This window comes from Euryhalocaulis caribicus (genome assembly GCF_000412185.1).
GTDB classification, from domain to species: Bacteria; Pseudomonadota; Alphaproteobacteria; order Caulobacterales; family Maricaulaceae; genus Euryhalocaulis; species Euryhalocaulis caribicus.
Genome location: NZ_ASJA01000016.1, coordinates 1 through 57,671 on the forward strand (window position 1 = coordinate 1; position 57,671 = coordinate 57,671).

49 protein-coding genes (1 of these 49 running past the window's edge) are annotated in these 57,671 nt (G+C 63.9%); 31 read left to right on the forward strand and 18 right to left on the reverse strand.

What is annotated here, in order from left to right:
• Nucleotides 1-189: LysR family transcriptional regulator (locus L338_RS12655; RefSeq protein WP_033311360.1), on the reverse strand; the 189-nt coding region annotated here is incomplete at its 3' end.
• Nucleotides 190-289: 100 nt separating this feature from the next.
• On the opposite strand from L338_RS12655, the gene cysG reads away from it, so the two are divergent.
• The 10 genes from cysG to L338_RS12705 all read left to right on the forward strand — a co-directional run bounded on the left by cysG (nucleotide 290) and on the right by L338_RS12705 (nucleotide 12,978).
• Complete coding sequence (gene cysG / locus L338_RS12660) at nucleotides 290-1,711, forward strand: siroheme synthase CysG (RefSeq protein WP_022698762.1); 1,422 nt, start codon at nucleotides 290-292, stop codon at nucleotides 1,709-1,711.
• Entirely contained in the window at nucleotides 1,708-2,004 is a 297-nt protein-coding gene (locus L338_RS12665) for a DUF2849 domain-containing protein (RefSeq protein WP_022698763.1), read from the forward strand. Before cysG ends, L338_RS12665 begins: the two co-directional genes overlap by 4 nt.
• Nucleotides 1,991-3,622 (forward strand): nitrite/sulfite reductase, encoded by a 1,632-nt coding sequence (locus L338_RS12670; RefSeq protein WP_022698764.1) that lies wholly within the window; start codon nucleotides 1,991-1,993, stop codon nucleotides 3,620-3,622. The genes L338_RS12665 and L338_RS12670 overlap by 14 nt, the downstream gene beginning before the upstream one ends.
• Nucleotides 3,623-3,662: 40 nt before the next feature.
• Nucleotides 3,663-4,709 (forward strand): phosphoadenylyl-sulfate reductase, encoded by a 1,047-nt coding sequence (locus L338_RS17120; protein WP_022698765.1) that lies wholly within the window; start codon nucleotides 3,663-3,665, stop codon nucleotides 4,707-4,709.
• Nucleotides 4,706-5,746 (forward strand): cysteine synthase A, encoded by a 1,041-nt coding sequence (locus tag L338_RS12680; RefSeq protein WP_022698766.1) that lies wholly within the window; start codon nucleotides 4,706-4,708, stop codon nucleotides 5,744-5,746. The genes L338_RS17120 and L338_RS12680 overlap by 4 nt, the downstream gene beginning before the upstream one ends.
• A gap of 17 nt (nucleotides 5,747-5,763) precedes the next feature.
• Entirely contained in the window at nucleotides 5,764-6,591 is an 828-nt protein-coding gene (locus tag L338_RS12685; protein WP_022698767.1) for a ferredoxin--NADP reductase, read from the forward strand.
• A gap of 273 nt (nucleotides 6,592-6,864) precedes the next feature.
• Nucleotides 6,865-7,641: a TorF family putative porin gene (locus L338_RS16690; RefSeq protein WP_081639622.1), complete on the forward strand. Its 777-nt coding sequence runs from the start codon at nucleotides 6,865-6,867 to the stop codon at nucleotides 7,639-7,641.
• 44 nt (nucleotides 7,642-7,685) lie between these two features.
• The gene (betT, locus tag L338_RS12695) at nucleotides 7,686-9,779 is read left to right on the forward strand and encodes a choline BCCT transporter BetT (RefSeq protein ID WP_022698769.1); all 2,094 of its coding nucleotides are present in this window, start codon (nucleotides 7,686-7,688) and stop codon (nucleotides 9,777-9,779) included.
• Entirely contained in the window at nucleotides 9,776-11,467 is a 1,692-nt protein-coding gene (gene betA / locus L338_RS12700) for a choline dehydrogenase (protein ID WP_022698770.1), read from the forward strand. Before betT ends, betA begins: the two co-directional genes overlap by 4 nt.
• A gap of 77 nt (nucleotides 11,468-11,544) precedes the next feature.
• Entirely contained in the window at nucleotides 11,545-12,978 is a 1,434-nt protein-coding gene (locus L338_RS12705; RefSeq protein WP_022698771.1) for a sodium/proline symporter, read from the forward strand.
• Nucleotides 12,979-13,193: 215 nt separating this feature from the next.
• Here the strand turns inward: L338_RS12705 and L338_RS12710 are convergent, their stop codons facing one another.
• Entirely contained in the window at nucleotides 13,194-14,015 is an 822-nt protein-coding gene (locus tag L338_RS12710) for a LytR/AlgR family response regulator transcription factor (protein WP_022698772.1), read from the reverse strand.
• Nucleotides 14,005-15,111, reverse strand: a complete 1,107-nt coding sequence (locus L338_RS16695) for a sensor histidine kinase (protein ID WP_022698773.1) — start codon at nucleotides 15,109-15,111, stop codon at nucleotides 14,005-14,007. The genes L338_RS12710 and L338_RS16695 overlap by 11 nt, the downstream gene beginning before the upstream one ends.
• Before the next feature lie 217 nt (nucleotides 15,112-15,328).
• Between L338_RS16695 and L338_RS12720 the strand changes: the two genes are divergently transcribed.
• Nucleotides 15,329-18,379, forward strand: coding sequence for a TonB-dependent receptor domain-containing protein (locus tag L338_RS12720; protein ID WP_027068525.1), 3,051 nt, complete (start codon nucleotides 15,329-15,331; stop codon nucleotides 18,377-18,379).
• Between the two features lie 69 nt (nucleotides 18,380-18,448).
• Here the strand turns inward: L338_RS12720 and L338_RS12725 are convergent, their stop codons facing one another.
• From L338_RS12725 to L338_RS12765, 9 genes are all read right to left on the reverse strand, one after another.
• Nucleotides 18,449-19,570 (reverse strand): DegT/DnrJ/EryC1/StrS family aminotransferase, encoded by a 1,122-nt coding sequence (locus L338_RS12725; RefSeq protein WP_022698775.1) that lies wholly within the window; start codon nucleotides 19,568-19,570, stop codon nucleotides 18,449-18,451.
• Nucleotides 19,567-20,220, reverse strand: coding sequence for an acetyltransferase (locus L338_RS12730; RefSeq protein ID WP_022698776.1), 654 nt, complete (start codon nucleotides 20,218-20,220; stop codon nucleotides 19,567-19,569). Before L338_RS12730 ends, L338_RS12725 begins: the two co-directional genes overlap by 4 nt.
• Entirely contained in the window at nucleotides 20,220-20,900 is a 681-nt protein-coding gene (locus L338_RS12735; protein WP_022698777.1) for a WbqC family protein, read from the reverse strand. Before L338_RS12735 ends, L338_RS12730 begins: the two co-directional genes overlap by 1 nt.
• Nucleotides 20,900-21,928 (reverse strand): sulfotransferase, encoded by a 1,029-nt coding sequence (locus tag L338_RS12740; RefSeq protein ID WP_022698778.1) that lies wholly within the window; start codon nucleotides 21,926-21,928, stop codon nucleotides 20,900-20,902. Before L338_RS12740 ends, L338_RS12735 begins: the two co-directional genes overlap by 1 nt.
• On the reverse strand, nucleotides 21,925-23,382 hold the full coding sequence (locus L338_RS12745; protein ID WP_022698779.1) for a glycosyltransferase family protein: 1,458 nt from the start codon (nucleotides 23,380-23,382) through the stop codon (nucleotides 21,925-21,927). Before L338_RS12745 ends, L338_RS12740 begins: the two co-directional genes overlap by 4 nt.
• Nucleotides 23,379-24,998: a class I adenylate-forming enzyme family protein gene (locus L338_RS12750; RefSeq protein WP_022698780.1), complete on the reverse strand. Its 1,620-nt coding sequence runs from the start codon at nucleotides 24,996-24,998 to the stop codon at nucleotides 23,379-23,381. The genes L338_RS12745 and L338_RS12750 overlap by 4 nt, the downstream gene beginning before the upstream one ends.
• A 27-nt stretch (nucleotides 24,999-25,025) precedes the next feature.
• Nucleotides 25,026-25,721 carry a cupin domain-containing protein gene (locus tag L338_RS12755; protein WP_033311375.1) on the reverse strand — a complete coding sequence of 232 codons (696 nt, stop codon included), beginning with the start codon at nucleotides 25,719-25,721 and terminating at the stop codon, nucleotides 25,026-25,028.
• Between the two features lie 84 nt (nucleotides 25,722-25,805).
• Nucleotides 25,806-26,051: an acyl carrier protein gene (locus L338_RS12760; RefSeq protein ID WP_022698782.1), complete on the reverse strand. Its 246-nt coding sequence runs from the start codon at nucleotides 26,049-26,051 to the stop codon at nucleotides 25,806-25,808.
• Between the two features lie 44 nt (nucleotides 26,052-26,095).
• Nucleotides 26,096-27,445: a formimidoylglutamate deiminase gene (locus L338_RS12765; protein WP_027068528.1), complete on the reverse strand. Its 1,350-nt coding sequence runs from the start codon at nucleotides 27,443-27,445 to the stop codon at nucleotides 26,096-26,098.
• A 60-nt stretch (nucleotides 27,446-27,505) separates the two neighbouring features.
• On the opposite strand from L338_RS12765, the gene hutI reads away from it, so the two are divergent.
• The 7 genes from hutI (at nucleotide 27,506) to L338_RS12800 (ending at nucleotide 39,427) form a co-directional block, all read left to right on the forward strand.
• Complete coding sequence (hutI, locus tag L338_RS12770) at nucleotides 27,506-28,723, forward strand: imidazolonepropionase (RefSeq protein ID WP_027068529.1); 1,218 nt, start codon at nucleotides 27,506-27,508, stop codon at nucleotides 28,721-28,723.
• Nucleotides 28,720-30,243, forward strand: coding sequence for a histidine ammonia-lyase (gene hutH, locus L338_RS12775; protein WP_022698785.1), 1,524 nt, complete (start codon nucleotides 28,720-28,722; stop codon nucleotides 30,241-30,243). Before hutI ends, hutH begins: the two co-directional genes overlap by 4 nt.
• On the forward strand, nucleotides 30,240-31,046 hold the full coding sequence (gene hutG, locus L338_RS12780; RefSeq protein ID WP_022698786.1) for an N-formylglutamate deformylase: 807 nt from the start codon (nucleotides 30,240-30,242) through the stop codon (nucleotides 31,044-31,046). The genes hutH and hutG overlap by 4 nt, the downstream gene beginning before the upstream one ends.
• Before the next feature lie 24 nt (nucleotides 31,047-31,070).
• Nucleotides 31,071-31,328, forward strand: a complete 258-nt coding sequence (locus tag L338_RS12785; RefSeq protein WP_022698787.1) for a hypothetical protein — start codon at nucleotides 31,071-31,073, stop codon at nucleotides 31,326-31,328.
• A complete protein-coding gene (gene hutU, locus L338_RS12790) occupies nucleotides 31,325-32,995 on the forward strand; it encodes a urocanate hydratase (protein WP_022698788.1) in 1,671 nt (556 codons plus the stop codon). The genes L338_RS12785 and hutU overlap by 4 nt, the downstream gene beginning before the upstream one ends.
• Nucleotides 32,996-33,418: 423 nt before the next feature.
• Nucleotides 33,419-36,688, forward strand: a complete 3,270-nt coding sequence (locus L338_RS12795) for a S8 family serine peptidase (RefSeq protein WP_022698789.1) — start codon at nucleotides 33,419-33,421, stop codon at nucleotides 36,686-36,688.
• Between the two features lie 204 nt (nucleotides 36,689-36,892).
• Nucleotides 36,893-39,427, forward strand: a complete 2,535-nt coding sequence (locus L338_RS12800) for a tetratricopeptide repeat-containing hybrid sensor histidine kinase/response regulator (RefSeq protein ID WP_022698790.1) — start codon at nucleotides 36,893-36,895, stop codon at nucleotides 39,425-39,427.
• Here the strand turns inward: L338_RS12800 and L338_RS12805 are convergent.
• The gene (locus L338_RS12805) at nucleotides 39,424-40,359 is read right to left on the reverse strand and encodes an alpha/beta hydrolase (protein WP_022698791.1); all 936 of its coding nucleotides are present in this window, start codon (nucleotides 40,357-40,359) and stop codon (nucleotides 39,424-39,426) included. The genes L338_RS12800 and L338_RS12805 overlap by 4 nt on opposite strands.
• Nucleotides 40,360-40,476: 117 nt before the next feature.
• On the opposite strand from L338_RS12805, the gene glpK reads away from it, so the two are divergent.
• Both glpK and L338_RS12815 read left to right on the forward strand, forming a co-directional pair.
• On the forward strand, nucleotides 40,477-41,973 hold the full coding sequence (gene glpK, locus L338_RS12810) for a glycerol kinase GlpK (RefSeq protein ID WP_022698792.1): 1,497 nt from the start codon (nucleotides 40,477-40,479) through the stop codon (nucleotides 41,971-41,973).
• A gap of 344 nt (nucleotides 41,974-42,317) precedes the next feature.
• Entirely contained in the window at nucleotides 42,318-43,235 is a 918-nt protein-coding gene (locus L338_RS12815; protein WP_022698793.1) for a fatty acid desaturase, read from the forward strand.
• Here L338_RS12815 and L338_RS12820 read toward each other — a convergent pair.
• Nucleotides 43,232-43,663: an HIT family protein gene (locus L338_RS12820; RefSeq protein ID WP_027068532.1), complete on the reverse strand. Its 432-nt coding sequence runs from the start codon at nucleotides 43,661-43,663 to the stop codon at nucleotides 43,232-43,234. The two genes, L338_RS12815 and L338_RS12820, sit on opposite strands and share 4 nt — an antisense overlap.
• 56 nt (nucleotides 43,664-43,719) lie before the next feature.
• Between L338_RS12820 and L338_RS12825 the strand changes: the two genes are divergently transcribed.
• The 7 genes from L338_RS12825 (at nucleotide 43,720) to spt (ending at nucleotide 50,789) form a co-directional block, all read left to right on the forward strand.
• Nucleotides 43,720-44,871, forward strand: coding sequence for a CDP-alcohol phosphatidyltransferase family protein (locus tag L338_RS12825; RefSeq protein ID WP_081639630.1), 1,152 nt, complete (start codon nucleotides 43,720-43,722; stop codon nucleotides 44,869-44,871).
• Nucleotides 44,868-45,572: an HAD family hydrolase gene (locus L338_RS12830; RefSeq protein ID WP_022698796.1), complete on the forward strand. Its 705-nt coding sequence runs from the start codon at nucleotides 44,868-44,870 to the stop codon at nucleotides 45,570-45,572. The genes L338_RS12825 and L338_RS12830 overlap by 4 nt, the downstream gene beginning before the upstream one ends.
• Entirely contained in the window at nucleotides 45,569-46,297 is a 729-nt protein-coding gene (locus L338_RS12835; protein ID WP_022698797.1) for a phosphocholine cytidylyltransferase family protein, read from the forward strand. The genes L338_RS12830 and L338_RS12835 overlap by 4 nt, the downstream gene beginning before the upstream one ends.
• A gap of 310 nt (nucleotides 46,298-46,607) precedes the next feature.
• On the forward strand, nucleotides 46,608-48,353 hold the full coding sequence (locus L338_RS12840) for a fatty acyl-AMP ligase (protein WP_051122785.1): 1,746 nt from the start codon (nucleotides 46,608-46,610) through the stop codon (nucleotides 48,351-48,353).
• The gene (locus L338_RS12845) at nucleotides 48,350-49,285 is read left to right on the forward strand and encodes an NAD-dependent epimerase/dehydratase family protein (protein WP_022698799.1); all 936 of its coding nucleotides are present in this window, start codon (nucleotides 48,350-48,352) and stop codon (nucleotides 49,283-49,285) included. The genes L338_RS12840 and L338_RS12845 overlap by 4 nt, the downstream gene beginning before the upstream one ends.
• Nucleotides 49,286-49,287: 2 nt before the next feature.
• On the forward strand, nucleotides 49,288-49,575 hold the full coding sequence (locus L338_RS12850) for an acyl carrier protein (protein ID WP_022698800.1): 288 nt from the start codon (nucleotides 49,288-49,290) through the stop codon (nucleotides 49,573-49,575).
• Nucleotides 49,572-50,789, forward strand: a complete 1,218-nt coding sequence (gene spt / locus L338_RS12855; protein ID WP_022698801.1) for a serine palmitoyltransferase — start codon at nucleotides 49,572-49,574, stop codon at nucleotides 50,787-50,789. Before L338_RS12850 ends, spt begins: the two co-directional genes overlap by 4 nt.
• Here spt and L338_RS12860 read toward each other — a convergent pair.
• The 4 genes from L338_RS12860 to L338_RS12875 are packed head-to-tail and all read right to left on the reverse strand — an operon-like array spanning nucleotide 50,786 to nucleotide 54,790.
• A complete protein-coding gene (locus L338_RS12860) occupies nucleotides 50,786-51,673 on the reverse strand; it encodes a hypothetical protein (protein WP_022698802.1) in 888 nt (295 codons plus the stop codon). The genes spt and L338_RS12860 overlap by 4 nt on opposite strands.
• Entirely contained in the window at nucleotides 51,670-52,581 is a 912-nt protein-coding gene (locus L338_RS12865) for a diacylglycerol/lipid kinase family protein (protein ID WP_022698803.1), read from the reverse strand. Before L338_RS12865 ends, L338_RS12860 begins: the two co-directional genes overlap by 4 nt.
• A gap of 2 nt (nucleotides 52,582-52,583) precedes the next feature.
• Nucleotides 52,584-53,630: an LptF/LptG family permease gene (locus L338_RS12870; RefSeq protein ID WP_022698804.1), complete on the reverse strand. Its 1,047-nt coding sequence runs from the start codon at nucleotides 53,628-53,630 to the stop codon at nucleotides 52,584-52,586.
• The gene (locus L338_RS12875; protein ID WP_022698805.1) at nucleotides 53,627-54,790 is read right to left on the reverse strand and encodes an LptF/LptG family permease; all 1,164 of its coding nucleotides are present in this window, start codon (nucleotides 54,788-54,790) and stop codon (nucleotides 53,627-53,629) included. The genes L338_RS12870 and L338_RS12875 overlap by 4 nt, the downstream gene beginning before the upstream one ends.
• Nucleotides 54,791-54,900: 110 nt before the next feature.
• Between L338_RS12875 and L338_RS12880 the strand changes: the two genes are divergently transcribed.
• From L338_RS12880 to L338_RS12895, 4 genes are all read left to right on the forward strand, one after another.
• Nucleotides 54,901-55,413, forward strand: coding sequence for a DUF2141 domain-containing protein (locus L338_RS12880; protein ID WP_152485901.1), 513 nt, complete (start codon nucleotides 54,901-54,903; stop codon nucleotides 55,411-55,413).
• A gap of 73 nt (nucleotides 55,414-55,486) precedes the next feature.
• On the forward strand, nucleotides 55,487-56,239 hold the full coding sequence (locus L338_RS12885; protein WP_022698807.1) for a sterol desaturase family protein: 753 nt from the start codon (nucleotides 55,487-55,489) through the stop codon (nucleotides 56,237-56,239).
• A complete protein-coding gene (locus tag L338_RS12890; protein ID WP_022698808.1) occupies nucleotides 56,220-57,377 on the forward strand; it encodes a hypothetical protein in 1,158 nt (385 codons plus the stop codon). Before L338_RS12885 ends, L338_RS12890 begins: the two co-directional genes overlap by 20 nt.
• Nucleotides 57,374-57,671 carry the beginning of a GTP--adenosylcobinamide-phosphate guanylyltransferase gene (locus tag L338_RS12895; RefSeq protein ID WP_022698809.1) on the forward strand. Its footprint extends 497 nt past the window's final position, so the window shows 298 of its 795 coding nt (coding positions 1-298); it begins with the start codon at nucleotides 57,374-57,376; its stop codon lies off the right edge, out of view. The genes L338_RS12890 and L338_RS12895 overlap by 4 nt, the downstream gene beginning before the upstream one ends.

Consider the following 57,671-nt stretch of genomic DNA (forward strand, 5'->3'; position numbering starts at 1 on the left):
ATCGGTCAGGCGCAGGGACCGGCCCTCCCGCTCGAACAGGGTGACGCCAAGAATCTCCTCGAGATGACGCACCTGCTGACCGACGGCGGCGGGGGTGACGCTCAGCTCCTCGGCGGCCGCTGAAAAGCCGCCGCAGCGGGCGGCGGCCTCGAAGGCGCGCAAGGCATTCAGCGGGGGAAGGGCGCTCATTTCAATACAATAGAAAATCTATCATGAAACACAAGAAAACATGGTTTGAGGAAAGCAATAATTTCCTGCCACATGGCGCGGCTAATTGAGGAGGTCCGTCATGGATCAGTTCATGCCCGCCCTGCCCCTGAAGGGGGCCAAAATTGTGATCGTCGGCGGCGGTGAGGCCGCGGAGAACAAGCTGCGCCTGTTCCGCGCCGCGCCCTGCGCGGTGGCCTGGCATACGCTGGGCGGCGAGGGGCGTTTGCCAGCCGGGATGCAGACCGACGTGACGGTGAACGCCAGCCCGCGCGTGCCGCCCGCGGCATTCGATGGCGCGGCGTTGGTCTTCATTGCGGTGGAGGAAACCCGTCTCGCCGCCCGGCTGGCGCGGCGCGCCAAGCGGGCGGGGGCGCTGGTCAATGTCGTCGACCGCATCGATCTCTGCGATTTCTACACGCCTGCGGTGATCGACCGGGGCGCGGTGACGGTGGCGTTTTCCACCGGCGGCGCCGCGCCGGTCCTGGCGCGCGACCTGCGCTCCGCCGTCGAGGGCGTGGTGGCGCCGGGGGCGGGCATTCTCGCGGAAGCGGCGAATGATCTGCGCGATACCGTGAAATCGGTGATCGGGGATTTCGAGACGCGGCGTGAATTCTGGGTCAGCGCCCTGCGCGGTCCCGCCGCCATCGCCGCGGACAAGGGCGACGCGCCGGGAACGCGCCGGGTGCTTCTGCAGAGCCTGGATACGTTCCGGGGCGCCGCGCCGGAGAAAACCGGCGTGGTGCATCTGGTCGGCGCCGGGCCGGGCGATCCGGAGCTTCTGACGGTCAAGGCCGCCCGCCTGATCCGCGACGCGGACGTTATCGTGCATGACCGGCTGGTCAGCCCGGAGGTCATCGACCGCGCGCGGCGGGATGCGCACCGCATCGATGTCGGCAAGTCGCGGGGAACCCACCCCGTGCCGCAGGAACGGATCAATGAAATCCTGATCGAACAGGCCCGGCAGGGGCGCAATGTCGTCCGGCTGAAGGGCGGCGACGCCTTCATTTTCGGGCGCGGCGGCGAGGAGCTGGAAGCCCTTCGCGAGGCGGGTATCGAGGCGCATGTGACGCCCGGAATTTCCGCCGCGCTGGCCTGCGCCGCCTCCGCGCAGACGCCGCTGACGCACCGGGATTCGGCGCAGGCGGTGAGCTTCGTCACCGGCCAGCCGAAAAAAGGCGGGCAGACCGTGGATTACACGGCGCTGAGCGCCGCCAACCATACGGTGGTCGTCTATATGGGCGTCGGCACGGCGGCGGAGACCGCGGCGGCGATGATCGAGGCGGGCCGCGATCCGGCGACCCCGGTCGCCCTGATCGAGAATGGAACGCGCGCCGATGAGCGCATCCTGACCGGAACGCTCTCCCGGCTGGGCGAGCTGGTGACGCGGGAAGCCGTGAAAGGTCCGGCCGTCATCATTGTCGGCGAGGTGGCGCGCCATGCCCGCACGTCGTCCGGCGAGGTTCGGGCGCTGGCCGCGCAAGCTGAGCGGAGCGCGGCATGAAGGCGATCACGGCAAACCGTCTGGAGGATGGCCGCGTCGTCTATCGGAAGGCGGAAGGCGGCTGGACCCAGCATTTCGAGGACGCCGCGCGCTATAGCGACGACGCTCTGGACAGCGCACTCGAAGCCGCGCTGGCGGAAGAAGGCGTGGTGGTCGGCCCCTACGCCATCGATGTCGAGGGCGCGGCGCTGAGCGGCGCAAAACTGCGGCGGGAATCCATCCGTCTGTTCGGGCCCACGGCCGGCTCGACGCGCGAAGCGGCGAAACAGGGAGCCGATCATGTACAGATATGACGAGATCGACGACACGCTGGTCCGCGAGCGGGTGGAGGAGTTTCGCGGTCAGGTGGCGGCGCGCATCAAGGGCGATCTGACCGAAGATCAGTTCAAGCCGCTGCGCCTGATGAACGGGGTCTATCTGCAACTGCACGCCTATATGCTACGCGTGGCGATCCCCTATGGGGTCCTGAGCTCGGACCAGTTGCGGATGCTGGCGCATGTCGCGCGCACCTATGACCGGGGCTACGGCCATTTCACGACGCGCCAGAACATCCAGTATAACTGGCCGCGCCTGGTCGATATTCCGGAAATTCTGGACCAGTTGGCGAGCGTTGAGATGCACGCCATCCAGACGTCCGGAAACTGCATCCGCAACACCACGACGGACCCGTTCGCCGGGGCGGCCGCTGACGAGGTTTCAGACCCGCGCCCGTGGTGCGAGTTGATCCGGCAATGGTCGACGCTGCACCCGGAATTCACTTACCTGCCGCGCAAATTCAAGATCGCGGTGACCGGCGCGAAAGCGGACCGCGCCGCCATTGGCGTGCATGATATCGGTCTGCGTCTGGTCGCGGGCGAGAACGGGGATATCGGTTTCGAGGTCCACGCCGGGGGCGGCCAAGGCCGCACGCCGCGCGTGGCGGTGAAGCTGCGAGACTTCGTCGGACAGCGGGACCTGCTGGCCTATCTGACGGCGATCCTGCGCGTCTATAATCTCGCCGGCCGGCGGGACAATATGTACAAGGCGCGGATCAAGATCCTGGTCGAGTCGATGGGCGCGGACGCGTTCACCGAGGCGGTCGAGGACGAGTTCGCCCGGCTGAAAAACGGCCCGCTGACCATCCCGGTCGAGGAGATTGAGCGCGTGGCGGCGCACTTCCTGCCGCCCGCCGCCGATCCGCGCCCTGTCGCCAAGTCCGCCGACCCGGCCTTCCTGCGCTGGAAGGCGCATAACGTGAAGCCGCACAAGGTGGACGGGCTGCGCAGCGTGGTCGTCTCCCTGAAGCCCACCGGCAAGACGCCGGGCGACGCCAGCGCCGGCCAGATGGATGCGCTGGCCGACCTGGCGGATCGCTATGGCTTAAGCGAAATCCGCGTGACCAAGGAGCAGAATCTGGTCCTGCCGCACGTCGCCGCCGCCGATCTGGCGGACCTCCACGCGGTGCTGGCGGGGCTGGAGCTGGCGACGCCGAACGCCGGGCTGGCCAGCGATATCGTCTCCTGCCCGGGGCTGGATTATTGCAACCTTGCCAATGCGCGCTCCATCCCGCTGGCGCAGGCCATATCGAAACGGCTGGCGGAGACCGGGCTGGACGAGCCGGCGGGCGAGCTGACCATCAAGATATCAGGCTGCATCAATGCCTGCGGCCATCACCATGTCGCAAATATCGGCCTGCTTGGCGTCGATAAGAAGGGCGAGGAAGTCTACCAGTTGACGGTTGGCGGCGTCGCGGACGGCCAGTCGGCCGTGGGCAAGATCCTCGGCCCCGGATTCACGGCCGACAGCGCGGTGGAAGCGGTTCTGACCGTGGTCCGCGTATTCACCGAACGCCGCACCGGGGCAGAAACTTTCATCGAAACGCTCGGGCGCATCGGCGCGGACCCGTTCAAGGAGGCGGTCTATGCAGATTGAAGCCACATGTGAAACCGCTCGAAGCGCAGAGGCACCGCAAGTGCTGGCGCTTCCCCCGGACGCGATACTGGAAGACATCGCCAATGAAATTGCGGGCGTGGAGCGGATCGATATCCATTTCCCCAGCTTCAAGGACGGGCGCGGATTCTCGCTGGCCGCGCGCCTGCGCGAGCGCGGGTTCGAGGGCGAGTTGCGGGCCGTGGGCAATCTGATCCCCGATCAGGCGCGTCTGCTCAAGCGCGCCGGCTTCGACCGGGTCGCGCCGGATCAGTCCGGGCAGGCCGAACGCTGGAATGCTGCGCTGACAGCGTTCAGCGGCGATTACCAGCCGGCCGAGGACAAGACCGAGCCGGCCTTTGCCCGCCGCGCCCGCAAGACCCGCGCGGCCTTGGCCGATGCGTTGAATGCGGATTACGCCGACCGACCGGCGCGGGAAGTGCTGGCCGCCGCGCTGGACCGCTTCAAGGGCCGGATCGCGGTGCTGTCTTCCTTTGGCGCGGAATCGGCGGCCGGGCTGGCGATGATCGCGGAGATCGCGCCGGACACGCCGGTCTTCTTCCTGGATACGGAGCGCCATTTCGCCCAGACGCTGGATTACCGCGACGCGCTGGTAAAACGGCTGGGCCTGACCAATGTGAAAATCCTGCGCGCCGACCGGGATGAAGCGGCGGCGGAGGACGCGGACGGCCAGCTCTGGCGGCGCGACTCCGACGCCTGCTGCGCGCTCCGCAAGGTGCGGCCTCTCGCGCGGGCGCTGGCCGGCTATGATGCGCTGATCACCGGGCGCAAACGCTATCACGGCGGAGTCCGGGAGACGCTGGAGCCGTTCGAGTTCGATGGCGTGCGGATCAAGGTCAATCCGCTGGCCGGGTGGAGCCGGGAAGACGTGCAGGCGGTGTTTGAAAAACTCGATCTTCCGGCGCATCCGATGGTCGAACAGGGATATGTCTCGATCGGCTGCTGGCCTTGCACGGCCCCGGCCTCGCCCGCCAATGTACGCGATGGCCGCTGGCGGGGACAGGACAAGACCGAATGCGGCATACATCAGCCATTGGCCGCGGGCGGACAGGGAGGCCCCTTGCTGTGAGTGAAAGACAACCCGCCGTTATCGGCCTGATCGGGTCGACCCCGCTATTGAAGCTGGAAGGCCCTTCGCGCCGGACCGGGTGTGAAATCTATGGCAAGGCGGAATTTCTCAATCCCGGCGGGTCCGTGAAGGACCGCACGGCGCTGGGCATTATCCGCGAAGCCGAACGCTCCGGCGCATTGAAGCCGGGCGGGGTGATCGTGGAAGGCACCGCTGGAAATACCGGGATCGGACTGGCGACCGTTGGCGCGGCGCTGGGCTACAAAGTCGTGGTTGTGATGCCGCGCACCCAGAGCCCGGAGAAGAAACAGGCTTTGTGGGCGTTGGGCTGCCGCGTGATCGAGGTCGATCCCGCTCCGTTCTCCAGCGAGCATCACTTCGTCCATGTCTCGCGCCGTCTGGCTGAACGTCTGGCGGACATGCCGGGCGGGGCCTTCTGGGCCAACCAGTTCGACAACCCGGCCAATCGCGCCTTTCACGAAGCGACGACCGGCCCGGAAATCTGGGACCAGACCGGGGGCAAGGTGGACGGATTTGTCTGTGCGGCGGGGACGGGCGGCACGCTGTCCGGCGTGGCGGCGTCGCTGCGTGCGAAAAATCCCGATATCGCCATCGGCCTCGCCGACCCGGCGGGCGGGGCGCTCTACAGCTATTTCACGTCCGGTGAGCTGAAATCCGAAGGCTCCTCCATCACCGAAGGCATCGGCGTTGGCCGCATCACCGGCCAGCTTCAAGGGCTGCAGGTCGATCACGCTTTCCGGATCGAGGATGCGGATTTCCTGCCCATTCTGTTCGCCCTCGTTGAGGAGGAAGGTTTGTCGCTGGGCGGTTCTTCCGGGGTGAATGTCGCCGGGGCGATCCGGCTGGCCGAGGCGCTGGGGCCGGGACATACGGTCGTGACCCTGTTATGCGATGCAGGCGCCCGATACGCTGGACGTTTGTATAATCCTGAATATCTAGCAGCGCGTAATTTGCTCTGTCCGCCCTGGGACGCCGATCATGTTCCCGAGGCCGACAATCTGGCCGCCCAGAGCTGAAAGACGAGACGACCTAGATGAGTGAAGCAGCCGCCGAAGCGGCGCGCGCAGAGCGCCCCGCCAAGTCCAGCGCGTTCCATGAACTGGAAGTTCATTCGGTGAAACATTACACCGATACGCTCTTCTCGTTCCGCGTCTCCCGTCCGGAGACATTCCGCTTCCGCGCGGGCGAATTCGTGATGATCGGACTGGAAGGCGAGAAAAAGCCCATCCTGCGCGCCTATTCCGTCGCCAGCCCGACCTGGGACGAGGAGCTGGAATTCTATTCCATCAAGGTGCCGGGCGGCGCGCTGACCTCCCGCCTCAAGAATATCCAGCCGGGCGACAGGGTGCTGATGGGCAAGAAGCCGACCGGCACGCTGGTCACTGACGCCCTGCGCCCCGGGCGGCGGCTCTACCTGCTCTCCACCGGCACGGGCGTGGCGCCCTTCGCCAGCCTGATCCGGGAGCCGGACGTCTATGAGTATTACGATGAGGTCGTGCTGACCCATACCTGCCGCACCCACGCGGAGCTGGCCTATAGCGAAGAGCTGGTCGAGCGCACGAAAAACGACCCGCTGGTCGGCGAGGAAGCCGCAAAGCAACTGGTCTATTTCAACTCCGTCACGCGGGAAGAGGGCGCACGGACAGGGCGCGTCACGGATCTGATCCGCAGCGGCGCGCTGTTCGAGGAGATCGGCGGCAAGCCGCTGGACCCCGAACATGACCGCGTCATGATCTGCGGCTCCGAAGCCATGCTCAAAGAGCTGAAAGAGATGTGCCTGGAGCGCGATTTCATCGAAGGCTCCAACGCCAAGCCCGGCGACATGGTCATCGAAAAGGCGTTTGTCGGCGAAGGCGTTTAAGTCCCTGTCAGGTCAACCGCTTTTCTGAAAACCGCGCAGTCAGAACGTTGCCCGGGACGCCGTCGGGAGGTACCCGCGCGGCTTGATCTATGACTTGAAACACCTGTTGTTTGAAGGCTTGGGCCCGCTTGCGAAGGCGGGCGGCGGCGCCGGAACGATTGCGGCTTAAATGTGTTCAGGAACATGAACAGCCGCCAGTTCTCGAGCCACATCAGTCCGTCTTGAGGCGCAGCGCGCACGACCGCCAGGCCCCGCCATTCAGGTGGCGCGCCGGTGTACAAGCCCGGAGCCGCCAAGTTGAAAAAATATCTCGCCGTTAGCGCTTTACTCGCCTTTTCTACGGCCCTTTCTGCTCCCGCCTTGGCACAGGAAGAAGGGTCTGAAGAAGGCGGGTTCGGGTCCTTGAGCGGCAAGCTCAAACTGGCGAGCAATTACATGTATCGCGGCCTTTCGGTCAGCGATGACGGCCCCCAGCTACAAGGCAGTTTCACATGGGCTCACGATTCCGGTTTCTATGCCGGCGTGTGGGCGTCCAACACCTCCGCAGGCGGCGAGGGCAATTCCGTGGAAATTGACCCGTTTGTCGGGTTTGCAGGCACAGTGGGCGATAGCGGCGTCGGTTACGATATCGGTTTCTGGTATTATTCCTTCCCTGGTTCGGTCGCCGATCTCGACTATTGGGAAATCTACGGCATCCTCAGCTATACGCTGGGCGAGGCCGATCTCGGCGCCAGCGTCTGGTACGCCAAGAATTATTTCGGCGACGACTTCTTCCCCGATACGCCGTCCTATGCGCTGCAGACGACGGCATCTTATCCTCTGCCCATTGGCGAAGGCGTTTCGGTTTCGGGAAAGCTGGGCCGGCAGATTTTCGATGAAAGCGCCGCGCTGACCGCGCAGGACTACACCTATTACGATATTGGCGTCTCGAAAGCCTGGGAAGCCGTTACGCTCGACCTTCGCTGGCATGACGCCGATGGCGTGAAGCCGGACCTCGCCGCCCCGGAAAATGTCGGTTCGCTGGTTGCCAGTATCGTCTTTTCATTCTGACGCCTCGGCGCGGATCCTGCTCACCTGAAAAACAAGGATATGCGATGAACGATTCAGCCACCGACAGCGTGGAGCAGGAGCCCGCAAAGGACCGGATCAATCCGGTTGTTTTCTACGCCTCCGCCATCGGAATTGCGGTGTTCGCCCTTTGGGCGATGGCGTTCTCCGATCAGGCGGGCAGCGTGATCAACACCGCGCTAGCCTGGATTTCCAACACGTTTGGCTGGTTCTATTTCCTCGCCGTCCTTGTCTATCTGGGTTTTGTCATCTTCATCGGATTTTCCAGATACGGAAAAATCCGGCTCGGTCCCGATCACTCGAAACCGGAATTCGGGTTGCTGACATGGGCGGCGATGCTGTTTTCGGCGGGCATCGGGATCGACCTTCTGTTCTTTTGCGTATCGGAACCGGTCACCCAGTTCCTGGCCGCGCCTGACGTCCAGGGCGAGGGCGTGGCGGATGCGCGCCGGGCCATGCAGTATACGTTCCTGCATTGGGGCATTTCGGGCTGGGGCGTCTATACGCTGGTCGGAATGGCGCTGGCGTTCTTTTCCTATCGCCATGGCCTGCCCCTGACGATCCGCTCCGCCCTGTTCCCGATTTTCGGAAAGCGGATCTACGGCCCGATTGGCCATACAGTCGATATTGCGGCGGTGCTAGGCACGGTCTTCGGCATTGCGACGAGCCTTGGCATCGGCATCATCCAGCTGAATTACGGCCTGAACTACATGTTCGGCATCCCCGACAGCGTGATCACGCAGGCAGGACTGGCGGTGATCATCGTGGTGTTCGCCGCTATTTCTGCGGCAACCGGCGTTGAGCGCGGCATCCGGAGGCTGTCCGAATTCAACATGCTTCTGGCGCTGGGCGTTGTTCTGTTCGTGTTGTTCGCCGGCGACACGGTGTTCCTGTTGAACGCTTTTGTGCTGAATGTCGGCGACTACCTGTCGGAATTCATCGGGTTGTCCTTCAACACATTTGCCTTCGACCAGCCGACAGAATGGCTGAACGGCTGGACCCTGTTTTTCTGGGCGTGGTGGATCGCCTGGGGGCCGTTCGTAGGGCTGTTCCTGGCCCGGATTTCCCGCGGGCGGACAATCGGCGAATTTGTCGCTGGCACGCTGATCCTGCCGATGGTTTTCATGATGATCTGGATGTCGATCATGGGGAACAGCGCCATCGAGATGGTGATGGGGGGCGCAAGCGCTTTCGGGCAAGAGGCGATGAACAATCCCGGTTCGTCCATCTATCTGTTCCTGCAGAATCTGCCCCTGTCCGGAATCACGACCGTTGCAGTCACCATTCTGGCAATCGTCTTCTTCGTGACGTCGGGCGATTCCGGTTCTCTGGTGCTGTCGAACTTCACTTCCATCCTGAAGGACGCCAATTCCGACGCGCCGGTCTGGATGCGTGTGCTGTGGGCGGCGATCATCGGCGGCCTGACACTGGCCCTGTTGCTGGCGGGCGGACTGTCCGCTCTGCAAAGCGCGGTGGTGGTGATGGGCTTGCCCTTCTCCATCGTGCTTTTCCTGATGATGGCGGGGCTGTTCAAGGCGCTGCGCGTGGAGGCGATGAAGGAGGAGGCTCACCGCAAGTCGCTGCCGGGTTATCTCTCCGGCCGCATCCGCGAAGACAAGCCAACACACGAAAGCTGGCGACACCGTATTGCCCGCGCGACCAGCTTCCCCACGCACAAACAGGCGGTGCGTTTTCTGGAAGAAACGGCGCGTCCGGCCATGGAGGAAATCGCGGGCGTGCTGGGCGAGCGGCAATTGCCCGCCGATATTGAAAGCGGCGGCGGGGACGACCCGTGGCTCAGGCTGAATGTCCGCATCGAGGCGCAGCAGGATTTCACCTACGAAATCAAGCCGGAGCCCTATGCCATTCCGGCCTTCGTTCGCCGGCCGCAATCTAAGGATTCGCGCTACTATCGTCTGGAGGCGCACCTGTTCGAAGGCAGCCAGGGCTATGACCTGGTGGGCTACACGCGGGCGCAGGTTGTCGAGGACATTCTCGACCATTTCGAGCGGCACATGCACTTCCTGCATACCCAGCGCGCAGCCATGGGCGGACGCACGCCGATGCCGGACGAAAACACTCAGGACCAATCGCAACACGATCAGGAGGGCGAGACGTGAGCCACGCTTACGACCAGGAAGCCGACTACGTCATCATCGGGGCCGGGTCTGCTGGCGGTGTGCTGGCTGATCGCCTGAGCGCTGACGGTCAGAACAAGGTTCTGGTGATCGAGTATGGCGGCAAGGACAACTCGATCTTCATCCGCATGCCCGCGGCTTTTTCCATCCCCATGGGCAAGGAAAAGTTCGACTGGGGCATGTATTCGGAGCCGGAGCCGGGCCTGGGCGGCCGCGCGATACACCACGCGCGAGGCAAGGTCATGGGCGGATCGTCGTCGATCAACGGCATGGTCTATGTACGCGGTTGCGCCGGCGATTTCGAAGAATGGGCGGATCTGGGCGCGAAGGGCTGGGGCTATGCCGACGTCCAGCCTTATTTCAAACGCGCCGAGGATTGCGTCTATGGAGAGGACGCCTATCGCGGCGCCGGCGGGCCGCAGGGCGTGTCGAATGGACGCGGCATGAAGAACCCGCTCTATCGCGCCTTTATCAAAGCCGGCGCGCAGGCGGGGTATGGCGAGACCGAAGATTATAACGGCTACAGGCAGGAAGGTTTTGGCCGCATGGACATGACCGTGCGCGAGGGCATTCGCTGCTCCACCGCGGTCGCTTATCTGAAACCGGCGCTTGAGCGGGACAATCTGGATATAGAGCTGCACGCGCTGACCACGCGCATCCTGTTTAAGGGCAAGCGGGCGGTAGGGGTGGAGTTCCGGCAGGCCGGGGAGACGCGGCGGGTCAAGGCGCGCCGCGAAGTCATCCTTTCGGCCAGCGCCTTCAACTCTCCAAAATTGTTGATGCTTTCAGGCGTTGGCCCCGCGGCTCACCTGAAAGAGCATGGCATTGAGGTCGTGCACGACCTGCCGGGCGTTGGCCAGAATCTTCAGGATCATCTGGAAGTGTGGGTGCAGCATCGCTGCAAGAAGGACATCACCCTGAATGGCTGGCTGAACCCGATCGGCCAAGCGCTGATCGGCGCCCGTTGGATGCTGTTCAAGGACTGGCTGGGTTCGACCAATCACTTTGAATCGAACGGCTATATCCGTTCTCGCGCGGGGCTCAAATGGCCCGATATCCAGTATCACTTCCTCGCTGGCGCGATCGCCTATGACGGTTCCAGCGCCGTCGACGGGCACGGTTTCCAGGCTCATGTCGGTCACAACAAGCCCAAGAGCCGCGGCGAAGTCACGCTGAAATCCGCGCAGCCCGAGGACCACCCGCGCCTAGTCTTCAATTATCTGTCGGAGGAAGAGGACAAACAGGCCTATCGCGACGCCGTGCTCCTGACCCGTGAGATATTCTCCCAGCCCGCCTTTGACGAATACCGGGGCGAAGAAGTTCAACCGGGCAAGGATGTCCAGTCCGACGACGAGATAGATGCGTGGGTGGCGGAGAAATCGGCCACCGCCTATCACCCGGCTGGAACCTGCCGCATGGGCGAAGACGACATGGCCGTGGTGGATTCCGAGTGCCGGGTGCATGGCATGGAAGGGCTGCGCGTGATCGATTCATCCATCATGCCGACCGTGACAAACGGCAATCTGAACGGCCCCACAATCATGATCGGGGAGAAGGGCGCAGATCATGTGCTGGGCAAGGGGATGCTCCCGCCGTCCACGCTGGACGCCTATCACGCGCCGGATTGGGAAACCCGCCAGCGCGCCGAACCGTCGGCCGCGAACGACTGATCCGGTTTTCCGGACTCCCGTTGCAGCCGCGCGTGGGTTAGCGTCCCGCGCCGGTTTGCGGCCTGACGGGGGAGCTCATGGATTCGACAATCGTTCTGCTGACGCTGATTGCCTATAAGGCGCTGCTGATCGGCATCGGGATCTGGGCGAGCCGGCGAAACAAGAGCGAATCCGATTATTTCCTGGGCGGCCGCGCGCTCGGGCCGTGGGTCGCGGGACTGTCCTATGCGGCCTCCACCTCTTCCGCCTGGGTGCTGCTTGGGTTTTCCGGATTTGTCTATGTGTTCGGCGTCTCGGCATTATGGATGCTGCCGGGGACATGGCTGGGCTATGTGCTGGTCTGGCTGTGGTTCGGGCCGCGGCTGCGGGCCGAAACCGTGGAGGAAAACCACGTTACGCTGACGGACTTCCTGGCCGCGCGCAGCGGGGGAAGCTGGCGGCGCGCCATTGTGTGGACGGCCAGCGCGCTGATCGTCTTCTGCTTTATTTTCTACATCGCCGCGCAGTTCCAGGCCGCCGGCGCGGCGTTCGCCGCGGCATTCGACATGCGCGTGGCGGAAAGCGTGATGATCGGGGCGGCGATCATCCTGATCTATGTCTTCCTTGGCGGGTTCTGGGCGGCCTCGGTGACGGACACGGTTCAGGCGGCCATCATGTGGCTGATCGCGATTTTCCTGCCTGTTGTAGCGGTGATCGCGGCCGGCGGCCCCGCCGGGATCATCCAGACGCTTCAGGCCACCGCGCCGGAGGGCTATCTGGCGTGGGACGGGGGGCAGCCCTTCTTCCTGTTCGCCGGGTTTGCGCTGGGGATTTTCAGCGTGGGGCTCGGCACCTACGGCCAGCCGCAGCTTCTCAATCGCCTGATGGCGGTCAAGGACGAAAAAAGCCGGATTCGCGGGTTCATCATTGCCATTAGCTGGGGCGTAATCGTGTTCCTGGGCATGGCGGCGCTGGCGCTGGCGGGCCGCGCTCTCGTCGCCGATCTCGGCAATGCGGAAAACATTTTCTACCGCATGACGGCGGATCTGCTGCCCGCCGCGCTGGCTGGCGTAGTGGTCGCCGCGGTGCTGTCGGCGGTCATGTCGACCGTGGATTCCATCCTGCTGGCCGCCGCGGGGGCGGTGGCGCATGATCTGGGCGTTACGAAACGCTGGCCGCAGCGGGAATTGCTGGTTTCCCGGCTGGTCATGAGCGCGATCTGCGTGCTGGCCGTCATTATCACGCTGAGTGTTCCAGCGACCATATTCGGGCGAGTGCTGTTTGCGTGGTCGGCGCTGGGCGCGGCGTTCGGGCCGATCGTGGCGGCGCGCGTGGCGGGCGTTGAACCGCGGGCCTGGGCGGTCTGGCTGTCCATGACGGTGGGTTTCACCCTGACGGTCCTGTTCAGCCAGGTCTTCGATTCCGGTCCCGGGCAGGTGGGCGAGCGCCTGCTGCCGTGGCTGCCGGCCCTGGCGATCGTCTTCCTGTTCCGGCAGCCCAGGGGCGAGCCTGCGGCGCGTCCTTCGGGCTGAACCCGCGCCGTTGGTCGCGTCATTTCGGCCATTTGCCGCAATGCGCCGCCGCTTGCCGCGTGAAGATCAGGTGTCATCGATTTGAACCTGACGGCGGCGCCACACGTTTTATCGTGACACATGAGAGGCGCGCAGCCTGGGACGGCGCACTTCTCCCTCCACGATAGTCCCCAAATTCAAGAGGCGCCTGATTTCCCCAGGCGCCTCTTACCTTTTCAGGACTCGGAATCTTCTGCGCCGCCGATGTGAAAATCGGTCAGTTTTTCGTAGATTTCAGTCGCCTGACGGCGTCCGACCGGCACTTTCGCGCCGCTCATCATGCGCAGCATCATGGCTCCGGACGGCTTCCGCACGACCTCGCGCACATGATCCATATTCACGATGGCCGAGCGGTGGGTGCGGATGAAAGGACCCCGGCCCAGCCTTTCCTCCATGCCCGTCATGGTCTCGCGCATGATATGGTTCCGCTCGCCGGTGTGCAGCACCACGTAGTCGCGCGCCGCTTCCACCCATTCGACCGTATCGGCGTTCACGCGATAAGCGCGCGTGCGGTCCTTGATCCATATCTCGCGCTCCCAGCGCGGGGCGCTGTGGCTGCGCGCGGCCGCGCGGCGCAGCTTGGCGACTAGAAGCTCCATTTCTTCCAGCCGGTCTGCGGCGCTGGCGGCTTCTTTCCGCGCCCTGGCGCGGCCGATCGCCAGTTCCAGCCGGCTGATTTCCACGGGTTTGAGGAGGTAATCGACAGCGGATTCCTCGAACGCCCGGGGGCCGTAATGGTCGTAAGCGGTAACGAAAATGATCTGTGGCGGGCTGTTTTCGGGCAATTTGCGGAGCAATCCGAACCCGTCCAGCACCGGCATATGGACATCCAGCAGGACAATATCGGGCTTCAACTCCGCGATCAGGCTGATGGCCGACTGGCCGTTGTCCGCGGTTCCGACAACCTCGCAAGCGGAAATCTGGCGGCAGATAATCTCCAGCCGCCGCAAGGCCAGCGGCTCGTCATCGACGAGCAGGATGCGGGCGTCAGGCGGCATCGGTCTCAAACGGCATTTCCAGCGTAACGCGCGCCCCGCCGCCGGGATTATCCGCCATGTGGAGCCGCGCCTGTCCGGGATAATGGAGATTGAGACGCTCGGCCGTGTTCTTCAGCCCGACATGGGTGGCGTGAATATCCTCCAGCGCGCGGCCGAAACCGGGGCCGTCATCCTCTATCGTAACGATCAGGCGGTCTTCGCTCCGCCGCGCCCCGATATTGATCTGCGCGCCGTCCTGCCGCGGCGCGACGGCGTATTTGATCGCGTTCTCCACGATGGGCTGGATGATCAGGCTGGGCACGCGGGCCTTCAACGCCTCGTCTTCGATCCGGAAAACAGTTTTCAGCTTTGACCCAAAGCGCGCTTTCTCGATTTCCAGATAGAGTTTCTGGGTCTCGATTTCCGTTTCCAGCGTGACGGTGCGCTCCAGCGTTCCGGCCAGCGTATAGCGCAGAAACCCGGAAAGCCGGCCGACCATGGTTTCCGCCGCGTCGTTGCGATTGTCCAGGATCAGCGAGGAAATCGCGTTCAGCGTGTTGAACAGGAAGTGCGGGTTCAACTGATAGCGCAGCATGGTCAGTTGCGCTTCGTTCGCCATGGCCTCCAGACGGTGGCGCCGGTTCTCCTCGAACCGCAGATCGGCGTTGGTCAGGAAGGCCAGATAAGCGCCCAGCCAGCCCGCGAACAGCGCCAGGTTGAAGAAGTAATAGCGTGAAAGCGCGGCGCGGGACGGCGTGTTCATGGTTTCCCCGGCCATCCACATGAAGACGAATTCCATCAGGATGTCGCCGGCCATCAGGATGATGGGCATGAAAAGAAGGGCCGGAAGCGCGGCGACGGAGCGCGCGGCGAGGCCTTTGGGATTCAGATACCGGAAGACCACGTGGATCGCGCACGTGACCACGAAAAGGAAGCCGAACGAAATGATGCGGTAGATCAGGCTTTGCGGAAAATGCAGGTCGCCGCCGATCAGGGCGATGGCGTTGCTGATTATGAAAATCCCGCCAATGACGATCGCCTGAAACACCATGAATTCGCGAAGCGTAATGGCTTCGGCGCGCTGGGGTTCGGAGGTCTCTGGAAACGTGGCTGTCATGATCGAGGTCAGCCTATTGTCCCTTTTCGTCCGGCGACAGGGATAAAGCGCGCGCCGCGCCGCCGCTGGTCGCTGTTTCAGCCCCATTCGTCGCAAACCGGAGAGAGCCGTCGCGAATTCCGGTCGGTTAGTCGATCACAACTTTAGTGTCACACTCCGCGTCTTCAAAAATCGTCCAAACGCCAGTGTTTACATCGCTTAACCAAAGGGGACGATAATGAAATCCAGAAAATTCAAGGCTTGTATTCTTGCAAGCACGCTATTGACCGGCGCGGGCGCAACAGGGGCGTTTGCCCAGGATCAGGTCGATCAGGGGACGCAGGCGGCCACCACGGGCAGCGCCGCTGACGATGTGGTTGTCGTCACGGGGTCACGCATCCGTCAGGCCAACCTGGTCAGCACCAGCCCGGTGACACAGGTTGATTCCGAAGAGCTGGACCTGCGCGGCACCGTCCGGGTCGAGGACATGCTGAACACCCTTCCGCAGGCCTTCGCGGCGCAGGGCAGCGCGGTTTCCAACGGCGCAACGGGCACGGCCACGGTGAACCTGCGCGGTCTGGGCTCCGTCCGGACGCTGGTGCTGGTCAATGGCCGCCGCCTGCCATTCGGTTCGCCGCTGCCGGCGGGGCAGGCCGCCGACCTCAACCAGATCCCGTCCGCCCTGGTGGAGCGGGTCGAGGTTCTGACGGGCGGCGCCTCGGCGATCTACGGGTCTGACGCGGTTTCCGGCGTCGTCAACTTCATTATGATGGACGACTTCGAGGGCATCCGTCTGGACGCCCAGTACAGCTTCTATCAGCACAAGAACGAAAACAGCGTTCAGGGCCTGATCAACGAATTCAACGCCATCAATCCGGACCAGTTCAAACTGCCGGATGACCATGTCATCGACGGCGAGACGGTTGAACTGACCGGCATCATGGGCGTCAATTCGCCGGACGGACAGGGCAATGTGACGGCCTATGTCGGGTACCGGAATGTTGACGATATCCGTCAGGCCGAGCGCGACTTCAGCGCCTGCGCATTCGGGACGCGGAATAATGGCGAGGAATTCACTTGTAACGGTTCCGGCACCAATGCGGTCGCCAACTTCCTGAACGTGAACCCGGCGCTGAGCCAGGGCTGGTTCCGCGTGGACCCGTCCAACGGCACGTTCATTCCGCGTGACTTCACGACGGACACGTTCAACTTCAACCCGTTCAACTTCTTCCAGCGTCCGGATGAAAGCTACAAGCTGGGCGCGTATGCGCATTACCGCGTCAACGACCATATCGAGCCGTACGCCGAGCTGACGTTCAACATGAACGAAACGGCGGCCGACATCGCGCCGTCCGGCGTTTTCGGCGGCGGCGTGGCCGGTCAGAGCGGCGGCATCAATTGCGACAACCCGTTCCTGTCCGACCAGCAGGTGGACTTCCTGTGCACCAGCAACGGTCTTTCCGGTTCGGACATCGCGCAGGGCGTGCTGATCTTCCGCCGGAACGTGGAAGGCGGGGCGCGCTCCAACACGCTGCGCCACACGACGTTCCGCAGCGTGCTGGGCGTCCGCGGCAATTTGAACGAGGCGTTCGACTATGATGTCTATGCCTCCTACGCGAATGTGAACCTGTCGCAGGCCTACAAGAACGAGGTCTCGGTCACCCGTTCCTCCCGCGCTCTGAACGCGGTCCGGGACGGCAGCGGAAATATCGTCTGCTCGGTCAATGCCGACAGCGATCCGGCCAATAACGACCCGGCCTGCGTGCCTTACGACATCTTCTCCGGCAACGGCCCGTCACAGGCGGCGATCAATTATATCGGCGCGGAACTGCTGGCGCAGGGCAACACGGTCCAGCAAGTGGTCAGCGGCTCCATCTCCGGCGATCTGGGCGTCTATGACGTGCGGATGCCGTGGGCCGAGAATGGCGTCGGCATCGCGTTCGGCGGCGAATATCGCCGCGATTACCTGGAGCTGAACCCCGACGCGGCGTTCCAGCAGCCGCCCAGTTCGGACGGTTTCGGCCAGGGCAGCCAGACGCTGCCGGTGGAAGGCTCCACAGACGTTTACGAGCTGTTCGGCGAAATCCAGGTTCCGATCATCGAGAACCGGCCCGGATTTGAAACCCTGGCGTTCGAGGCGGCGTATCGCTACTCTGACTATTCCAGCGGCTTCAAGACCGACACCTACAAGCTCGCGGGCGACTGGGCGCCGGTGGAAGATTTCCGCCTCCGCGCCAGCTTCCAGCGCGCGGTGCGCGCCCCGAACGTGGTCGAGCTGTTCACCAGCCAGACGCTGGGCCTGTTCGACATGACGGCGGGCGCCAACGGCAACTTCGATCCGTGCTCGGGCGACTTTGACCCCAATACCGCCAATCCGGAGCCGACCCGTTCCTTCGAGGAATGCGCCCGCACCGGCGTCACGGCGGACCAGTATGGCGCGATCGCCGACAACCCGGCGGGTCAGTTCAACACGCTGCAAGGCGGCGCGCTGGACCTGGAGCCGGAAGAGGCGGATACGTGGTCTGTCGGCCTTGTGGCGACGCCGAGCTTCCTGCCCGGCCTGACCCTGACGGTCGATTATTTCGACATCACGATCGAAAAGCTGATCGGCACGCTGGCGCAGCAGACGGTCCTGGAAAACTGCCTGGATACGGGCGATCCCACCTTCTGCGCGCTGGTCAATCGCGGGAATGGCGGCACGTTGTGGGCCAACCCGACCGGCTTCATCATCGCGCTGAACCAGAATACCGGTTCGCTTGAAACACGCGGCGTTGACGTTGTCGCGGGTTACTCGGTCGATCTTGGCGATCTGGGCGCGGACGGCATGGGCAGCCTCGAGTTCAATCTCGTCGGCACCTGGCTTGAATCGCTGGTGTTCAACAATCTGGGCGAAGCCGCCAAGGATTGCGCCGGAACCTACGGGGGCGGGTGTTCTTCAATCCTTCAGACGCCGAACCCGGAATGGCGGCACAGCTTCCGCACCACCTGGAACACGCCGTGGCAGGATGTCAGCCTGTCGGGCTCCTGGCGGTATTTCTCCTCCGTCGACCTGTTCGGCGGCGGCGCGGCCATCAACCAGACGCTGGACGAGCAGCACTATTTCGACCTGGCCGGCGTCTGGCAGGTTCGCGAGAATGCCCGCTTCAATCTGGGCGTGAACAATATCTTCGACAACGATCCGCCGCTGAGCTCGGTGGTCGGTTCGGGGGCCGGCAACGGCAACACCTTCCCGCAGGTCTATGACACGCTGGGCCGGTACGTCTTCGCCGGGGCGACGGTCGACTTCTAGACCGCAAGACTTCTCGGAGAACTCAAGGGGCTGGCGGGCGACCGTCAGCCCCTCGTTTTTTTGTACAGATCAGGCGGCGCGGCGGCGGGCCGCGAGGAAGCCTTCCAGCGACCCGCCAATCCGGCCGAGGTCCGCTTCGGACAGCGCCGCGTGGAAAGGCAGGCCCAGCGTGGATTCAGCCAGCCGTTCGGTCATGGCGAGGTCATCACGGGGGCAGTCGTCAAACGCCGGCTGGCGATGACAGCCGCGCGCCCACCAGAAGCGGGTCTCGATGCCCTCTCGGGCAAGATGGGCGGCGCAATCCCGCGCGACCGGCGCGTCGAAGCGGATGACCGCGGTGGTTCCGCACCAGGGCGCGCCAAACCCTTCAGGCAGGCTGACGCCCGGCAGGGCGGAAACCATCTCGTTCATCCGGCGGGCGAGCTGCATCAGGCGGCCGCGCCGGTCCGGCAGCTGATCCATCGCGGCCAGACCGATGGCGGCGTGATACTCGCTGATCTTGGCGTTGGCGGAGACGAGTTGCGATTCACGGGAATCGTCGAACCCGAAATTCGACCGGACCTTGATTTCTTCCCGCGTCGCAATGTCCGGGCAGAGCACAAAGCCGCCTTCGCCCGCCGGCAGGAGCTTGGTGGCGTGCAGGCTGACGCAGGAGACGATGCCGCTGGCCTGAACGCTGATGAAGGCCGCCGCGGCATCATGCACCACGCGGCAGCCGGTTTCGGCCTGAAACGCCGCCCAGCCATCCAGATCGACCGGCGCGCCCTGTGGCGAGACGGGGGAGACCGCCGCGACCGTATCCGCCCCGAGGCGGCGGAGGGCGGTTTTCGCGATTTCCGGCGTCAGCTGCTGGCTGTCCGGATCGACATCAAGGAAGTAGGGGGTCAGGCCCGCGGCCATCGCGGCCAGAGGCGCGGCGGCGAACGTCCATGACGGCGTCAGGATATAGCGCGCGCCCGTCCGGCGGGCTGTCAGATAGGCCATCTGGAGGCCGCTCGTGCAGCTGGATGTTGTCACCAGCCTGTGACGCTCGACCCCGAAGTGATCGGCCAGGCGCTGTTCCAGCTCCTTCGTCAGCGGGCCGCGATTGGCGTACCAGCCGGTCTGGTCGATTTGCTGCAGATAGGGGGCAAGGGCGTCCGCGTCCGGCAGGACGGGCCGCATTACCTCTATGTCGAATTTCCGGGTCATGGCCGCGCCTCCCCGCGCAGCGACCGCGCGGGGCGCGCGATCAAGGTGGTTTCGGCGGGCGTGTCGGTCATCACCGCCGCGCCCGGCCCGATGCGGCAGGTTTCGCCGATTTTCAGATTGTCGGCCGTGGCCGCGTTGACGCCGAAAAAGCAGCCAGACCCGGTTTCGCAGGCGCCGGAGATACAGACCTGGCCGGCCAGGAAATTCGCGTCGCCGATGCGGGCGTGATGGCCAATATTGTTCTGTGGCATCAGGAAGACATGGTCGCCCAGCACCGCGCCCGGCTGGATGACATTATAGTCGAGAATGAAGTGGTGCAGGCCGATCCGCGCGCTGTCAGCCACCCGGGCCGTGGGCGCGCAATAGGAGGCCAGTTCATAGCCCTGATCGGAAAATGCGCGCACCCTTTCCCACGCCGCGCCCGCATGGCGGTGGTAGCCCATGGCGACAAAGACCCGGACGCTGCCGGGCGGGAACCGGTCCGCCGCGTCAGAGACGGTCAGGACGGGCCGGTCCCGCAGTGTCTCGATCGTGCGATGCTCCGGGTCCACCATGAATGCGGCGACCGGCCCCTGGCCGTCCCGCTCGAAATATTCCGCAGCTGTCTCGGCGACCTGACCCGCGCCGAATATGAGGACCGGGGAGGCCATCAGGCAGCCTCCGCCAGCCTGCAATCGCCCAGAATTTCGGCGCGCAGGCTTTCGCTCTCTTCCATCAGCAGACGGTGGAGCATGCTGGTTCTGGGGCCCGTATAGTCCGGCAGGAATTCCAGACGGATGCCGCGGGCGGAGAAGGCCTGAGGGTCATAGAGGCTTCGTCCCCCCGGCGCATTCACATATGCGTTCGCCCCTAGCGCCTCCAGAATGGCGAGGATGCGATCCTGCGCCTTCAGGCGCGCCGGGATATCCAGCGCGCTGGAACGCAGGATCTGCGGGTGAAATCCAAGACGGCGCGCAGCGACGCGCAATGTCAGTTCCAGATAATCGGTCAGGGCGGGCCGCGTGTTCAGGAACGCTGAAGCCGCCGGGTGCGTCGACCGGTGGCGCAGGGCGTGATCGAGATCGGGAAAGGCCGCCGCCCGCTGCCGCATCAGGTCGGCGGCGTCGGTTTTCAGTTCGACATCCCGGATAGCCGCGTCGTAGGCGGCTTTCTCGACAGGCAGGGTCAGCCAGCCCGGTTCGCCGTTGACGCGCGGCAACTGGTTTCGGTGAACCCAGCCGCGGCGCGGAAACTGGACGCAATCATAGATCACGAAGACATCGGCCGCCGCCAGCAGCCGGTAATACCCTGCATAGGGGAAGAAATAGGGTTGCATGATCGCCGCGCGCATCACGCCGCCCCCTGCATCACCGCGCGGTCGTGCAACGCCCACTCTGCCTCGAAGCGCCGGATTTCTTCCGGTGAAAGGCGAATGTCCCGCGTGTGATCAAATCTCGCCGGACCGGCATAAGCGTCTGGCAAGGCGTAACCGTAATGGTCCCGCAGATGAGATTTCAGGTTTTCGAAGACCGTCTCCGGCTGGTCGCACAATGTTTCATAGCGAACCCGGAACACGTTGCGCGCCGGCGCCCGGTCCAGCGCATCTTCAATCGCCAGATCGGTCAGGCGCACAGTGGCGGCGGCCTGTTCGAGAGCCTCTTTTCCAAGAAGTTCAGCAAATTGCGGCGGCTTCATGCCCCACCAGGCGGCGGCGTCGCCATTAAAGCGGCGCCGGGCCTCCAGCAGCGACTGGACGGCAAAGACGGGTTCGCGGGTGACGTGAAAAAACAGCGCGTTCGGCAGCGCCCCGGCCAGCTCCGCGATGTTCCAGTTGAGGCATAGCGCCTTCATGGCGAAGGGCCGGGCCAACGCGGCTTCCAGCGAGGCTATCTCGGCGGCGAAGCGGCGCGCTTTGTCCGCGGGCCAGCGGTTCGGCGGGATGTGATTGGTGGGTTCGGAGGGGAAGAAGCGCCGCCAGAAATACCAGAACGGATTGGCGCCCAGCAGGCCGGCGGTTTTGCCAAGATCGGAGCGGTAGTCTGGCGCGGCGATCTCTTCCGCCAGCTCATCCTTGTACCGCACCGCCGGGTCGCAGAGCATTTTCTGCACCAGCGCCCCCGCCGCCGGCGCGGCGTAGAAGCGGGAAATCAGATTGGTCGGGTAAGAGAAATAGCCGTTATAGCCGAGCCATTGCAGGAGCAGCGTGGTGCCCGAGCGCGGATTGCCGACGATCAGGCCAACCGGACCGTCTGGCTGCGCGCCATCCTGAATGAGGGTTCCGGCCCCCGGCGCCAATGCGGCGTTCAGCGTCTCCAGCACGCTTTCCAGCGTGTCATTGCGCTGATAGCGCGGGGCGCGGTCGGGAAAGCCGTCCTTCATGCGGCGGCCCGTTTGGCCTCTGTCGAGGCGGCAATATCTTTGGCCTCGGCAATCAGGCCAAGCAGCTTTTCCGTCGCATCGCGGCGGGAGAAGACATCTTTGTTAAGGGCGTCCATGCGCGCGCGGTGCTCTACGGCGCGCTCCGGATTCTGCATCAGCGCAACGGCTTCGGTCTTCATCGCGGCGAGGTCCGGCAGACAGTGTTCCGCGCCGATCAGCCCCTCGACATCCCCGCCCGGCAGGGTAAGGACGGGCAGGCGTTCAACCGCCGCCAGAAAGGCAGTGCGCCCGCCGCCGCGGCGTGGCGGGTTTATATAGACGTTGCAGGCGTCATAGAGGCCGCGTAGGTCCGCCGCGAACGCCATGGCGCGCACGCGCTGGGCCACGCCCGCAAATGCGCTGGCGAACCGCACAGAGTCCGTGCCGCAGATCAGCAGATAGGCATTGGGCGAGGCGCGCAGAATATCGGCCAGCATATTGGCGAATTCGTCGTCGATCTCTTCATTCAGCCGGTTCCCCGCGACCACGAACACACAGCCGTCTTCCGGGACTTTCAGATCGGCTTTGGTCTTCGGTTCGGTCTTTTCCGGGATGGCGTTCAGCCGGTATTCGCATTGCCGGACGACATGAGCGTCGGGCAGGTGGCCGCGCTTGCGGAGTTCGGATTTTCCGAACTGGCCGAAGCGGTCCGTAACCACATGCGCCCGGCTCAGCGGTTCGTCCTGCTGGCTGGGTATGAAAACCGCCGGGTAGCGCCAGGACAGCAGATCGCCGGCAAAGTTCTCCGACGATTGGGAGAGCACGACGGTCGGGGCGAAATTCTCCGCCACGTCGATCCATTCCTGAAACAGACCGCGCCCGTATGCGCCGCAGCCTGAGTAGTGAACCGGAATCTCTACGCCCTGATATGTGTAGGCGTCCCGGCCTTCCTGTTCGCGGAAATTGGCGATGAAGGGCCGGTCGAGATTCAGGGCGTTGCCGCGGGGATAATCCCGCGCGTCCAGCACCAGAACTTCCGCCCCGGCTTCCACTTTCAGACGGCGGGCGATTTCCAGAACCGCCAGCGTCGGGGCGTGCCGGTGACCCAGCATCTGCTTGGCGACAATCAGTACGCGCTCGGCGCCGCTATCGTTGTGAACAGGGGCCAGGTCCAGCCGCCGCGCAGTGTCGTCCAGACAGGCGAAATAGCCGGCGGCCAGATTGCCGAAACGGATCTTTGCAATGCGGTCCGCGCCCAGCTTCGACGCATCGACGAACAGCGCGCGCGAAACATTGGTGACAAGCGCATTGAGAAGATCGGGCTCACCGGAGAACGCCGTGGACAGCTTGGCAGCTTCGCTGAGATAGCGCGCCGTGCCGGTCTGGGCGTAGCGGCGCATGAATTGCGCGGCGGCGGCCGAGGGGCCTCCGCTTTTGAGAATTTTCTCGACGTCCTTGTCGGTGCGCGTGGTCATGACAAACGGCTTTCGGCGTAGGCTTCGAATTTCGGGATCAGGGCGCGGCGCTGGATCTTGCCGGTGCTGGTCTGGGGAATGGCGTCGCCGAACACGATCACGCTCGGGCGGCGCTTCGACGGCAGCGCGCTCTCAAAGGCGGAGGTCAGGGATTGCCGCGCCGCCTCGCTTTCCTCTCCCAGCACGAACAGGCCGATCTCTTCCTCGGCATGGGCGTTGGGGAAGCCGACCGCGACCACGTCCCGCCAGCCTTCGCGGCCCAGCGCCTCGTCAATGTCCAGCAGGGAAATGGTCTGGCCGTGTCGCTTGACGATTTCCTTCAGGCGTCCGGCCAGGAAGTAGAAACGGCGACCTTCCAGGTCGCGCCAGTAGCCGCGGTCGCCGGTGCGGAACCAGCCATCGGCGAAGGCGTCCACATTGGCTTCGGGCGCGCGGTCATAGCCGCGCATCACGTTCCAGCCGCGAATGCGCACCTCGCCGGTCTCGCCTTCGGACAGCGGATCTCCCGCGTCATCGGTCACCGTGATCTCATTTCCGAACACGGCCTGGCCCGCGGAGGGGCGCTCGGCGTCCAGCAACGCGGCCCTGTAGGCGGCGTCCGGTATGTCGCCCGGAATGGCGAGCGAGAAATTGACGGTCTCCGAAAGGCCGTAGGCCTGATGGATGGGCACGCCGAAGCGGTCCATGAAAACCTTGAGAAGCTCCCGCGACAGCGGCGCGGAGGCGGAAGTGACATAGCGCAGCGAGTCCGGAACCGCGTCCTTTCCGATATCGCGCTTGTCCTCGGTCAGGCGGCGGATGGCGGCGGGGGCCATGGAGACAATTTCGGCGTTCTCGGCGCGGGCAATGTCCCAGAAGGCGGACGGATAGAAGCTGCGGTTCAGGACCAGCTTGCACTCGGCGTAGAGCGAGGTGACGAAGGAAAAATCCATTGCGTTCACATGGAACATCGGCAGGACGCACATATGCGCCGCGCCGGGTTCAAGCTGGTGCAGGCGCCGCGTCGCTTCGGCGTTGATCAGCAGATTGCCCTGGTCCAGCACCACCCCCTTGCAGCGCCCGGTCGTGCCGGAGGTGTAGATGAGAACGGCGGGGGTTTCGCGGGCGGGCGCGGCGTGCGGCCAGTCCGGCGCCGCGGTGTCGACCAGCTCCTTGCCGTCCAGCTCCAGCGTGAACAGGCCGTCCGGCGCGTGTTCGCTCTGATTGGGCGCGAGGATGACGCCCCTCGCGCCGGAGGTTTCCGAAACGAAGGCGCCGAAATCGCCCAGCTCAGCCGGATTGATCAGGACGGCGGTCGCGCCCATCCCCCACAGCGCGGCATAGGCGATGATCGCCGCATCGCGGTTGCCCAGCGCCACCATCACCCGGTCGCCGGGCTGGACGTTGAATTCATCGCTCAACCGGTGGGCCAGGGAACGCGCGGCGTTGGAGAAGGCGGCAAAGCTCCAGTCGCGGATTTTCCGGGCGCCGGAATAATGCGCGCAAAAGAGGGCGTCGCCGTTCCGGGCGTCGATCAGGTCGCGGAAATTGTCGTGCGTCAGATGGGCGCCGTAATCCGCTTCGCCCTTGTATGTCCGGGCGGCGGCGATGGCGGGGTCCAGAGTGTCATCGCGCATCGATCGATACGCTCCTATTGGCGCATTCTACGCCGTTTGCAGCTGCGGAAGCTGGGAGGCCGAAACGCCCTCGACCATGGTCCGGTTGATCATCGGGTGGGTCTGGTCGGTGGGGCCGAAATCGCTATCCGGGTGATAGGCGATGACACGCATCGCGCTATCGGTGGTGCGGAATTTGTGCGCGCCCTCGGCCGGAATGCGGAACATCGTGCCCGGCGTTAGCGGAATAATTCCTTCCGGCGTCTCGCACTCGCCGCGCCCCGAAAAGACGCAGCCGATGCGGTCGGACGGATGGGTGTGGGAGGTCTGGTCGATGCCCGGCGGGAAATAGAGAAGGTTCAGGCAGGGATCGCCATAGCGCACCGGCGGCAGCAGCAGGCTGTCGGTGCAGCCATCGATATATTTCAGGCGGCCCTTTTCCTCGACCGGCCCGCCCAGCAGGAAATAGGCCCGGTGATCATGGCGTTCGATAACGATGCCGCGCCCGCCCTGGACCGTGACCTTGCCGTTGGCGGAGAAATACATGCCGGTCTTCAGGCGGAACGCGCCCGACTCCGTTGTCAGAACCGCTTCGCCTTCAGCGACGAACCCGAAAAAGGCGCTCATGCCCTTCAGAGTCAGGGCATCCTTGTCCCACGCGTGCAGGGTGGTCGGGAAATTGGGGTCGCATTCGCGGACCTTCCCGTGGGACCATTCGAAACTCTCGAAATTGGGTGACTGCATGCGGAGCGGCTCCATCGCGCGAATCATGAGTATTCGCGGTTCAGTCGATCCGAATCGGGTTCAAGTTTGGTTAATCGCGGGTAATCAGCTGGCGTTGCGTTCGAGATAACCCAGAATTGCGGCGCGGGAGCCGAAGTTCTCCTCGACCATTTCCTCGTCTTCGATGTCCAGGTCGAACCGGTCTTCAATGGCCGCGATCAGTTCAACATGCTCATAGGAGGTCAGGGCGTCCTCGTCGGCAAACCATGTATCCTCGTCCAGCTTCAGCAGGGACGGGTAGTCGCTGGCCAGAAGGGCGTCCAGGCGGGGCTTGTGGTCTTGCGCGCTCATGCGATCAGAAACCGTGAGTCGCGCCGCGGGCGCAAGACGGGCGATTACGCCGTGAGGTCCGCGACGGCCTTGCGGTAGGCGGACTGGATGGCGTCGCGGTTCCTGTGGCGGCCGCCGGATACTTGCAATGTCCCGCCGCTCCAGACCTTGTCGACACTGCCGCCGCCGAAAACCCAGCCGTCCAGCCAGCCATCGCCTTCCAGTCCGGCCAGCGCGGCGTGGTCTGCGTCCAGCGTCATGATGTCCGCCCGATTGCCCGTTTTCAGCGCGCCGATCGCCTGTCCGGACGATTGCGCGCCGCCATGGGCCGCGGCGTCGAACAGCGCGCGCCCGGTCGAGGCGGCCTTGCCCGCCAGCACGTTTCGCGCGCGATCGCGGAAACGCTGCGAATATTCCAGCCAGCGCAGCTCTTCCGGCGCGGAGATCAGGACATTGGAATCGCTGCCGATGGCGATGCGCCCGCCGGCGTTCAGGAAGGCCGGACCGTTGAATATGCCGTCGCCCAGATTGGCTTCCGTGATCGGGCAGACGCAGATCGTCGCGCCCGTCTCCGCCACGCCGCGGCTTTCAGCTTCGGTCATGTGGGTGGCGTGGATCAGGGTCCAGCGGGCGTCGACATCGAAATGCTCCAGCAGCCATTCCACCGGGCGTTGGCCGGACCAGTCCTGACAATCCTCCACCTCACGCACCTGTTCGGCGATGTGGATATGAACGGGGCCATCTGGGCGGGCCGCCAGTAGGGCGTTCAGACTGTCTTCGGTGACCGCCCGCAGGCTGTGCGGGGCAAAGCCGACGCGGGCGGCGGGCAGGCCGGATACCGCGCCTTCGCAACCCTCTATCAGTTTCAGGAAACGATCCGGGTCATTGATGAAGCGGCGCTGTGCGGCCTCGGGCGGTTCCCCGCCGAACCCGCCCTGCGCATAGAAGACCGGCAGCAGCGTCAGGCCGATGCCTGTTTCGCCCGCCGCCGCGGCCACGGCCTCCGCCATCGCGGCGAGGCTGGCATAGGGCGCGCCGTCCCGGTCATGGTGGAGATAGTGGAACTCGCCGACCGTGGTGGAGCCGGTTTCCAGCATTTCCATATAGGCCTGCGCGGCGATGGCGGCGACGTGTTCAGGGGTCAGGCGGTCCAGGAAGCGGTACATTTCCTGGCGCCAGCTCCAGAAGCTGTTTTCGCCCTCCACCTTGCGCTCCGTCCGTCCGGCCATGGCGCGCTGGAAGGCGTGACTGTGCATATTGGGCAGGCCGGGCAGGGCGATCTCGCCGTCCGCCGCGCCTTCAGGCGCGGAGTCAGCCGCAATGGCGCTGATCACGCCATCCTCTGATACTGTGACCGAGACGTTTTCCGCCCAGCCCTCTGCGAGCAGCGCATGCTTGAAAAACAGTTTGGACATCGTCTTCGCTGTTTTGCATAGCTGGGCCAAGCCGTGAAGAAGGAAGCTCGATTGCCGGACATCAGCCAAGCTCAAGCGCGCCAGGTCTGGCGCAACGCCAACCTCGCCACCATGAATCCGGGCGGGGCCCCGTACGGCCTGATTGAGAACGGCGCCATCGCCGCGGAGGCGGGGCGAATCGTCTGGGCGGGCGCCTCCGATGATATGCCCGGCGAGTATTCCGGCTGGGCCTCGGAAAATCTGGACGGCCGGCTGGTCACCCCGGCGCTGATCGATTGCCACACCCATCTTGTGTACGCGGGCGGGCGCGCGCGCGAGTTCGAGATGCGGCTGGAGGGCGCGAGCTATGAGGAAATCTCGAAAGCGGGCGGCGGCATCCGCTCGACCGTGAAGGCGACCCGCGCGGCCGGCGAGGATGAACTGGTCGAAGCCGCGCTGCCCCGTCTGGATGCGCTGATCGCAGAAGGCGCGGGGACGGTGGAGATCAAGTCCGGCTACGGGCTGGACCTGGAGAGCGAGCGGCGGATGCTGCGCGCCGCGCGGCGGCTGGGTGAGATGCGGCCCGTGCGCGTTTGCACCACATTCCTGGGCGCGCACGCCCTGCCCGAAGACTATGAGGGGCGGCCGGACGCCTATATCGATCTGGTGTGTGAGGAGATGATGCCGGCGCTGGCGGGCGAGGGGCTGGTCGACGCCGTGGATGCGTTCTGCGAGCGGATCGGCTTCACGAACGCCCAGACGCGGCGCGTTTTCGAAAAGGCGAAGAAGCTGGGCTTGCCGGTCAAGCTGCACGCCGAGCAATTATCGGATCAGGATGGCGCGGCCCTGACCGCCGAGTTCGGCGGCCTGTCCGCGGACCATCTGGAGCACCTTTCAGAAACCGGCATCAAGGCCATGGCGGCGGCGGGCACAGTCGCCGTGCTGCTGCCGGGCGCTTTCTATTTCCTGAAAGATGAGCGTTTGCCGCCGGTCGATGCGTTGCGCGAGGCGGGCGTGCCGATGGCGGTGGCGACCGACTCCAATCCCGGCACCTCGCCCATGACGTCGCCCTTGCTGGCGATGAACATGGCGTGCGTGTTGTTCGGCCTGACGCCGGAAGAGGCGCTGGCCGGAACCACGCGCAACGCTGCAAAGGCGCTGGGCCTTCAAGGCGAGGCGGGGATCATCGCGCCCGGCTGTCGCGCCGAGCTGGCGGTGTGGAACGCAGACCATCCGGCCGAGCTTTCCTATCGCTTCGGCTTTAATCCGCTGCACGCCCGGATTATGCAGACGCCATGATTCCTCACGTCCTGATTCCGGGCGAGGCGAGCCTCGCCGAACTCGAAGCGCTTTTCTGGTCCTGCGACGCGGCGCGTCTCACCGACAAATGCGCCGATGCGGTGAAAGCCTCCGCCGGTCGCGTCGCCGAGGCGGTGCGCAGCGGCGAGACCGTCTATGGGGTCAATACCGGCTTCGGAAAGCTGGCCCAGAAGCGCATTTCGGACGATCAGACAGAGGCGCTTCAGCGCAACCTGATCGTATCGCACGCCTGCGGGACCGGCGCGCCGATCGGCGAGGCGGAAACGCGCCTGATGATGGCGCTGAAGCTGCTGTCTCTGGGGCGCGGCGCCTCCGGCGTGCAGCCCGAAACCGTGGCGATGATCGAGGCGATGCTGGAGCATGGCGTTATCCCGGTTATCCCGGGGCAGGGCTCGGTCGGCGCCTCGGGCGATCTGGCGCCGCTGGCGCACATGGCGGCGGTGATGATCGGCGAGGGCGAGGCGGTTCATCAGGGCCAGCGCCAGCCGGGCGGCGATGCGCTGAAGGCCGCCGGGCTGACGCCGCTGACCCTGCAGGCCAAGGAAGGTCTGGCGCTGATCAATGGCACGCAGTTTTCGACCGCGCTGGCGCTGTCCGGCCTTTTCCGCGCGCGGCGCGCGGCGGAGGCGGCGCTGGTCACAGGGGCGCTGTCGCTGGACGCGGCGGCGGGTTCGGTCAAACCGTTCCGCGAAGAAATCCACGCCCTGCGCGGTCAGCCGGGGCAGATCCGCGCGGCGCGTATCTTGAGAGACCTGATCGACGGGTCGGACATCCTGAAATCCCACAAGACCTGTCTGAAAGTTCAGGATCCGTACTGCCTGCGCTGCCAGCCGCAGGTCATGGGCGCGTGTCTGGACGTTCTGGATCAGGCGGCCGCGGTGCTGGAGCGGGAGGCCAACGCGGTGACCGACAATCCGCTGGTGCTGGAAAACGGCGACATCATTTCCGGCGGCAATTTCCATGCCGAGCCGGTGGCCTTCGCCGCCGACCAGATCGCCATGGCGGTTTGCGAGATCGGATCAATCAGCGAACGGCGCGTGGCGCTGCTGACCGACCCCAACATGTCGGACCTTCCGGCCTTCCTGACGCCCGATCCCGGCATCAATTCCGGCTTCATGATCGCCCATGTCACGGCGGCCGCTCTGGTCTCCGAGAACAAATCGCGCGCCTTCCCCGCCTCGGTCGACACCATCCCGACTTCCGCCAATCAGGAAGACCATGTCTCCATGGCCGCGCACGGCGCGCGCCGGCTGATCGACATGACGGACAATCTGGCGGTGATCATCGGGATCGAGGCGCTGGCCGCCGCGCAGGGCGTGCATCTGCGCCGTCCGCTGAAATCCAGCAACGCGCTGGAGGCTGTCATGACGCGCATCCGCGCCGACGTTCCGGCGCTGGAGGATGATCGCTACATGGCGGGCGATCAGGAGGCCGCCAAAACCATGGTCGCGACAAGGGCGCTGGCCGAGGCCGCCGACATCCGCCTGGACTGGTCATGATTCCGCCGGTTCTCACTGTGCCGGGCGACTCGGCGCTGGTTCTGGGCCAGCCGCACGGCGCCACGGCGCTGGGCGATGTTGAGGAAAGCCTGAACGCGCGGGGGCGGGCGGTCGCCGATACGGACTGGCACATCCCCGCGCTCTATGACGGTCTTGCGCCCGACGCGACGGTCATACGCGCCGGCTTTTCCCGTTACGTGCTGGACGTCAATCGCGACCCGTCCGGCGTATCCCTGTATCCCGGCCAGAACACGACAGGGCTATGTCCCGTGATCGATTTTGAAGGCGAGCCCATCTATCGCGAGGGGCGGGAGCCGGACGAAGCGGAGATCGAGCGCCGCCGCCAACAGGTCCACGCCCCCTATCACGCCGCCATGGAGGCCCAGCTTGCGCGCGTGAAGGCGCAGAACGGCGCGGCGGTCCTCTATGACTGTCACTCTATCCGCGGCGATCTGCCCTTCCTGTTCGAGGGACGCCTGCCGGATCTGAATATCGGCACGAATGGCGGCGCCAGTTGCGCGCCTGAAATCACGGCGATCCTCGAGGACTGGCGGGGCGAGGCCGAGGCGGCGGGTTTTACCACCGTCATGAATGGCCGCTTCAAGGGCGGCTGGACCACCCGCCATTATGGCCGGCCGGAAGAGGGCGTCCACGCCGTACAGATGGAAATTGTGCAGGGGACCTACATGGAAGAGACCCCGCCCTGGACCTATGATTCGGATAAGGCGGCGAAGCTGCGTCCGCTGCTTCAGGCGCTTCTGACGCGGCTGAAAACAACGGGCGCCGGCGCCGCGGCGAACTGACAGGCAAACCGGGAGAAAGCGATCATGGGGTTTGGCAAGCGAGTCGATGTCGAAGGCATGAAGGCCAGGATGCAGGCCCTCCGCAAGGAGGCGAACGACCTTTATGTGGACTCTCTGGATTTCCGGGCTCAGGCCTCTGACGCGCGCCTGAAAGGCGACACCGAGAAAGCGCAGTCCCTGCTAGACGCGCATCGCGCGGCCCGCGAGGAAGCGGCGCTTAAGGTGGCCGAGGCCCAGGCCATCTATGAAAAGACATTGCAGGACATAAGAGACGCCGCATGACCCAGACCCGCCGCCGCAACGCCCCGGAAATCCGCGCCCCGCACGGGACAGAGATCAGCGCCAAATCATGGCTGACCGAAGCCCCGATGCGGATGCTGATGAACAATCTCGACCCCGACGTGGCGGAGAACCCGGAAGAACTGGTCGTCTATGGCGGCATCGGGCGGGCGGCGCGCAGCTGGGAGGATTTCGACCGCATCGTCGAAACGCTGAAGCGGCTAGAGGGCGATGAAACGCTGCTGGTTCAGTCGGGCAAGCCGGTGGGCGTGTTCCGCACGCACGCGGATGCGCCGCGCGTGCTGATCGCCAATTCCAATCTGGTGCCGCGCTGGGCGACCTGGGATCATTTCAATGAGCTCGATCGCAAGGGTCTGATGATGTACGGCCAGATGACGGCCGGGTCCTGGATCTATATCGGCAGCCAGGGGATCGTTCAGGGCACTTACGAGACCTTCGTGGAGGCCGGCCGCCAGCATTATGACGGCGACCTGGCAGGCCGCTGGATTCTCACCGCCGGGCTCGGCGGCATGGGCGGCGCGCAGCCGCTGGCCGCGACGATGGCTGGGGCTTCGTGCCTGGCCGTGGAATGCGACGCCAGCCGGATCGAGTTCCGCAAGCGCACCGGCTATGTCGATGAATCCGCTGATAATCTGGATGACGCGCTGGCGATTATCGAGCGCGCGACGGCAGAGAAGCGCGCGGTCTCTGTCGGCCTGCTTGGCAACGCCGCCGATGTGTTCCCGGAGCTGGTCCGCCGCGGCGTGAAGCCGGACATGGTCACCGACCAGACCTCCGCCCATGACCCGGTGAATGGATACCTGCCGCAGGGCTGGACGCTGGGCGAATGGAAGGACAAGCGGGAGAGCGATCCCGGGGCGGTCGAGAAAGCCGCCCGCGCCTCCATGAAAATTCACGTCGCCGCGATGGTGGATTTCTGGAACGCCGGAGTCCCGACGCTCGATTACGGCAACAATATCCGCCAGGTCGCTCTGGAGGAGGGGCTGGAAAACGCCTTCGCCTTCCCCGGCTTCGTGCCCGCCTATATCCGCCCGCTCTTCTGCCGCGGCGTCGGCCCGTTCCGCTGGGCCGCGCTCTCCGGCGATCCGGAAGACATCTACAAGACCGACGCCAAGGTGAAGGAGCTTATGCCGGACGACGCGCACCTTCATAACTGGCTGGACATGGCGCGCGAGCGGATCCGCTTTCAGGGGCTGCCCTCGCGCATCTGCTGGGTCGGGCTGGGCGACCGCCACCGTCTGGGTCTGGCCTTCAATGAAATGGTCGCGTCGGGCGAACTGAAAGGTCCGGTCGTGATCGGCCGGGACCATCTGGATTCCGGGTCGGTCGCCAGCCCGAACCGGGAAACCGAAGGCATGAAGGACGGCTCGGACGCCGTCTCGGACTGGCCGCTCCTCAACGCCCTGCTCAACACCGCCTCGGGCGCGACCTGGGTCAGCCTGCATCATGGCGGCGGGGTCGGGATGGGCTTCTCCCAGCACGCCGGCATGGTGATCTGCGCCGACGGCACGCCGGATGCGGCGCGGCGGCTGGAGCGGGTGCTGTGGAATGACCCGGCCAGCGGCGTGATGCGTCACGCGGACGCCGGTTACGAGATCGCGCGGGAGTGCGCGCGGGAGAAGGGGCTGGATCTTCCTTCGATTGCTTGATTCGCGGCGTAAGTCTGGAATGGAAAGTCTCTCTGGCGGGTAATTTTCTACCCGTCAGGCGCGAATTCTATTCCGTTTACGTTGTAAAACGCCTGAATTCATACCGCTCGCCTGACGGCATGGCGACGATTGTATAGCAAGACTGTCCTGTTCAAGGACGCATGTTGCTTTAAGGCAACCCTGAAAAATTTCTTCTTGTAGTCTTGAGTCGCCGGATGGACGTCTGTCCGCCGTGATGCCCCGCCATGCGGCGGATTCCAGCGAATATAGCCCCGATAATTCTACAACCGGCCCGCGATTTTTCGCGGTCTGACTTTCTTGTGTTCGCGGCTCAATTGCCTTAAAAGTTAATTTAATGAACTGTTAACCGTACGCATTCGTCTACTATTAACCATAAATAGAGGCGTCTGGGGAGACAATGCTTTGAAAAAGCTTGCACTTCTGGCCGGGGCGGCCACCGCGATCATGCTGACTGGCGCTGCGGCGCCGGCTCAGGCGCAAACGGCCACGCCCGCGCCAGGCGCTTCTGCCGCGAATTATTCCTACGTTCTCAGCGTGAGCGCGCCTCAGGCGCCCTCCCGTCCGGATGCGTTGCGCCTTGCCCCCGCTTACGGCGACATCGGCCCGTTCTATGGAGATATCGGTCCCTTCTACGGCGATATCGGCCCGTTCTATGGGGACATTGGACCGTTCTACGGTGATATCGGTCCGTTCTATGGCGATATTGGCGCGTTCTGGGGTGATGTCGGCGCTTCTTACGGCGACATCGGCGCGTTTTATGGTGATATCGGCCCCTTCTACGGGGATATCGGCGCCTTTTATGGCGACATTGGCGCGTTCTATGGCGATATCGGGCCCTTCTACGGTGACATTGGCCCGTTTTATGGGGACATTGGTCCCTTCTATGGCGATATCGGTCCGTTCTACGGTGATATCGGCCCGTTCTACGGCGCGATCGGCGCGTTCTGGGGCGATATCGGCGCGTTCTATGGCGATATCGGTCCCTTCTACGGCGACATCGGCGCTTTTTACGGGGATATCGGCCCGTTCTATGGGGACATTGGTCCCTTCTACGGCGATATCGGCCCCTTCTACGGTGATATTGGCCCGTTCTATGGCGACATTGGCGCTTTCTACGGCGACATCGGCGCATTCTGGGGCGATATCGGGCCCTTCTGGGATGCGCTCAACGCGGCCTGGGGCGATATCGGCCCCTTCAGCGCCGACAACGCGGCGGCCTATGAGGCTCTGCTGGGCGATCTGAACGAGGTTGTCTCGCGCAGCGAAGCGATGTGGGGCGAGGCGGTCCAGAACAAGACCGGCCAGTCTTTCTGGGACGGTTTTGCGTCCGATTTGTTTGCCAAATACGGCCTGGATCCCAATGATCCGTCCTCTCTTGACGGCATGCATCCGTTCGACCGTTCCGCCTTCTTTATGGAATGGTATGACGGCCTGATGTCCTTCACCGGGGTCGATCACATCGACCACTGGATGCCGATGGTCCGCTGGTCGCCCACCATGGCGCATGACCAGGGCTTCGGCGACGGCGTGACGATTGGCCTCCTGGACGCGCCGGTCGAGGGTGACGCCGACCTTCTCGACAATCTCGTCTATAGCGACGGCTACACCAATTTCTCCAGCCCGCACGGCGCATCTGTCGCCAGCCTGATGGTTGCCGGCATTAACGGCCAGGGCGTCATGGGCGTGGCGCAGGACGCAGACCTCGCCAATTACAATCCGTATGACGAGACCGGCACCGCCAGCTGGGAGGACGTCCGCACGGGCATCGCCGCGCTGGGCGATCAGGGCGCCAGCGTCATCAACATGTCGCTGGGCGTTTCGGAATGGACCCTGCACAGCGACTGGGCCGATATTCTTTCCCATCCCGACATTGCCGCGAACGCGGACAGCGTTGTGCTGGTCAAGGCGGCTGGCAATGAGGGCATGGCCCAGACGGTCGATATCGACTGGAATTACGACATCGGCACGCAATTGCTGGTCGTGGGCTCGGTCAATCCGGCGGGACGCATTTCAGCGTTCTCAAACACGCCGGGCGAGGCATGTCTGCTGGATAACGGCGCCTGCGCGGAAGAAAACAAGCTGAAATACCGCTTCCTGGTCGCGCCGGGCGAATTCATGCTGACCTCCGACGGCGAGGACGACATCTTCCGCCGCAGCGGCACCTCCGTGGCCGCGCCGCTGGTGTCGGGCGCCGTGGCGCTGCTGCATGGCCGCTGGCCGTGGCTGAAGAATTACGCCGAGGAAAGCGCGGACATCATTCTCCAGTCCGCCCGCGATCTGGGCGAGCCGGGCGTGGACTCCACGTATGGCTGGGGCTTGCTGGACATTCAGGCCTCGCAATCGCCGCTGGATTACGACGAGCTCTATTTCTTCGAGGTCAAGAGCAAGAATGGCAATATCAAGCCGGTTTCGGCGGAAAGCCTGAAACGCTCCAACCCGAAATCGCGCAAGAACTGGGACAAGAAAGGCATCTTCTTCTACGCCTTCGAGGATATCGGCGACACGTATCGTGACTTCGCTATTCCGTTCTCCGACATGCTGGTCGGGCAAAGCCTGAGCATCAATGGCGAGTCCGAGCGCTTCCAGAACTACCTGACCGACCGGATGACGGACTGGATGGACGGCGCGGGCTTCAGCGACATGTCCACCTACTCCGCGCCGCTGACCACCCAGAATGGCTGGTCCATGTCGATGACGGTGTCCAACCGCAATCCGCGGGACGATATCCGCGATGGCGCGCTGCCGTTCCAGACCGGTTTCGTCATGCAGAACCCGTCTGAAGGCGTGACGCTGCGTTTCGGTCATGGCGAAGGCGCGATGGCCCTGACGGGTCAGGAAGGTTTCGGCGTCTTTTCCGATTATGACGGCGAGAGCGGCGGGGTGAACCCGGTTCTGGGTCTCGCGTCCGGCGGCGCATACGCCGGCGGCGCTCTGGACATGGGCGACCGCGCCACGCTGACCTTCGGCGTGACGCAGCAGAATAACGAGCACTTCTTCGTTCAGCCTTACAGCAACGAGGAACGCCCGATCTATGAAGGCCTCGAGGATTATGAGGCCGTGGCGGCCAGCTTCGGCGCGGCGTTCCAGGCGACTGACCGCCTGACGCTCAACGCCTCCTATACGCGCCTGAACGAGCGCACCGGCCTGCTGGGCGTGCAGGGTCTCGGCCCGGCCTCTCTGCGCGGCGGCGCCAGCACGGACGCGGCGACCTTCGGGGCCAGCATCGCTTTCGATTACGGGTTCGAGCTTTCCAGCTCCGCGACCCTTGGCCATACGGGCAGCTTCTCGGCGGCGGACGAACAATTCGCGCTCACCGATGGCGGCCTGACCAGCAGCGCCTACAGCTTTGCCCTGGCGAAGACGGGCCTGTTTGGCGATAGCGACCGCATGCGGCTCTCGTTCGGCCAGTCCCTGCATATCGAGGATGGCGGCCTGAAATTCGCCTCGGTCCAGGTCATTGACCGCACCACCGGGGAGATCGGCGTGGTCAACCAGGATATCGCCCTTGGCGGCGACGGCCGGGACTATGTGCTGGAGGCGCTCTACGCGCTGCCGGTTCTGGACGGTCTTGGCGAAGTCAGCGCTTTCGGGCGCGCGGAGATGCGTTCGGACGCTGCGATCGCTCAGGAATCGGATTTCGCGCTTGGCGCGCGGTTCGGTATCGACTTCTAGACCGCTTGCCGCACTGCCGGATAGACAAAGGCCGGGCCGTAAAGGCCCGGCCTTTTTCATAACGACAGGCGTTTTCCATCGTTTGCCGCAGTGCGGCATAATCAATGATTAACGGGCTGATTTCCCCATAGTTATTAAGGGAAAGCCTTTTTTAAATCAATTGATGCATTGTGTGCGGCCAGTCTCAATGACGCGGACGCACAAATGTTTCGTCTTTTTATCTTCGCCGGCATGGCCGGGCTGCTTCTCTTGCAGCCTGCGTCCGCTCGCGTTTCTGATAATCAGGACGAACTTATCCTGCTGGCTGAACAGCGGACGTGGGAATCCTTCGAGGCCAAGGTGGAAGCCGCCAAATCCTCGATGATGGGCGACCCGAATGTCTCTCTTGAAGAGGCGCAGGACGCGGCGAGCCTTGTCGAACCCTTGCCTTCATCGACGCAACGCAGCGTCGGACTGGCGACGGCGTTCTGGCTGCAGGCGGAAGCGATGACGCGGATGAATCGCGCCGAGAGCGCATTGCCGCTGATTGAAAAGGCCCTGCCGCTGGCTGCGGAAAATGGGGATCAGGACAAGCTGGACGCGGACCTGCTTCTGGCTCTGGGGCGGGTCACCAAGGCGCTGGGCGATCTGCAGGTGGCGCTGACCAGCTTTCAGGAAGCGCATGAAATCTATGCCGCGCTCGGGGAGGCGCGCAGTCAGGCGATTGCGTTGCAGAATATCGGTTCGATCTATAACGACGCGCGCGATTATCCCCGGGTTCTGGAATATTACGACCGGGCCGTCGAAACCTTTTCCGGCGACCCCGCTCTGGATCTGTCCGCGCATAATAACCGCGCCAACGCGCTGAAAGAGCTCGGCCGTTATGACGAGGCGGTTGAACATTTCCAGCAAGCGCTGGAAATCGGACAGGCCTATGAGAGTCCTTTGCTGGATGCGCGCATCCTGACCAATATTGCGTCCGCGCAGTTCCTGGCCGGCGATCTTGATGATGCGGAAGCGACCGCAGATCGCGCCCAGAGCCGCGTTATGGAGCCCGCCGCCAGCGCCTGGGAGCCTTTTGTATGGGGCGTAAAGGCGCAGATCGCCTATGCCCGCGGCGAGCTTCAGGAAGCGTCCCGCCACATAACGCGCGCCTTTGACGGGCAGGACATTACCGCGACGAACCCGACATTCCGCGACTTTCATGAAGTCGCATACAAGATCTGGAGCGATCTCGGGCAGCACCAACGGGCTTTGCAACACCACATGGCGTTCAAGCGCCTAGACGATCAGGGCCGCAATCTTGCCGCCTCGGCCAATGCCGCGCTGGCGGCGGCGCAATTCGACTTTACCAGCCAGCAGCTGGAGATCGAGCAGCTGAAATCGGCGCAACTGGCGCAGGATGTCCGCCTTGCGCGCTCGCAGTCGCGCCAGCGCACAATCATCCTGATTGCTGTCCTTGCTATCGGCGCCATCGTTCTGGCTTCCATCACCTTTGCCTATCTCTCCACGCGCCGCAGCCGCAATCAGGCGCGTGATGCGAACCGCAAGCTGCGCGTCACCAATCAGGCGCTGGAGAAAGCCAATCAGGCGAAGGCCAATTTCCTGGCCGCGACCAGTCACGAAATCCGTACGCCGCTCAACGGCATTCTGGGCATGACGGAAGTCATGCTGATGGAAGACACGCTGGACAAGGGCAATCGCAAGCGGGTTGAGACGGTGCGGTCCGCCGGCGAAACGATGCTGGCGCTGGTCGACGACATTCTGGACCTTTCGAAGATCCGCTCCGGCCGTCTGACGCTGGCCTCCGAACCGGTGGCGTTCCAGCACGTCATTCAGCAGATCGGCGACCTTTGGGAAGCGCCGGCCAAAGCCAAAGGACTGGAGTTCACGGTCGACGCCGAAGGTTGCCCGGAAAGCATCCTTTCGGACGAGAAACGCATTCGTCAGATCGTGTTCAATCTGGTTTCAAACGCGGTCAAGTTTACCGAATCCGGCAGTGTCCGGCTGAAAGCGGAAAGCCAGCAACATCCCAATGGCGAACGCATTGTCCTGACGGTCAGCGATACCGGCGTCGGCATCCCGGAAGAAAAGACCGAGGATATCTTCAAGTCGTTCCATCAGATCGAAAGCGGCGCGAACCGCAAGTTCGGGGGCACGGGTCTGGGCCTGGCCATCACGCGCAATGTCGTGCGCGCGCTGGGCGGGGAAATCATGGTGGAAAGCGAGCCGGGCAAGGGCTCCGTCTTCACGGTCATGCTGCCGCTGCAACATGTCGCCCAGAGCGAAGCCGTGCTGGAAGAGCCTTTCCGCGACACGCCGCAGGACGTCTCCCAGCTGGATATCCTGATTGCCGAGGACAATCAGGTGAACCGCGCGGTGCTTGAAGCCATGCTTTCAAGCAATGTCCGCAGCATCGAATTCGCGGAGGACGGCCATAAGGCGCTCGAGGCGATGGAGCGCCGCGACTTCGACGTCATTCTGATGGACAAGCAGATGCCGAACATGGACGGCATGGCGGCGACCCGCGCCATTCGCGAAATGAAGGGTTCGGCCCGCGATATCTACATCATCGCTGTCACCGCCGACGCCTTTGACGAGGCGCGCGACCAGATACTGGCATGCGGCATGGATGACTTCATCGCCAAGCCTGTGGCTATGGAAACTCTGCTGAGTTCGCTGCGCAAAGGCGTGGAGCTGGGCCTCAGCCACGCCGCCGCCTCGGCCGAGAAGCCGGACGAAATCCGCGAAGCGTCCTAGGCCTGACGGGCTGCCGTCGCCCGGTCGGCCCAGTCGGCAAACAGCGAGAAAGCTTCTTCCCGGTCCAGATCGTTCAGCGTCTCATGGCGCGAATCCGGGAATATCGCGGTCTGGACGTTTTCCAACCCCGCATCCTTCATACAAAGCGACAGCTTTTCTATTGCCTTGCCATTGTCCGTGGCCGGGTCCTGTCCGCCGCCCACCAGCTGGATGGGCAGGCCGTCCGGTATTTTCTTCAGCGGCGCTGTGGATTGGGCATATTCAATTCCGGCGACGAAATCCCGCCAAAGCGCGATAGAGGCCGGCCATCCGCAAAGCGGATCGGCGACATAGGCGTCGACGGCTTCGTGATTGCGCGACAGCCAGTCGAAATCCGTGCGGTTGGGTTTGAAGCGTTTGTTCCATTCCGCAAACGTCAGCGCATTCATAAGCCCGCTGGGTTGGCCTTTCCCGCCGACAAGTCCTTCCACCCCCAAAAGTCCCTTCATGGCCAGTGTCAGGGGGCCAAGCGAGGCGTTGGAGTTCCAGATGGCGGCGCCGTCGACCGTTTCGGGCGCCCGCATCAGATGGTTGAGCGCGACGATGCCTCCAAGCGAGTGACCAAAAATGATGACAGGCAGGCCGGGATTGGCCTCGCGAATGGCGGCGTTCACCGCCGCGACGTCCTCCATCACCTTGTTCCAGCCGCCAAATTGCCGCGCCGGGGCGTCCGGCGCGGTGGTCTGGCCATGACCGCGATGATCCTGCGCGTAAACATGATAGCCGCGGCTGGCGAGGAAATCGGCGAACGGACCATACCGGGCGGCGTGTTCGGCCAGACCATGATTGATGTGGACCGCGCCGCGCGGTTCGCCTTGCGCGGCCATCCGGTATAGCGCCAGCTTCGCGCCCGTGGGGCTTTCAAAGACGGTGGGAATGGCGGGGTCGGACATGGGCGGTTCCAATCCTTCGATATGATTTGCGCCAGAGAGGCTAACCCGCATGCGCGCGGCTTGGCGAGCAGCATCAATCACCCCCAATATGGCGACAGGACGACATGGGGAGCAAACATGGCTGAAGACCGCGCCTGCCTGCTGGCGATCGACCAGGGAACGACCAGTTCCCGCGCCATCGTGTTTTCGCTGAAGGGCGACGTGGTTGCGACATCACAGCAGGAGTTCGCACAGATTTTCCCCCGGCCCGGCTGGGTGGAGCATGACCCCGAAGTCATCTGGGCGACGACTCTGGCCACCGCGCGCAAGGCGCTGGCGGACGCCGAGGCCAGGGGGTGGTCGCCGATAGCGGCGGGGGTCACGAACCAGCGCGAAACGGCCATCATCTGGGACCGCAAGAGCGGACGGCCCATCCATAACGCCATCGTCTGGCAGGACCGCCGCACAGCGCCGCAATGCCGCGCGCTGGCGGAAGCCGGCCATGGCGATGCGGTTTTGCAGAAAACCGGTCTGGTTCTCGACCCTTATTTCTCGGCGACCAAATACGCGTGGATTCTGGATCAAGTACCCGGCGCGCGGGCGCGGGCGGAGCGCGGGGAACTGGCTTTCGGCACGGTCGACAGCTACCTGATCTGGCGGCTGACGGGCGGTCAGCGCCACCTTACCGACGCCACGAACGCCAGCCGCACTTCCCTTTATGCGCTTGAGGACGCTCGCTGGGATGAGTCCTTGCTGGAGCTTTTCAATGTCCCTGAAGCTGGCCTGCCCGAGGTCTGCGACTGCGCGGCCGACTTCGGAAAGGTGGACGAGGCGCTTCTGGGCCGCGCCTTGCCGATTACCGGCGTTGCCGGGGACCAGCAAGCCGCTGCGATCGGTCAGGCCTGCTTCCGGCCCGGCGAGATGAAAAGCACGTACGGGACCGGGGCTTTCCTGCTGCTGAATACGGGGGAGACGATGACGCAGTCGGCCAACCGGCTGTTGTCGACGGTCGCCTATCGTCTGGACGGGAAAACCACCTTCGCGATGGAGGGGTCGGTTCTTTCCGCCGGCGCGACCATACAGTGGATACGCGACGGGCTGGGCCTGATTGCGCGCGCGCCCGAAATCAATGCGCTGGCGGAAGCGGCGTCCGACGATTCCGGGGTCTATCTGGTTCCGGCCTTCTCCGGTCTTGGCGCGCCGCATTGGGACCCGGACGCGCGCGGCGCCATCGTCGGGCTGAGCCGGGAATCGGGGCGGGCGGAAATCGCGCAGGCGGCGCTGGAGTCCACCGCCTATCAGACATGGGATCTGCTGGACGCGATGGCCGGGGATGCAATCGAAACCCGGACGCTGAGGGTGGATGGCGGCATGGCGGCCAATGACCGCTTCCTGCAGCGTCTGGCCGATCTTTGCGGAGTAGAGACGGTGCGCCCGGTGAACACCGAAACCACGGCCTGGGGCGCCGCCTTTCTGGCGGGCCTGGGAGCCGGGCTTTACGAATCACTAGAGGAGGGGCGCGCGCTCTGGCGCGCCGACCGGACGTTCAGCCCGTGCATGCCAGAGTCTGAAAGGAACCGGAAACGCGCTGGCTGGCGCGCCGCCGTCAGGCAAGTGTCAGCCGGAGGCGGTTAGCCCGCCTGTAAAGCAAAACATGAGTATATGTCTCTGCGAACGCGCCTGATTTTTTTTCAGGCGTGTTTAGATCAAGTCTACCCCGTGAATCAGGGTTTAGCCTGCGCTTAAAAGCGCCGCATAGGCACGATAGGCATACAATAAAATACAAATTGATGGCGCGGGAGGCCCTGTAAAGCGCCTGAATTTTTCAAGAAGAAGCGCCCGGCTTCCGCCATTGCGCGCCTCGTTTGGGGTGCGCAGAATGCACCTCTGGACACCGCGCCATGGCGGCCTGAAAGCCGTTTCCGGTTTCCTCTAACGTAAACCGCGCCCGTCCATGGGCGCATCTGGATGAAGACACGATGAGCCAGCTACCCATACGCCTGCCACGCGCCGAAGAGATCAAACGGACCTGGCGGCATTTCGATATTCCCAGCCTGTTCTCCGCAATCATTTATCCCGCGCTTGGCGTGCTGGGCTTTGTCGGCGCGGTCATTGCCGGGTTTGCCTTTTCCGGCCTGCACCTGGCCTGGTGGTATTTCCCCATCTGTATCGCGGTCACTGCGCTGACCGTCTTCATCTGCAATCAGGGCATCGGGCCTCTGCACCGCGTCATCCAGCATAATGCGGGAGAATTGCGGGCGCCGGCGCAACTGATGGTCGTCATCAATTGCGTCATCGCCATGCAGGGCTCGCTCAAGGACTGGGTGAACTATCACTCCCAGCATCACCGCCATTCAGACCAGCCGGGTGATCCGCATAATCCGGCGGAGGGAAAATTCTGGGCCTGGATGGGCTGGATCCTTTGGCGTGACCCGGAAGATGTGAAACGCCCGATGGCCAAGCGCCTGGCGCGCAGCCGTATCGTCAGTTTCTTCGATCAGCATTACCTGCCGATCTCCGCCATCGTTCACCTGCTGATCCCGGCGGCGATCTATCTGATCGTTTTCCTTCTGGGTGGTTCGATCCTGCTGACATTGATGCTGCACACGGCGGCGATTATCGGCCGCGCCATCCAGTTCCACGCGACAACGCTGGGCGTGAACGTGGTTGGCCATATGAAAGCCCCGGCCTGGGTGGTGTGGCTTCTGGCGTTTCTGACGGGCGGCGAGGCGTTCCACGAACATCATCACGCCTTCCCGCGCAGCATCCTTCATCGCCCCCGCAAAGGCATCATAAACCGCCTTGTCGACTATAACGGCACGATGCTGCTGGTTCTCGAAAAGCTGCGCCTTGCCCGCAACTACCAGATCGCGCCGCAATTCATCGAAAAGGTCTAGCCGGGCCAGCGGGAGGCGATCTGCAGACGGATCGCCTCCAGCGCCGCCTCGTCCAGATCGGGCGCGGTTTTCAGGTCCGGCGGCCCGGGCCAGCCCGGATCCTCGAACACCCGCCCCTCGAAATGCGCATCGGAATCGTAACGGGGCAGGACGTGAAAATGCACGTGCGGGTCCACCATCATCAGCATCAGATAATTGAGCTTCTGATATCCGAACGCCGCTGACAGCGCGGTTTCGATTTTTCCGGTTGCTTCCTGCAAATCGGCGAAGGCCGCCGGGGGCAGGTCTCCGAACGCTTCCGCGCCGTGTTTGGCCGCCAGAACAAGCGCGCCCAGCGTCGCCTGTTTGGGCCTGAGAAGCACCATCCAGTGTTGCGTCTCCGCAATCCGGGTGTGGGGAAAGCCGAATTTCTCTATCGTGGCGTTCACGCCGCCTTGTGTCTGCGTCATTGATCTTCCCGTCTGCGCCTCGTATTTCCGCCATTATGGACGCTACAGCGACAGATTCGACCCTTTCGCCTGAGCCCCGTCTGCGGATTGCCGGCGAATGCCCGATCCGGATCTGGGGGCTGGATGCGGAAGCCCGTCACCGGCGCCTCTTCAGCGGCTGGAACGGGGCGGGCGAAATACTTGTCGCGGCGGACTGGGTTTTTGACGCGGCGCTGGCCAAGGGCCTGATGGCCGAACCGCGCGCGGCCCTGCTGATAGAACCCGAACCCGGCGCCGGAGAATATCTTGCCGCAGTGCATGCGGCGGATGAAGCGGACGACGCCGTAGCCGGCATGATCGGCCGGCCGGCCGATAAGGCGGCGCTGCAAGCCACGGGCTACAAGCCTGTGAGTCTGGATGAGCTGACAGCGGTTTACGACCCCGTGCTGCGCAAGCGGCGCACGCCGTTTGCGCGCTCCCTGCATTTCACGCCGGTCGATCAGATCGAGCGCCGGCTCTATGACGGCGCCTATAAGGGCGTGACCGATCTGGTCACCAAATACGCCTGGCCGCGTCCGGCGCGCTGGGTCACGCACTGGTGCGCCAACCGCAAGATCGCGCCCAACACTGTCACCACTGTCGGCCTGGTCCTGACCATCGCGGCCTTCTTCCTGTTCTGGGAGGGGCTTTACGCCGCCGGGCTGGCCTGTGCCTGGGGCATGACGTTTCTGGACACGGTGGACGGCAAGCTGGCGCGGGTGACGCTGACCTCTTCAAAATGGGGCGACCGGTTCGATCACGGCATCGACCTGATCAGCCCGCCATTCTGGTACTGGGCCTGGTGGGTCGGCCTGCAGGACGCGGTGGCGGACACCACGCTGATGGACTGGGCGCTCGGCGCGACGCTGATCGGTTACGTGCTCGGCCGGGCGATAGAGGGGCTGTTCAAGGTGATTGGCCGCTTCCACATCCATATCTGGAAGCGGATAGACTCCTGGTTCCGCCTGATCACCACGCGCCGCAATCCGAACCTGATCATCCTGACGCTGTGCGCGCTGGCGCTGCGGCCCGATATCGGGCTGGTGATTGTCGGTATATGGACGGCCGTATCGGTGGCTTTCCACTTGGCGCGTCTTCTCATGGCGCTGGCCGTTCGCGCGCAGGGCAAGACGCTGACCTCCTGGCTGGCCGACGATCAGAGCGCATGACCGGGGCCCGCACGCGCCTGTCGATCTTCGATCTCGACAAGACCCTGACCATTCGTCCGACATGGACGCTGTTCCTGCTCTTTGTATTGCGCCGCCGGGGGCGGCTGCTGACCGGCGCGCCGCGGCTGGCAGGGATGATGTTGCGCTGGCTGGCGCGCCGCAACGGCCGCGAGGCATTGAAGAACGCCGGCATGAAGATCGTGATGAGCGGCATGACGCCCGGCGAGCTGGAACGCGCCGCAGAGGACTTCGTGGACCGCCTTATTGAAAACGGCCTGCGTCCCGGCGCGCGCGCAACGCTGTCGCGCGTGGACCGGGAAGGGCGCCGCACCATGATCGCGACCGCCTCGGTGGATATTTATGCGCGCATTATCGCCGACCGGCTGGGCATGGATGAGCTGATCTGTACGCGCACGATCTGGCCGGAGGGCGCTGCGGCGCCGCAGATTGACGGAACCAACTGCCTCGCCGCGGAAAAAATGCGGCAGGTTCTGGCCGCATACGGTCCGCAGCGCGACACGGCGCATATCGAATTCTATTCCGATCATTATAGCGATCTGGAACTACTTCTGTGGGTCGATTGCGGCGTTGCGGTGAATCCCGACGCGCGGCTGACGCGTGAGGCGAAGAAACATGGATTGACGATTGCGGACTGGATGAAAGAAACAGGGCCGCACGTTCAACACGGGGACCATTCATGAAGGCTGTGATCCTGGCGGCCGGCCGCGGCTCTCGCCTGCTGCCGCTGACCGAAGACCGCCCGAAATGCCTGATCGACATTGGCGGCAAACCCTTCCTGCGCCGCCAGATGGATATTTTCGCCGAATGCGGAATTCGCGATATCGGCGTTGTGACGGGTTATCGCCCCGACATGGTGGACGAAGTGATCCGCGACGCCCGCGCGGACGGGCTGAATATCACCAATATCTATAATCCGTTTTTCGAGGTCTCCGACAATCTGGCCAGTGTCTGGATGGCGAAGGAGTATTTCGATCAGGACTTCATCCTCGCCAATGGCGACACGATGTTCGAGGCGGCGATCCCCAAACGCCTGATGAGCGCGTCCGAGGCGGCGATCACCGTCACCATCGACATCAAGGACGCCTATGACGCCGATGACATGAAGGTGCAGCTCCAGAACGGCAAGGTTCTGGCGATCTCCAAGGCGCTGGACGTCAACCGCGTGGACGGGGAATCCATCGGTCTGCTGCGCTTCGTCGGTCCAGGGCCGCAGATTTTCTGGCGCGCGGTGAATGAGTTGCTCCACCGGCCGGAAGGCCTGAAATCCTGGTTCCTGCGCGCCGTGGATGACCTGGCCAAGAGCGGCATGGTCAGCGCCTGCTCCATTGAAGGAAAAAAATGGGCGGAAATGGATACGGTCGAGGACGTAAAGAACGTCGAGCGCCTGTTCGCCCCGGAAAATTGATCGGTCGCCAAGCGCGTTCGGCTGGGTGGGGGCCGGGCCTGTGAAACAGGTTTACCCGTCAGCTCTGACACAGATATTTCAAAACGATGTGATTGTTTTGAAACAAAAGTTTTCCGGTCGCCCCCTTTCGCAAAAGCGTTACACACACTAACAATGTATGGTTAGTTTCGCGTTGGCCGGGGCCAATCGCTGTAAAGCGGGGAAAGTACGCGTCTGGAATTGCCCGGATGAGACCATACATCCGGAAGCTTGCAGGTTCGTGGATAACGCGGCCCTGTGACAGATGCGTGATCAGAGGGGCGTAATTTTTGTGAATAACTCGACGAACCGGATTGATTTTCGGCCGGCGGAGTTCGGCGTGCTGACAGAAGGTCTGGATTACGCCGCGCAGGGCGATTCCGGATACAGTTTTTACGACGGGCGGGGCAATCTCGTCTCCGAACTTCCCTACTCCGAATTACGCAAACGCGCCCGCGCCATGGCCGCCCAGCTGGGCGCGCGGTTTCGCCGGACGGAACGGATCGCGCTGCTGGCCGAAACCGGGCCGCAATTCCTGACCGCCTTCTTTGCTTGCCAGTATGCCGGTCTTGCGCCGGTGCCGCTTCCCCTGCCGTTCAATCTCGGCGGCGCGGCGAATTTTGAATCCCAGCTCGCCCAGATGCTGGACAGCGCGGGCGCCAGCGCGCTCTTCGCGCCCAAGGAATTCGGCAAGGTCTTCGAATCCTACGCCAATCGCGACGACATTTTCACCGCGACCTATGATGAGCTGGACGCGCTGCAGGGACCGCCCGCGCCGCTGCCGGAAATCACCGCCGACGATATCTGCTACGTCCAGTATTCCTCGGGCAGCACCAGCGCGCCGAAGGGCGTAGTTTCCACGCACCGCAACGTGGTCAGCAATATTGCCGGGATCGTGCGTCATGGCCTGAAATGCGGCCCGGATGACCGCGCCGTTTCCTGGCTGCCGATGTATCATGATATGGGCCTGGTCGGCTTCGCGATGGCGCCGATGATGTGCCAGATGCCGGTCAGCTATCTCTCGACCTTCGACTTCGTGCGCCGTCCCCTGACATGGCTGCGCCTGATGTCCGAAACCGGCGGCACGATCTCTTACAGCCCGACTTTCGGATACGATCTTTGCGCGCGCCGCGCCGCGGCCTCGGATCTGAATGATCTGGATCTTTCAAGCTGGCGCATTGCCGGTATTGGCGGCGACATGGTGCGCTCCGAAGTTCTGGACCGCTTCGCCGAGGCGTTCGAGGCCAACGGTTTCTCCGCCACCGCCTTCATGCCCAGCTATGGCCTTGCGGAATCGACCGTGGCCGTCAGCTTTGCCGATATGAGCCGCGCCCCGGCCGTGGACATGATCGATCTGCCGCGCTTCATCGCGACGGGCGAAGCCGCTACGGCGGCGGCCAATGCGCAGGGCGGCGTCCGCCGCTTTGTTTCCTGTGGTCACGCCATGCCCGGTCATTCCATCGAAATCCGCACGCCTTCGGGCCGCCGCGCCGAGCAGCGGCAAGTGGGTCATATCTTTACGCGCGGCCCCAGTGTCTGCCGTGGGTATTTCGGCGATCCGGACGCCACCGCGCGCCTGATCGACGCGGAAGGCTGGATGGATACTGGCGACATGGGCTATCTCGCCAATGACGAATTGTTCGTCACCGGGCGCAGCAAGGATCTGATCCTGTATCACGGCCGCAATATCTGGCCGCAGGACATCGAATGGGCGGTCGAAAAGCTTCCCGCCGTGCGGCCCGGATCTGTCGCGGCTTTCTCTATCGAAGACCATGAGGGCGACGAGCGCATCGTGACGGTTGTCGCCGCCGGTTCCCGTTCGGACGAGGAGCGCGAGGAACTGACCCAGCGCGCCCGCGCCGCGGTGCAGGCCGTGGTGGGCGTGCCCGCTGAAGTGGTTGTCGCGCCGGCCAAGGCCATGGTCCTGACCTCTTCCGGAAAGCTCAGCCGCGCCAAGGTCAAGGCGCGCTATCTTGCCGGCGCGTTCGAGACGGCGGCCCCGCCGCGAAGCGTGGCCTACGCGAGCTCCGCCGAGTGACAAGCGCCGCGCCAGACGAAAATGGCGCGGTCGCACTGACGGGGGCGACCGGTTTTGTTGGCCGCGCCCTGCTTGACCGGTTCCTCAAGAGCGGCCGGCCCGTGCGCTGTCTTGTACGCAACCCCTCTGGTTTTGAAGCCGAAAGCCCCGCGCGGGTCATTACGGGCGATCTGGATAATCAATCCGCGCTCGACGAGTTGGTGGCTGGCGCGGAAACGGTCGTCCATTGCGCTGCGGCGCTGGGTGGCATGGCGCGCGGCGATCTTCACCGGATCAATGTCATCGGAACCGCTCGCCTGGCGCGCGCGGCGGAAAAGGCGGGCGTCCGGCGTTTCATTCTCGCCTCCTCGCTGGCGGCGCGCGAACCCGGCCTCTCCGATTACGCCGCCACAAAGCGGGCGGCCGAGCAGGCCGCGCGGAACGCCGGCGACCGGATGCAGGTGGTGACACTGCGTCTGCCCGCAATCTACGGGCCGGGCGACCGGAACACCGCGCCGCTGATGCAGGCCATGCAAATGGGTCTGCTTCCCGAACCGGGCCGTGATGCGCGCTTTTCTCTTCTCTATGTCGATGACGCGGCGGACGCGCTTGCGGCCGCCGTCGGCGCATCCGGCGACCCCTCTGGCGTCTATGAGGTTTCCGGCGGCGGGGAGGCCTGCAGCTGGCGCAGCCTTGCTGCTGCTGCGTCGCGCGTTTGCGGGCGGCGCGTTCGGCTGGTCGCCACGCCGCGCCCTGTTGCCGATCTGGCGGCTGATCTGTCCGGTTTCACGGCTAGAATGACGGGCCGGCCATCAATTTTCACGCGCGGAAAGGTGCGCGAACTGTTTCACCCGGATTGGACAGTGAGCGATGATGCCTATACACGCGCAACCGGCTGGCGCGCGGGCATGTCCCTTGAGCGCGGCCTGACCCGTACCCTGGAGACTCTTTAGGCATGTCGACTGCTAACGCTCAGACAAAATCCGCCGATCTTGCGGACGATCTCGTTTACCGCCGGATCCTGCAAACGCTTGAGCCTTTCAACCAGCACAACGTCAAGCTGACTCCCGAGACGGACATAGCGACCGAGCTGGAGCTCGATTCCATCGCCGTTATGGATCTCGTAATGGAAGTCGAGGACGTTTACGACATCAGCTTCCCGATCAACGTGATCAGCGAAATCCGGACGGTGCGGGAACTGACAGAGGCTGTGCACGCCATCAAGCGGGGGGAAGCGGGATGAGCCTGTTCGACAAGTATAAGGGGCTCGAAGCCCAGCGCGAGCTTATCCTGAAAGCGGGCCGCGACCCTTTTGGCGTGTGTCTTGAAAAAATCGTCTCGCCGACCCAGGCGATTATCGAAGGCCGGCAGACGATCCTGGCGGGCTCCAATAACTATCTCGGCCTGACCCTGGATGAAGGCGGCGTAAAAGCCGCGCAGCAGGCGGTCGCCGATTTTGGCACCGGAACAACCGGTTCGCGCCTGGCCAACGGCACCTATGACCTTCACCGGGACCTTGAAGCGGCGCTGGCCGACTTCCTCGGCTACAAGACGGCGATGGTGTTCTCCACCGGCTATACGGCCAATCTGGGCGCGCTGTCCGGGCTGGCCAACGCCGATGACATGATCTTCATCGACTCGGACTGCCACGCCAGCATCTATGACGGCTGCAAGCTGTCTGGCGCCAGCACGATCCGTTTCCGGCACAATTCCGCCGAGGATCTGGCCAAACGCCTGCGCCGGGCGGACGCCGGCCGCGGCAAGCTGGTGGTGGTCGAGGGCATGTATTCCATGTTTGGCGATATCGCGCCGCTGGATGAGCTGGCCGCCGCGGCGCATGAAGGCGGCGCCATGCTGATGGTGGACGAGGCGCATTCCTTCGGCGTTTTCGGCGATACCGGCCGCGGCGTTGCGGAAGCGCAGGGCGTCATGGACCAGGTTGATTTCTATACCGGCACCTTCTCCAAGAGCCTTGCCTCGATCGGCGGCTTTTGCGCGTCCAACCATGAGATGTTCGACCTGATCCGCGTCGCAAGCCGGCCCTATATGTTTACCGCTTCGCCCGCGCCCTCCAGCATCGCGGGCGCGCGCTCCGCGCTGCGGGCGATACGAGAGCGGAAAGATCTGCGGGAGTCGCTCTGGAAGAACGCCCGGCGTCTTCACGCCGCGCTGGCGGAACAGGGCCATGATCTCTGCGCCGACCCGTCGCCGGTGGTGGCTGTGCGCCTGCCGGACCGGGCCATGGCGGTGTTGTTCTGGAATGCGCTGCTTGAAGCGGGGGTTTACGCCAATCTCGCCATTCCGCCGGGCACGCCCAACAGCGCCTCCCTGATCCGGCTCAGCGTGTCCGCAGCCCATACGTTCGATGAGATCGACGCCATTGCGGACGCATTCAAGGCGGCGCAGGCGCATCTGGCCTCCATGCCGGAGCTGGCCGAGGCCACGGCGGCGCTCTAGCGGAACGCCCCTTTCCGCCACAGGCGCCAGGCCAGGCCGGGCGCGGCAAGCCGGGGATGCGCCCGCTGCCACGCGGTCGGCTCGATCTCTACGCCCGAATGACGCGACAATTTTGAAAGCACGTAATCCAGCCCGCCTTCGCCCACGGTAAAAGCGGCTTTCGTGACATGCATCATGGTGCGCGCCTTGCCCCAGATGCGGCGCGCCGCCCAGCGCCGCGCGGCGCTTGCCCGCCCCTGCCGAGCGTCCGGGGTGGCGTCCAGAAAATGCTGCGCCGCCATCCGGTAATAGGCGCTGTCCGCATCGAACAGTTCGGCGGGCCGGTTGGCGCTTTCCGCCCGCAACTCCGATCCATATGAGGCCATCAGTCCGGTCACCCACAGCGTTTCGGCGTCATCGCCCGGTTCTGTCAGGGGCGCCGCGTTGCGCAGGAAACGCTCGACGCACACCGCGCAGGCCCCGGCAATGCGGTCTCGAATATCTTCATTGGCGGCGTAGACCAGCGTCGAGGGCTGCGCGAACCGCCCCCAGATGACGGAAGCAAATCCGCGACTGGCCTCGCGTTCAAACGCCGAAACGGTCATCAGTGCGCATTTGGCGAAGCCTTCCTCGATCTGGAGGAAGCGTACATTTGGCGGGAGGGCGGCATTGGCCAGCGCCGCCGGCGCGCTTTGTCCGCTGTCTCTGTTACGCTCGAACAGGATATAGAAATCGGGCTCTTTTTCCGGGTTGCCGGATTCCCGCCGCGCCGATCCATAGAACAGCACCGCAACCGCATCCGGCCAGCGTTTCAGGACCGCCGCCAGAAAGGGCGACAGGCGCGGCGGCAAGGGTTGTGAGAGCTGCGCTTCCACCAGCGCGTGCAGATTGGGGAGCGCGCTCATCGTACAAACTCGGCATCGCCGGCGTGATCCAGAATGATCTCGCCATCCTCCGGTGCGGAGTAAATTTCACCATCCAGAATGAATGGTTCCCCGGTTCTCAGGCTGAAGCGGTCGCCGGAGCGGCTTTGATAAACGTCGTCGCCCTTTGGCTCCCGCCCCCGATACAGGGCCGGGAGGCGGCGCAGGAAGCGTTTGGCGGGATAGTGCGCCCAGGTCGCCTTAATGGCGCCGTCACCGCCCCAGAACGGATTGGCGCCGACCATCAGCCCGTCCGTCGTGGCGGCCATGAAAAGCAGTTGAGGCCCGGTGTCGGTTTCCCCGTCAGGCGGTGTCACGGCGATCTGGTAGGGGCGGAAAATTTCATCCTCGCGCGTCGGGTCCAGCATCCGCCGCCCCGCGACAAAGGCCAGCGTCGCGCCGACGGCCAGAGACGCCTGAAAACCCTTGGAATGGATATCCCGGCGGCAGAGCTCGATGGTGCTCAGCGGCGCCCCTGCGGAAAAGAACATGCCGCAATGAATATCGGCCCCGTGACGAACGCGCATGACGGCCCGCGTCGCAAGCTCGCCGCCGCCGCGGGACAGCCGCATGGCCGCCTCGCCGGGATCGCCTTTCAGGCCGACATCGTGAGCAATCAGATTGGTCATTCCGCCCGGAACCACAGCCAGACGCGGCCGCCAGCCCCGATCGCCGCCATAGATCCAGGTCAGAACGGCCTGAACCGTCCCGTCGCCGCCATCAATGATCAGGATTTCTATTCCGGCCTCGGCAAACGCCTGCAGGTGCGCATCAAGCTGATCTATCGATTCCAGAACGCGAAAATCCGCGTTCGCCGCATCCGCCGGCGCGCCGCGCCCGCGGTTGCGCTGGCTGAGCGCATTGCGGAGATAGCCAATGCGAATGGTCACGGTCAGAGGGATTCCTGATTGAGCATCATGGCCCCGGCGACCAGCGCGAAGAGGCCCGTCGCCCCCCAGGCGGCCATGACAATGGGCAGAATTCCGGCCTCTCCCAGCGCCACAAAGAAACTGTCCAGCGCCAGATAGACAAAGCCCAGCGCGATGCCGCTGGCCAGAATCTGCGCCGTGGCGTCCTGCCGCTGAAAGCGCTGAACCAGCGGCACGGCCAGGCAGACCATGATCAGGATGCTGAATATCTGGCTGGCCTTGCGCTGGCGGTACAGCCGGTAGACATGCGGCGGCCGCGCGCCAAATGTCTCGGCGGCGACAAGGTCGTTGAGACTGGCGAGCGAAAGGCTGCGCGGATCGCTGGCCAGCCGCCTCAGCCGCACCGGCGACAAGGGCAGGGGAATGGTCTGCGGCGCTGCGATATCCGCTCCCTCGGCCCCTGTGGCGCTCTGGTTCTGTAATTGCCAAGCGCCATCCTCATAGCGCCCGCTTTCAGCATCGATCCGCCGGTCCAGAACGCCGGCCTCGGAAAGATGGAAAACCGATACGTCGGACATCTCGCCATGCGTATCCACGCCGCCGATCCGGAACACGTTCTCGCCTGTCCGCAGCCACAGGGAGTCTCCGGCGCGATCCAGTTCCTCCTCGAACCCCCAGTCGCGCAGACCCTGCGTGGCGGAGGGCAGGGCGAAGTCAGAAACGACATAGTGCGCGACGGCCATCAGGGTCATGGCGGGCGCGAACGCCGCCAGAAGATTGCGCTGAGACCACCCCGCCGCCATCAGCGCGACCAGCTCGCTCCGCCGCACCAGTTCGGTCAGGGTGATCAGAATGGCGATCAGCGCGGAAAACACGCTGAGGCTGGTGAAGATCGAAGGCGCGCGCAGCAAGGCGTAACGGCCAAGCGCCAGAAGGCCGCCATCATCCCACAGCTGGTCGCCGTTATTGGCCGTGTCCAGCAACAGCGCCAGCGCCGTCACGCCGACCGAGACCAGAATGAAGCGCGGCGCCACGAAGCGCAGAAGATATCGGGAAAGCGTGCCGATCATTCAGGCTTGCTCAGCAGGAAGCGGATGCGCCCGATCATCTCGGACGCCATGAAAAGCGGCGGCTCCTTGTTGGTGTAGGCCACGCGATAGAACATCGCGACGCTCAGCGCGCCGAACATCACCAGCGGCGCCCAGATACCCAGGAAGGGCGGCATGATGCCTTCCTTGACCAGGGATTCGCCCAGTTCGATCAGCTCGAACACCGTGATCAGCAGGATCAGCCCGATCGCCAGTCCGGCGCTTTGCTCGGTCCGGCCGGAATTGAGCGCCAGTGGCGCGGCGAATATGGGCAGTATGAAAACGATTAAAATCCGCGCCAGCCGGCCATCAAGTTCGGCTCGCAACATCATGGTTTCCTCGGCCGTCTCGGCGTCGCCAAGCGCCCGCCAGACCTCGCTGATCGTCATTTCGCGCTCATCGGCCCCGCGCTCGCGGAACATGCCCTCGTCGGAGGCTGTCAGGGTCCAGTCCAGCGCGCCGAACGACACCTGCCCTTGCAGTTCGCCGTCCTTGCCGAAACTCGATGTCTGGCCGTCGCGCAGCTCGATCATGCTGGCCATGCCGTATTCGGTCCGGGTCATCACGCCGCGCGGCGCGGTCAGCACCACGTCATCGCCGGCGGCGCGCTGCTCATAAACGAAGACCTGTTCCAGATTTCCGCCGCTGCGGCTGGACTGTTCGGCGAACACCGTGCGATCGCCCATGCTGACAAACGCGCCCTGCCGGATGGCCGCCTCCAGGGTCTCGGTCATCACCGCATTGGTCAGCGCGCGATAAGTGTATCGCGCCTGCGGCTGCAAAACCCCGAACAGGAAGAAGGAAATCATCGCCAGCAGCCCGGCCAGCAGCATGAAGGGCGCAACGATCCGGGTCAGGCTCGCGCCCGCCGATTGCAGCGCCGAAATCTGGTTGGAGCGACTGGCGTGTTGCAAAACCAGAAGCACCCCGAGGAAAAACGCCGTGGGCAGCGCAATGCCCAGATAGTGCGGCATCAGCGTGCCCATAATTTGGGCAACTTGTATGGCTAGGTTCTCTGCGTTGACGACCAGATCCAGGACACGCAGCATGCGCTCCAGCATCAGCGCCAGCAGCGCAACGCCGGTCAGCGCCGCGGTAATGCGAATAACGCGGGCAATGAAATAGCGGTCCAGTGTCGTCACGGTAAGAGCGCTGTTAATCCTTGAACGAACGCCTATCTGTTAAGCGGTCTGGGTCTTGCTTGGTAATGCAGCCGCCGCACAAGTCAGTTGCGAGAGGTCACGTTAGTGTCATGAGTTGGAGAGCGAAAGCCCTGGGCGGGTCTTTGGCCGCCCTGTTCCTTGTGGGCGCCGCCGCCGCTGATAACGCCGATCGGTACGAGGCGGAAGAGGTGTCGACATCGCGCGCGACGGGGGATCCATTCTGCGAAGGGCCGTCCCCGCGCATTCACGTCACCGTCGACAATATCAACAAGCGGGACGGTCAGATCGTGGCCGACCTGCATGATGACGTGCCCGAACATTTCCTGAAGAAGGGAAACAAGCTGGCGCGCGTGCGGGTGCCCGCCGACGCGGCCTATGTGCAATTCTGTTTCTCGGGCCTCGAGCCGGGAACCTATGGCGTCGGGATCTATCACGATGTCAATGGAAACCGCGATTTCGACAAGAATTTCATTGGCTTGCCCGCCGAGCCCTGGGGGCTGTCCACCAATCCGGGTTTCAAACCGCGCGCGCCGCAGCTGGACGATGCCGATTTTGAAGCCGGTCCGGGGCAGACCGCGATCACCATTTCGCTGAAGAAGTAAACGGCGCGCTGCGGTCGACACTGGCCGCCCGTCTACATAAAACAGTCACGATTTTGCCTTCGGGGACGGACCAATGCTGGGTTTTGATGCCTGGAAACGTCAGGACTACCTGCTGAACCGCATGACTATGCGCGACCTCGTGCGCGCCTATGTCACCTATCCGGGGGTGCAGATCTATCTGGTCCTGATCGCCATTTTCACCGCCGGGGTCTTCTTCGTGAACCCCGATCCGTTGCGGGTGGCGCTGTCGGTTGGCGCGGCCGTGGCGGTCTATTCGCTGGCCTGGTACCTGATCCACCGCTTCATTCTGCACAGCCGCCTGCTCTACAAGTCGCAATTCACGGCGGCCCTGTGGAAGCGCGTGCACTACGATCATCACCGTTATCCGAACGATATGGGCGTGCTGTTCGGCGGTCTGCACACCACGATCCCGACGATTCTGGCCATCACGTTTCCGATCGGCTGGCTGATCGGCGGGGCGGCCGGCGCGCTCTCCGCCGCCGCGACGGGCATGGCGGTGACCTGCGTCTATGAATTTTTCCATTGCACGCAGCACCTGTCCTTCAATCCGAAATCGGCGTTCATGAAGCGGATCAAGGCGCAGCATCTGGCGCATCATTTTCATGATGAGTCCGGCAATTACGGCATCATCGATTTCAGCTGGGACCGTTTCTTCGGAACGCACTATCCGGAGATGTCGGACCGCCCGCGCAGCGCCACGGCGCGCAATCTGGGCTATGACGCCGCCGAGGCGGAGCGCTATCCCTGGGTGGCGGAACTGAGCGGCGACCGGCCTGCGCGCGACCATGCTTCAGAAAACGCCTGATCCGTCCCTGACGATATCGCGGGTGGAAACCTCGTCCGCTCTGGACGACTTCATCCGCGCGCCCTGGCGCGTCTATGCGGACGATCCGGCTTGGCGCGCGCCGCTCTTGTTCGAACGCAAACAGCACCTCTCCCCCAAATCAAACCCGGCCATGGCGCGGCTGGAGCACGCCATGTGGGTGGCCCGCCGCGGCGGAGAGCCGGTCGGCCGCATCAGCGCGCAGATCGATCCGCTGGCCGAGGCGCATCAGGGTTCCGGCCTTGGCCATTTCGGCTTCATCGAAGGCATTGATTCAGAGAGCGTCTTTGACGGCCTGTTCGGCGCGGCGGAAGCCTGGCTGCGCGAACGCGGGGCCAATCGCGTTCAGGGGCCTTTCAACTGGACCATTAATCAGGAATGCGGCCTGCTGGTGGACGGGTTCGACACCCCGCCCCAGATCATGATGCCCCATGGCCGGCCCTATTATGGCGGGCATCTGGACCGGCTTGGCTATGCCAAGGCCGCCGATACGTTCGCTTTCCTTTATCGCGGAGAGGGGCACGACACCCCCACAATGCGCCGGGCGGTTGCGGCCGCGAAAAAGCATGAAGGTCTGACCGTCCGTCCGCTGAACATGAAGCGGTTCGATGAGGAAGTCCGCAACGCCCTGACGATATTCAACGGCGCATGGGCCGGGAACTGGGGCTTCATCCCGTTCACGGACGAGGAAATTGACCACGCAATCAGTGAAATGCGCCCGCTTCTGACCGCCGATATGGGGCGTATCGCAGAGTTGAATGGCGAGCCTGTCGGATTCGCCATCCTGTTGCCGAACGTCAATGAGCTGGCGCGCGGCCTGAATGGCCGGCTTCTTCCTTTCGGCTGGTCGAAACTGCTTTACCGCCTGAAGGTGAAAGGGCCGCGCAGCGTTCGCCTGCCGTTGTTCGGCGTTCACGCAGATCACCTGAACACCCGCTTCGGCTCCCTGGTGACCTTCTATCTGCTGCAGGAGATCGCCGACGCTTTTGTCGAGCAGGGGTTTGACGAGGTCGAGATGTCCTGGGTTCTGGAAAAGAACACTGCGCTCTGCCGGATCAACGAACATTTCGGCGCGCCCGCCTATAAAACCTACCGCATTTATGAGAAGGCGCTGCCGTGAGCGAAGACGACACATCCCGGCAGGGCTGGACGGCGCTGGTTCTGGCCGGCGCGCGTCCCGGCGACCCTCTGGCCGCCGCCGAGGGGCTGGCCGCCAAGCATTTTGCGGAGATCGGCGGGACCAGCCTGATCGCCCGCGTGCTGGGCGCGATCGACCAGACCCCATGGATTGACCGGGTGATTGTCGCCGCCGACGCCGCCACGCCCCCGGAGGCGCTGGAAAGCCTGACGTCCAAACCGTTATCGGTGGTCGGAACGGCGGACGGCGCGCCCGCCACGGCGCTGGATGTGCTGA

Bases quoted from the DNA above. Each gene is read 5' to 3' on its own strand.
- cysG (WP_022698762.1), top strand. From the start codon at position 290: ATGGATCAGTTCATGCCCGCCCTGCCCCTGAAGGGGGCCAAAATTGTG.
- L338_RS12665 (WP_022698763.1), top strand. From the start codon at position 1,708: ATGAAGGCGATCACGGCAAACCGTCTGGAGGATGGCCGCGTCGTCTAT.
- L338_RS12670 (WP_022698764.1), top strand. From the start codon at position 1,991: ATGTACAGATATGACGAGATCGACGACACGCTGGTCCGCGAGCGGGTG.
- L338_RS12685 (WP_022698767.1), top strand. From the start codon at position 5,764: ATGAGTGAAGCAGCCGCCGAAGCGGCGCGCGCAGAGCGCCCCGCCAAG.
- betT (WP_022698769.1), top strand. From the start codon at position 7,686: ATGAACGATTCAGCCACCGACAGCGTGGAGCAGGAGCCCGCAAAGGAC.
- L338_RS12705 (WP_022698771.1), top strand. From the start codon at position 11,545: ATGGATTCGACAATCGTTCTGCTGACGCTGATTGCCTATAAGGCGCTG.
- L338_RS12710 (WP_022698772.1), bottom strand. From the start codon at position 14,015: ATGCCGCCTGACGCCCGCATCCTGCTCGTCGATGACGAGCCGCTGGCC.
- L338_RS16695 (WP_022698773.1), bottom strand. From the start codon at position 15,111: ATGACAGCCACGTTTCCAGAGACCTCCGAACCCCAGCGCGCCGAAGCC.
- L338_RS12720 (WP_027068525.1), top strand. From the start codon at position 15,329: ATGAAATCCAGAAAATTCAAGGCTTGTATTCTTGCAAGCACGCTATTG.
- L338_RS12725 (WP_022698775.1), bottom strand. From the start codon at position 19,570: ATGACCCGGAAATTCGACATAGAGGTAATGCGGCCCGTCCTGCCGGAC.
- L338_RS12730 (WP_022698776.1), bottom strand. From the start codon at position 20,220: ATGGCCTCCCCGGTCCTCATATTCGGCGCGGGTCAGGTCGCCGAGACA.
- L338_RS12735 (WP_022698777.1), bottom strand. From the start codon at position 20,900: ATGCGCGCGGCGATCATGCAACCCTATTTCTTCCCCTATGCAGGGTAT.
- L338_RS12740 (WP_022698778.1), bottom strand. From the start codon at position 21,928: ATGAAGGACGGCTTTCCCGACCGCGCCCCGCGCTATCAGCGCAATGAC.
- L338_RS12745 (WP_022698779.1), bottom strand. From the start codon at position 23,382: ATGACCACGCGCACCGACAAGGACGTCGAGAAAATTCTCAAAAGCGGA.
- L338_RS12750 (WP_022698780.1), bottom strand. From the start codon at position 24,998: ATGCGCGATGACACTCTGGACCCCGCCATCGCCGCCGCCCGGACATAC.
- L338_RS12755 (WP_033311375.1), bottom strand. From the start codon at position 25,721: ATGCAGTCACCCAATTTCGAGAGTTTCGAATGGTCCCACGGGAAGGTC.
- L338_RS12760 (WP_022698782.1), bottom strand. From the start codon at position 26,051: ATGAGCGCGCAAGACCACAAGCCCCGCCTGGACGCCCTTCTGGCCAGC.
- L338_RS12765 (WP_027068528.1), bottom strand. From the start codon at position 27,445: ATGTCCAAACTGTTTTTCAAGCATGCGCTGCTCGCAGAGGGCTGGGCG.
- hutH (WP_022698785.1), top strand. From the start codon at position 28,720: ATGATTCCTCACGTCCTGATTCCGGGCGAGGCGAGCCTCGCCGAACTC.
- hutG (WP_022698786.1), top strand. From the start codon at position 30,240: ATGATTCCGCCGGTTCTCACTGTGCCGGGCGACTCGGCGCTGGTTCTG.
- L338_RS12785 (WP_022698787.1), top strand. From the start codon at position 31,071: ATGGGGTTTGGCAAGCGAGTCGATGTCGAAGGCATGAAGGCCAGGATG.
- hutU (WP_022698788.1), top strand. From the start codon at position 31,325: ATGACCCAGACCCGCCGCCGCAACGCCCCGGAAATCCGCGCCCCGCAC.
- L338_RS12800 (WP_022698790.1), top strand. From the start codon at position 36,893: ATGTTTCGTCTTTTTATCTTCGCCGGCATGGCCGGGCTGCTTCTCTTG.
- L338_RS12805 (WP_022698791.1), bottom strand. From the start codon at position 40,359: ATGTCCGACCCCGCCATTCCCACCGTCTTTGAAAGCCCCACGGGCGCG.
- glpK (WP_022698792.1), top strand. From the start codon at position 40,477: ATGGCTGAAGACCGCGCCTGCCTGCTGGCGATCGACCAGGGAACGACC.
- L338_RS12815 (WP_022698793.1), top strand. From the start codon at position 42,318: ATGAGCCAGCTACCCATACGCCTGCCACGCGCCGAAGAGATCAAACGG.
- L338_RS12825 (WP_081639630.1), top strand. From the start codon at position 43,720: ATGGACGCTACAGCGACAGATTCGACCCTTTCGCCTGAGCCCCGTCTG.
- L338_RS12830 (WP_022698796.1), top strand. From the start codon at position 44,868: ATGACCGGGGCCCGCACGCGCCTGTCGATCTTCGATCTCGACAAGACC.
- L338_RS12835 (WP_022698797.1), top strand. From the start codon at position 45,569: ATGAAGGCTGTGATCCTGGCGGCCGGCCGCGGCTCTCGCCTGCTGCCG.
- L338_RS12850 (WP_022698800.1), top strand. From the start codon at position 49,288: ATGTCGACTGCTAACGCTCAGACAAAATCCGCCGATCTTGCGGACGAT.
- spt (WP_022698801.1), top strand. From the start codon at position 49,572: ATGAGCCTGTTCGACAAGTATAAGGGGCTCGAAGCCCAGCGCGAGCTT.
- L338_RS12860 (WP_022698802.1), bottom strand. From the start codon at position 51,673: ATGAGCGCGCTCCCCAATCTGCACGCGCTGGTGGAAGCGCAGCTCTCA.
- L338_RS12870 (WP_022698804.1), bottom strand. From the start codon at position 53,630: ATGATCGGCACGCTTTCCCGATATCTTCTGCGCTTCGTGGCGCCGCGC.
- L338_RS12880 (WP_152485901.1), top strand. From the start codon at position 54,901: ATGAGTTGGAGAGCGAAAGCCCTGGGCGGGTCTTTGGCCGCCCTGTTC.
- L338_RS12885 (WP_022698807.1), top strand. From the start codon at position 55,487: ATGCTGGGTTTTGATGCCTGGAAACGTCAGGACTACCTGCTGAACCGC.
- L338_RS12890 (WP_022698808.1), top strand. From the start codon at position 56,220: ATGCTTCAGAAAACGCCTGATCCGTCCCTGACGATATCGCGGGTGGAA.